The sequence below is a fragment of the Alteromonas sp. ABV4_150 genome (genome assembly GCF_056311745.1).
In genome coordinates this window covers 3,575,116-3,632,786 of sequence record NZ_CM149971.1, presented here as the reverse complement: position 1 = coordinate 3,632,786, position 57,671 = coordinate 3,575,116, and the positions used below count along the sequence as shown (strand labels likewise).

Genomic DNA, 57,671 nt, shown 5'->3' with positions numbered 1-57,671 from the left:
GGCTCTATCGGCGTGTTCGGTATGTTCATGACATACGAAAATTCACTCGACTATTTAGGCATTCACAGTGATGGTGTGGGCTCAACAGAACTTGCTGGTTTCTCTACTGTACGCCCTCTTGCACCAGAGTTTGGTCAAATTCTTCAGCGTAACGTTGAAAATACATACGGCAACTTTTTATCGCTAGTGTCTAACGCTCGAGGTATGTCAGTTGAGGAAGTGGATAGCGTTGCACAAGGTCGCGTATGGATTGGTGAAGATGCAATTGAACTAGGTCTAGTTGACCAGTTAGGAACTCTTGATGACGCTGTCGCTGCCGCCGCAGAGATTGCAGAACTTGAAAACTACGACACTTTCTATGTACAGCGCACGTTAACCGCACAGGAAATTTTCTGGAAAGAATTTTTCGGTCAAGCCATGACGTTTGTAGGAAAGTGGCAGTTTGCTCACGCCGACTCGTCACTAGTTAACGAGTTCAAGCGAGTACTTAAAGAGTTTAGTTTAGTGAATAAGCTTAACGACCCTAAAGGTACCTACGTGCTTTGTTTACCTTGTGATGTCGAGTAGTCAACATTAAATACAGTTAACTATGCAAAGACATAGAGTGAGGCAGGAACATCGCTTCAAATGATTTAAGTAATGAACAGCGTCGTGTTATCACCGACGCTGTTTTTTATTGTTTTGAACAAGCAGAGCGTTACTTCAACCGAACGTTTGAACGTCCTACCATTACGTTTAGACGTTCAGGTAGGAATGCTGGCACGGCGTTTTTACAGCAAAACCGCCTGAACTTTCACCCTATTCTTTTCAAAGAAAATGCCGATGCCTTCATAAACGATGTGATACCTCACGAAGTAAGTCACTTATTGGTGTGGACGTTATTTGGAAAGGTTCAACCTCATGGCAAAGAATGGCAATCGGTTATGCAAAGAGTTTATAACCGTACACCTGCCGCTACACACCAGTTCGATGTGAAACGTGTAACTAAAACCTTTCAATACGTTTGCGACTGCGACAACTATGCACTATCCACGCGAAGACATAATAATATCTTAAAAGGTGCACAGTATAGATGTCGAAAGTGTCAGAGTTTGCTGCGAGCCGCCTAAACGTTTTCCATTTCAAGGTAATGGCAAACCCAACTTTTTTAGGCTACATCCGTTTTGATTTAAGTGCCTAAATCTAATTAAACCAATGCTTAGTGAACGCGTTGTCTAAGTCATTAAAAGCAGTTTTAAGCAGTTGAGCTAGCTCTTTGTACTTAGGCTTAGACTTAGCATTACTGATATTCACTCCTTGGGTGCGCATTTTAGAATGAATTTCCTGGTACCAGCTTTTTAGCTGTGGTGGAAGATATTGATCTGAGCGATGTCCTAACCATAGCAAGCCCTGCATGGGTAAGCTTAGAAAGAAAGCGCCTATTGTTATCGTTTGTGGAAGGTAATCTGTGCCTAAGTTTTGATATAAGAGTGCGCACGACACCATAGCAAGCGGCGGCATAGTTTTAATGCCAAACTTGGTGGCGGCAACTACTCTGCACTCTGGGAAGAAAGCGTAGAGTTCTTTTCTCACAGGCCATGTCTTCATGTACTGCTGACCGTTTTTCAACATTGTCATTACTGATTGAGACATGGTTAACCTCTTCGTTCTCAGGGTGGTATAGTTAAATTGTAAACCGCTTTTTATCTATTACAATTCTCTTGCATTATTTTTTACGGGATTTCTTTCGTGCGTTTTATACAAAGCGTTCAGGACGCTAGCGCACATGACCTCGAATATTCTATCAAACAAGGTAACGTTCTGGTTAATTAAGTTTAGTTCGGTATAAAGCGTTGCGCTTAAACTAACCGTCTACTATTTCTTTACGTTCATGCTTAGCGTTTAGATGCCTTTGGCACCTGGCTCAGTGAATAGTCTTAAAAGATACTACAAAGTTAAAGAGACCTTAATAATTAAAAGGTATAAATTGGCCTCATCTTTAAGTGACATTTTTTGCGCATGAAGGCATCATATAGCGCTTTAGCCTGAGCATTGCGCTGTATATATTTGTTTTGTCTTTAATTAAGCAACTGAATGAAAACCTGCAGAAATTGCGTTGGCAGATTACTATAATAAAACAAACTGGGTATTGTGCTTGATTTACAAATTTTTGCCCCTACCTAGCTTTCTAAGAGAATTTTATAAGTAGCCCGTGATGGGTGAATAATTTGGAGAGGAAAATGGCAGAAAGCAGACACGTCCGTCTACTTATCTTGGGCTCAGGCCCCGCGGGTTATTCTGCAGCGGTTTACGCTGCACGTGCAAACCTTGAACCTGTATTGTTAACTGGTATTCAACAAGGCGGACAGCTTACTACCACCACAGAAGTTGAAAACTGGCCGGGCGATCCAGAAGGGCTTACTGGTCCTGACCTAATGGTTCGTATGCAAAAGCATGCTGAAAAATTCGATACTGAAATTATTTTCGACCATATCAACAAAACTGACTTTTCTAAGCGCCCGTTCACCCTTTATGGTGACAGCGGTACCTATACCTGCGACGCACTAATCATTGCAACAGGTGCTTCGGCAAAATATTTAGGCCTAGAGTCAGAACAAGCGTTTATGGGTAAAGGTGTATCTGCCTGTGCAACCTGTGATGGATTTTTCTACCGCAACCAAAAAGTAGCGGTTATCGGTGGTGGTAACACGGCTGTTGAAGAAGCACTTTACCTTTCAAACATTGCTTCAGAGGTACACGTTATTCACAGAAGAGACAGCTTTAGAAGCGAAAAAATTCTAGAGAAACGTCTTCGCGATAAAGCTGAAAACGGGAACGTGGTACTCCATCTTAACCGTACGCTTGATGAAGTGCTGGGTGATGAAATGGGCGTAACTAAGGTTCGCATAAAAGATACTAATAGTGATGCAACAGAAGAGATTGATGTAATGGGTCTTTTCGTTGCTATCGGTCACAAGCCGAACACTGATATCTTCGAAGGCCAGCTAGAGATGAAAGACGGCTATATCGTGGTGAATAGTGGCACTAACGGCAACGCGACACAAACGAGTGTTGAAGGTGTATTTGCCGCGGGTGACGTGAGCGACCATATTTATCGCCAAGCTATTACGTCAGCCGGAACTGGCTGTATGGCTGCGCTTGACGCCGAAAAGTACCTAGACGGTACTATGCCTGAGCAAGGTTAATAAGCTCCCCTAAGCCCTGCACTTCTGTGGGGCTTTTTTCTGGCTAAATTATGATAGCGTTACACTACATAGAAGAAGGCGCTCCCTTCCCTGCTGTCGACACCGCACTGGAAGATCCTAACGGTTTGTTAGCATTTGGTGGCGACCTCAGTCCAGCCCGTCTATTTTCAGCTTATTCGCAAGGTATATTTCCTTGGTTTAGTGATGACGAACCTTTGCTGTGGTGGTCTCCTGACCCAAGAGCTATAATCGAACTCGACAACTTTGTTGCATCGAAAAGTCTTAAGAAACTCGCTCGTAAAAAAAAATATAAGGTAACCTTAAATCATGCGTTTGACCGTGTGATAGAGGCCTGTTCATCAACACCCCGCAAAAACCCTAACACGGGTGAATTGAACAGCGAAACCTGGATCACCGAAGATATGATTGGCGCGTATCGGCAACTCAATGGTTTAGGCTTGGCGCATTCTGTAGAAGTATGGAACGGCGATATGCTGGTTGGCGGGCTATATGGCGTAGGAATAGGTAAAGTCTATTGCGGCGAGTCTATGTTCCATATAGAAAGCAACACGTCGAAGCTTGCTATGTTGGCTTTGGTCGAACATATGAAATCGCAAAATATGGCGTTTATCGATTGCCAGCTTCCTACTGACCACTTGTCATCGCTAGGCGCTAACGTGTTGCCACGGAAAAATTTTATTGAAAAACTTGAAAATAACAACCACACTTTAACGGAAGACGGTAGGCTGTCTGAAGACTACCTTGATCGTTGGAAGCCAAGAGTGATTACTCCGTGAAGTTTGGTATAACCCAATCATTTTCATGTAGCTACCTGCCTGATGAGCAAGAGCAATTGTTAGTGTACGCCGAAAATAATGATTTTCTGGCGTGGCGATATTCGCAGCTGATACAAGCAGGTTTTCGTCGAAGCGGCGAGCAAATTTACCGCCCTCACTGCCCTGCCTGCCAAGCGTGTAAATCAGTACGAATACCAGTGCATGATTTCACCCCCTCTCGTAGCCAAAAACGGCTGCTTAAAAATAACAAAGGGTATAAGGTTGAACTCGTTGATAAAACCAAAGCAACTTATTACCCACTTTATGAGCGCTATATTACAGAGCGTCATGCAGACGGCAGTATGTATCCGCCATCTAAATTACAGTTTGATAACTTCGTATTGTGTGAATGGATGACTACCCATTATTTAGAAGCCTATGATGGCGACAAGCTCATTGCAGTCGGCGTAACTGATATCGTCGATGCCAACGAGCACATGGGGGCACTCTCTGCGCTTTACACATTCTTTGACCCCGACTATAGCTCAGCGTCCCTAGGCACCTGGATGATATTGATGCAGATTGAGCAAGCAAAGCGTTTAGGGCATCAATACGTCTATCTTGGGTATTATGTAGATGGCTGTAAAAAAATGTCTTACAAACATAAATTTTTGCCATTTGAGCAGTTTAGTGACAATGAATGGCATCTATTTCGCAAAAATAGTAAAATAGACACTTAATTGCTTTACACCGCACCCAAGATTGGGTAAGGTCTGCGCGGCAAAAATTTTGAATTACTGAGGTAACTGCTTTACATGGCAAAAGAAGATTGTATTGAAATGGAAGGTACTGTGTTGGACACACTACCTAACACTATGTTCCGCGTTGAACTAGAAAACGGTCACGTAGTGACTGCACACATCTCTGGTAAAATGCGTAAGAACTATATCCGTATTCTTACTGGCGATAAGGTCACCGTCGAGATGACTCCTTACGATTTGACCAAAGGTCGTATCGTTTATCGCGCGAGATAATGAGCCATTTAAGCGGTAACGCATAAAAAAAGCCCGATAAATATCGGGCTTTTTCGTATCTGTGAACTGATGCTTCAAACCGTTCATGTAGCGCCAAATAGACAACGTAAGTTATATTATCTAACGCTACAATCACGGCTTAGTATCATAGTACTCTCTTAGCTTGGTTCAACTTCTTCAGACTTTGTATCAACACCTGAGTATTCAAAAGTGAGCTTGTCATCAACACAGTCTACTTTCACATTTCCGCCTTTAGATAGCTCGCCGAACAGTAATTCATTCGCCAACTCCTTCTTAAGGTCGTCTTTAATAACCCTAGCCATAGGGCGTGCACCCATTGCCTTGTCATAGCCCTTCTCGGCCATGTAAGCACGAGCAGCGCTGGTTACCTCTAGCGAGACGCCTTTAACATCAAGCTGCGCCTGAAGCTCTATAATAAACTTATCGACCACCTGCAGAATAATCTCTGGCTCAAGGTGGTTAAACCAAATAATTCCATCAAGACGGTTTCTGAATTCAGGGGTAAACACCTTGTTGATTTCAGACATTGCATCGTGGCTGTGGTCTTGCTGTTTGAAGCCTATAGACTTGCGCACCGTCTCCTGCACACCTGCGTTGGTGGTCATTACCAAAACAACGTTTCTGAAATCCACCTTACGGCCGTTGTTATCTGTCAGTGTGCCGTGATCCATAACTTGAAGCAGAATATTGTAGATATCGCTATGCGCTTTCTCAATCTCGTCTAGAAGCACTACAGAATACGGATTTTTAATTACCGCGTCTGTTAACAAGCCACCTTGGTCAAACCCAACGTAGCCTGGAGGAGCACCAATAAGACGGCTAACTGCATGGCGTTCCATGTACTCAGACATATCGAAACGCACCAATTCAACGCCCATAGTTTTCGCTAACTGTTGTGTTACCTCTGTTTTACCCACTCCGGTAGGGCCAGCAAACAGGAAACTACCAATAGGTTTTGCTTCATTTCCTAGACCTGAGCGCGATAACAAAATAGCGTCATTTAGCGTTTCTATGGCTTTGTCCTGACCGAACACAACCATCTTAAGGTTACGACCTAGGTTTTTTAGCACCTCTTTGTCAGACGCCGATACAGACTTCTCAGGGATACGTGCCATTTTCGCAATAATTTGCTCGATGTCGCCTACATTTATTGTCTTCTTGCGCTTTGATGGTGGCAACAGGCGCTGGCTCGCGCCGGCTTCGTCCATAACATCAATCGCTTTATCTGGAAGGTGACGCTCATTAATATATTTGGCAGACAGTTCAGCAGCCGCCTGAATCGCCTTTTGCGTAAAGCGCACATTGTGGTGCTCTTCATAGCGACTCTTAAGCCCAAGCAGTATCTTGGTCGTATCGCTTACGCTTGGTTCAGTCACATCTACTTTTTGGAAGCGACGAGCAAGGGCACGATCCTTTTCAAAAATACCCTGGTACTCTTGATAGGTAGTTGAGCCAATGCAGCGAAGTTCGCCGCTTGATAGTTTAGGCTTAAGCAAGTTAGACGCATCCATTACGCCGCCTGAAGCCGCTCCAGCACCAATGATGGTGTGTATTTCGTCAATAAACAGAATTGCATGCTTATCTTTGCCAAGCTCTTTCAAAATCGCTTTTAAGCGCTTTTCAAAATCTCCACGATATTTGGTGCCAGCTAACAGGCCACCCAAATCCAATGAATACACGGTGCTCTCTGCAATAACATCCGGTACGTCATCGTTTACAATCCTGTACGCTAGGCCTTCGGCTATAGCAGTTTTACCTACACCTGCTTCACCCACAAGTAACGGATTGTTTTTACGGCGACGACACAGAATTTGAATGGTGCGTTCTACTTCTGAATCGCGACCAATAAGTGGGTCAATTTTTCCATCTTTCGCATGACGGTTTAGGTCAGTAGCATACTTACTTAATGCAGAACCGCCCTCTTCACCTGACTCACCTTCCTCAGATGCTTCGGGATTAACTGGCTCATCGTCATCCGATTTACTAACGCCGTGACTAATAAAGTTCACAACATCTAGGCGAGTTACATCAGCTTTCTTTAGGATATAAACCGCTTGTGATTCTTGTTCGCTAAAAATAGCAACTAGCACATTGGCACCGGTCACTTCATCTTTGCCTGACGATTGAACATGAAATACCGCACGCTGAAGAACACGCTGGAAACCTAGCGTTGGCTGTGTTTCTCGTTCGTTTAATTGATCGTCCAAAATAAGTGGCGTGGTATCTTTAACAAACGATAGGAGTTCGCTTTTAATTGCCTCGATATCGGCACCACACGCTTTAAGCGCATCACGAGCAGCTGAGTTATCAAGCAATGCCAACAACAAGTGCTCAACCGTCATAAACTCGTGACGGTGCTCTCTGGCAAATACAAACGCATCATTTAACGTTTGTTCTAATTCTTTATTTAACATATTGCTCGCCCTCTACAAAAAACCTTATGCTTGCTCCATCGTGCACATCAGTGGGTGCTGATGCTTGCGTGCGTACTGATTAACCTGCATCACTTTTGTCTCTGCTATCTCAGCAGTAAAAATGCCACACACGGCTTTTCCTTCATAATGAACGGTCAGCATAAGTTGGTTGGCTTTCTCATCATCCATATTGAAAAATTTTTTGAGTACCTCAATGACAAAATCCATCGGTGTATAGTCGTCATTGTTTAACAACACTTTATACATGGGAGGCGGCTGCGGCTTTTGTCGCTGCGCGTCTTTTTGTTTTTCCTTTTCGATACTAATAGCGTTGTCTTTACTCATAACTTAATAATAGTGGTATACCGGCGCATATGTGTACAAACTTTTGTATAAATTTATTCACATTTGCCCTTGACATAATATGGTTAAAAAATCTACATTTTGTATTGTGGTTTTGAGTATTGCACGTTTGTCACTCTAAAGCAGTCACTTTAAAGTTTCTATAGTCAATACTCCTTCCACCGTGTCTCCGGATCTATAATGGGGGCAGATACTCGTGAGTTCAAGGATTAAGAGGAAGTCGAAGTATGGCGGTTGGCAAAGTTAAATGGTTTAACAACGCAAAGGGTTTTGGATTTATCGTGCCTGAGGATGGTGGTGAAGATATTTTCGCACATTACTCTACGATTCAAATGGAAGGCTATCGTTCGCTAAAAGCAGGTCAGGAAGTGACGTTCGAAGTTCAGCAAGGCCCTAAAGGTCTTCACGCTGAGAACATTGGCTTCAAAGAAGAACCAGAGCGTTAAGAAAGAATTTAAAAAGCCTGACCCATGCGTCGGGCTTTTGATTTTCTTGCTATAAGCTTTTGCTATGTGGAAGTTATTTTGGCGCTATTGGACGTCAGGTATTTCGTTGTCTTTGAATTGTCTAACAGATTACTCTAAACCCCTTCTATCCTTAGAGCTTTTAAGCCCTTCCTTTTCGTTTTATTATTAATTTTAAAGATTACAAACTTACCGATATTCCTATAACTAGTTTGCGCGAACTGTTGTCCGTAGACAGTTAACGCGTTAATTTTTCAATTTACGTACTTTCACATTTCTTTATAGCCAGCATATTTCGCGCTCTTTGTTGTTAGGCCACTTATTAATTTTGCCAACCTAGTAATTTAAAACCTTCCTAATCTACGAACTTTACTCTCCCCTTTTGTCACCCTTTTTTACTCATAAACTGCATAAAAAAAGCCCGCTTACATGTGTAAGCGGGCTTTCAAAATGTATTTAGATAACACTAACAGCTGTCTAAATAAGCTTACTTGATTGCAATAATATAACCGCGTCTAAACGCTATTATTATGCGCCAAGTATCGCTTTTAATGTCTGGCTAGGAGACATTGTTGCGAAAAGCTTATCTTCGTCTGGGTAGTAGTAACCGCCAATTTCTTGAGCGCTACCTTGAGTCGCATCAATCTCAGCCAAGATGTCATCAATTTTTGCAGATAACTCTTCATACACTGGCTTAAACTGCGCTGCTAAGTCTGCATCTTCAGTTTGGTTTGCTACTTCTTCAGCCCAGTATAGACCTAGGTAAACATGGCTACCACGGTTGTCAAGCTGGCCTGCTTTGCGAAGTGGCGACTTACCGTTGTTAAGTAGCTTCTCAGTTGCCTTATCAAGGGCAGTTGCAATTACCTTTGCTTTAGTGTTGCTTTGTTTGATCGCAACGTCTTCTAGCGATACCGCTAGCGCAAGAAATTCACCGAGAGAGTCCCAACGCAAGTGACCTTCTTCAACGAACTGTTGTACGTGCTTAGGTGCACTACCACCCGCACCAGTCTCATAAAGACCGCCGCCTGCCATCAATGGAACGATTGATAACATCTTAGCGCTTGTACCCAGCTCTAGAATTGGGAATAAGTCAGTTAGGTAGTCACGAAGTACGTTACCTGTTACTGAAATAGTATCTAGACCGCGAAGCGCACGTTCCATGCTGTAGCGGATAGCGCGTACAGGAGACATAATTTGAATGTCTAAACCGTTTGTATCGTGGTCTTGAAGGTACTTTTCAACTTTCTTGATAAGCTGCGCGTCGTGAGCACGCTCGTCATCTAGCCAGAATACTGCAGGCATGCCTGATTGACGTGAGCGAGTCACCGCTAACTTAACCCAATCTTGAATAGGTGCATCTTTCACCTGACACATACGCCAGATATCGCCTTCTTCAACATCGTGAGAGATAAGAACGTTACCGTCTTGGTCAACGATTGATACCGTGCCGTCTGCTTCTAGCTCAAACGTTTTATCGTGAGAGCCGTACTCTTCTGCTTTTTGCGCCATTAGACCAACGTTAGGTACAGTACCCATGGTTGTTGGATCGAATGCACCATGTGTCTTACAGAAGTTGATAACTTCCTGATAAATAGTGGCGTAAGTACTTTCAGGAATAACCGCTTTAGTATCGTGCGCCTTTCCATCTGGACCCCACATTTGACCAGAGTTACGGATCATTGCAGGCATAGACGCATCTACAATTACGTCACTTGGTACGTGAAGGTTAGAGATACCTTTGTCAGAGTTAACCATCGCAATTGGCGGACGGTCTGCATAACACGCGTTGATGTCTTTTTGAATTTCAGAACGCTGGCTTTCAGGTAGGCTTGCGATTTTATCGTAAACGCTACCAAGACCATTGTTTGGATTTACACCAAGCTCTTCAAACAGGTCACCCCATTTGTTGAATAGATCTTTGTAGAACACTTTCACACAGTGACCGAATACGATTGGGTGAGACACCTTCATCATGGTCGCTTTTACGTGTAGTGAGAATAGAACGCCCGTGTTCTTCGCATCTTCAATTTGCTCTTCGAAGAACTCGCAAAGCGCCTTCTTACTCATGAACATGCCGTCGATAACTTCGCCAGCAAGGAGATCTACGCGAGGCTTAAGCGTTTTCTTGCTTCCATCTTTGCTAGTGAATTCAATGCTCACGTAGCCGTCTTTTTCTACGGTTACTGACTTCTCGCCAGAGTAGAAGTCGCCACCGCGCATATGTGCAACGTGTGAACGAGAGGCTTGAGACCACTCACCCATTGAATGCGGGTGCTTGCGGGCATAGTTTTTAACCGCTGTCGGTGCACGACGGTCTGAGTTACCTTCACGTAGAACAGGGTTTACCGCACTGCCAAGTACTTTACCGTAACGCTCGCGAATTTCTTCGTCTTCAGCTGTTTTCGGTGAATCAGGAAACGCAGGTACGTTAAAGCCTTTTGCGTTTAATTCTTTGATAGTTGCACGCAGCTGTGGAATTGAGGCACTGATGTTTGGAAGCTTGATGATGTTAGCATTCGGGTCTTGGGTCATCTCACCCAGTTCTGCTAATGCGTCTGGCACTCTTTGCTCTTCAGAAAGATACTCTGGGAAATTTGCCAATACACGCGCAGCAAGTGAGATATCGCTTAGTTCTACATCGATATCTGCGGCTGCAGCAAACTTCTGGATAATTGGAAGAAGTGAATATGTCGCCAACATTGGCGCTTCATCAGTCTTCGTATAGATGATCTTAGACTTGGTCATTATATACCTCAATTTTTTCGACAGGGTACTGTCGTTTTTAGTCCATTAGGTCGCAATGACCCGCAACGTTAAGATGTCGCGCCCACAGTCATTGCGAAACGTATTTGATGTTTTCCACCTTCTGCTCTTAGCTGCAAAAGGTCACTTGTTGTATTCTTCCCCGCATATTATTCAATTCCTTATGTTAGCAATATGCATCTCATGGCTTTGCGCTTGACTGCCTAGTCATACGCAATTTCGAGATACGGTGTATAAGCAAGCCCGCTTATCACTGCTAAAACTGTCTAATAATTATGCAGATGCGCTCTCTTATAAAAATGGGAGCGACCATTAGTATAGGGTCGAAAGTTTGAGTTACAAGTCATACCATTGTCTTAACTTATAAGATCACTGAATTTATCGACAAACTTCGTTGAGCTAACCACTATTTGCGGTTGATTTTCCCATGCGAAGCATCATCATTTGTCGTAAAATCCCCTCGAAATTTTGAAATTAAATAAGCGGAAGTAACATGTCTTCAAACGCTAAAGTGGTGCTTTTTAACAAACCGTTTCAAGTGCTTTCCCAATTCACGGACGCCGACGGCAGAGAAACGCTAAAAGATTACATAGATATTCCCGATGTTTATGCAGCAGGACGACTAGACAGAGACTCGGAAGGTCTACTTGTACTTACTAATGATGGAAAGCTTCAGCACAAACTTGCTAACCCAAAAGCAAAAACCAGCAAGACTTATTGGGTGCAAGTTGAAGGTATTATGGACGAAAAAGCGATGCAGGCGCTTCGCGACGGTGTAGATTTAAAAGACGGCATGACCCGCCCAGCAAAAGTAAAAGCGATGAAAGAGCCTGATGTTTGGCCAAGAAACCCACCTGTGCGCTTTCGACAATCTATTCCAACTAGCTGGGTGGCAATTACCATCACAGAAGGCAGAAACCGACAAGTAAGGCGTATGACAGCGCATGTAGGGTTCCCTACTCTTCGCCTCATAAGATATCGAGTCGGCAACTGGACCATAGATGGTATTGCAAATGGCAAATACGTGAGTTTTTAATGATAAAAGCAAATCCCATGCTTGAATTCAACTTTGACGACCACACTAATGTGGCACCGAGAAGCTGGAAATATATCAACCGATAGGCATTGCTGTGCCTTGTGGTACTCATTAACGTACAGAGACATTTGTGCATTGAGAACCAAGCATGCTCACGCACATATTTAATTACTTAATCAGATAAGGATTAAATGTGAATTACCGATCGGAATCTGATAAAATCCGCGACCTCGAAAACAGGCCTATTTATTCTTGGTAACTTACGTTAAAGCTCACATAGTAGCTTGGTGGAATAGCCCAGCAAATGAGTAACTGTATTGGCAAATTCATAAGTATGTTAATGCATGACACCATGAGCAAATAAGGTTTCTTTTTTATTAATTAAATGAGTGTGCAATCCGTAGTGAGTGATATTGAATCTAACGCCAGCAAAAAAGTGATCGTCGGTATGTCCGGCGGAGTCGATTCGTCTGTTTCAGCCTACCTGCTCCAACAGCAGGGCTATCAGGTTGAAGGTCTTTTCATGAAAAACTGGGAAGAAGATGATAACGATGAATACTGTGCCGCCGCGGAAGATTTAAAAGATGCCCAAGCGGTTGCTGACAAGCTTGGTATTGAGCTGCACACCATCAACTTTGCTGCTGAGTACTGGGATAACGTGTTCGAGTATTTTTTAGAAGAATACAAAGCAGGCCGTACTCCCAACCCAGATATAATGTGCAACAAAGAAATTAAGTTTAAAGCGTTTCTTGAGTTTGCAGCAGAAGATCTTGGCGCAGACTATATTGCCACGGGCCATTACGTTCGTCGCCGTGAAGTAGATGGAAAATGGCAAATGTTGCGCGGTCTCGACAACAATAAAGACCAAAGCTACTTTTTGTATACCCTGGGTGAAGAACACGTTGCTAAAACCCTTTTCCCTGTGGGCGATATTGAAAAGCCATTGGTGCGCAAAATCGCGGAAGAGCAAGGACTTATTACTCATGATAAGAAAGATTCTACAGGGATCTGTTTTATCGGCGAACGAAAGTTCAAAGACTTTCTAGCTCGTTACCTTCCCGCGCAGCCCGGCGTTATCGAAACCGCAGAAGGTGAAGAAATTGGGCAACACGAAGGCTTGATGTATCACACTTTAGGTCAGCGTAAAGGTCTTCACATTGGCGGTTTAGCTAAATACGGTGATGATCCTTGGTATGTTGTTGATAAAGACGTTGCTCGCAATGTACTTATTGTTGGGCAAGGTGCTGATCACCCTCGTCTTTATTCAAAAGGGTTAGTAGCCAAGCAGCTGCACTGGGTAGATAGAAAAGCGATTATCGAGCCTATGCGCGCGGTGGTAAAGACGCGTTATCGTCAGGCGGATATCCCTTGTACTATCACGCCAACTGAAAACGACACCATCGAAGTTGTGTTTGACGAACCACAAAAAGCGGTAACACCGGGCCAGTCGGCGGTATTTTACAGTGAAGAAGTCTGCCTTGGCGGCGGTATCATCGAGAGTTACATTCGCTGATGCTAGATACCGATATAGAAAACAATTTGGCCCTAGCTGGGGTATGTCAAGCTGCTGCGCTAGTGCAGCAGCTAGCTAGACGAGGCTCTGCTGAAAACGAAGCTATCGAAGCAAGTTTATCAAGCATACTGGTTACCGACCCAGAAACTCCCCAACAGGTGTTTGGGCAACTGTCTAATCTAAAAACCGGCTACACCACCCTTGCTGCACAATTATCTGACAAGCAAGCAACAAAAGACACAGAGCTAACGCGCTATATCGCAAGCATCTTAGGTCTTGAAAGAAAGTTAGCAAAAAAACCAAAAGCTATGCAGGAATTGGGCGAGCGTATCTCACATGTTCAACGACAGCTTGCGCACGTAGATTTCCAAAACCCGCAGATTGTTTCCTCATTGGCAAGTATTTACAGCGATATCATCAGCCCGTTAGCACCACGTATTCAGGTAGCGGGCAATCCAGATTATCTGAGCCAACCTGCTAATCAGCACAAAGTACGTGCCCTTTTGCTTGCAGGCGTAAGAGCAGCCGTAATGTGGCGCCAGATGGGCGGTAAGCGAAGAAACATATTATTTAAACGCAAACACATTCTTAACAGTGCTGTAAAAGCACTACGATTAATAAACTAGTGAGGAGCTTAAGGTGGAACTGAGTCAGTTAACTGCAATTTCCCCTGTCGATGGTCGATATGCTGGCAAAAGCGTAGAATTACGCAGTATTTTCAGTGAGTACGGCTTGTTAAAATACCGTGTAGAAGTAGAAGTACGTTGGTTACAAATGCTTTCTACTAACCCTCAAATTGAAGAAGTTCCTGCCTTTTCAGACACGTCAAATGTGCTATTAGACCAAATTGTTGCTGAATTTAGCGTTGAAGATGCTATGCGCATCAAAGAAATTGAGCGCACTACAAATCACGATGTAAAAGCCGTTGAATACTTTCTTAAAGAGAAAGTAGAAGACAACAGTGAGCTTTCTGCGGTAAACGAGTTCATTCACTTTGCGTGTACGTCTGAAGACATCAACAACCTTTCACACGGTTTGATGCTTCAAGAAGCCCGTGAAACGGTTATTCTTCCTTACTGTGACAAATTAATCGAAGCGCTAGTAGAACTTGCCAAGCGTTATCAGAATGTACCTATGATGGCCCGTACCCACGGTCAGCCTGCCTCGCCTACTACTATGGGTAAAGAGATGGCAAACGTGGCTATTCGATTGAAGCGTCAGCGCAGTCAAATTGCGGGCGTTGAACTGCTCGGTAAAATTAACGGTGCTGTGGGCAACTACAACGCACATTTGTCTGCATATAAAGATGTAAACTGGCACGGCGTTTCAGAGAAGTTCGTTACCTCACTTGGCCTTACCTGGAACCCGTTCACTACGCAAATTGAGCCTCACGATTATATCGCTGAAATGTTCGATGCTATTGCCCGCTTTAACACCATTCTTATCGATTTCGATCGCGACGTTTGGGGTTACATTGCACTTGGTCACTTTAAGCAAAAAACAGTGGCTGGCGAAATTGGTTCATCGACTATGCCGCATAAAGTTAACCCTATCGATTTTGAAAACTCAGAGGGTAACCTAGGTTTAGCCAATGCTATCTTTGACCACCTTGCAGCCAAGCTGCCAATTTCTCGCTGGCAGCGTGATCTTACCGATTCAACGGTTCTTCGTAACCTTGGCGTAGGTGTGGGATATGCGGTTATCGCTTATCAAGCCACGCTAAAAGGTATTAGTAAGCTAGAAGTTAACGAGCAAAGCTTGCTTAACGAACTAGACAACAACTGGGAACTATTAGCAGAGCCTATTCAAACAGTAATGCGCCGTTACGGTATTGAAAAGCCATATGAGAAACTTAAAGAGTTAACGCGTGGTAAGAAAGTAAATGCTGAGGTTATTGCCGAGTTTATCGATAATTTAGACATGCCTGATACTGCGAAAGCTGAGCTAAAAGCCTTATCGCCAGCAACTTACATTGGTGATGCAATCAGGCTGGTAGATCAGTTATAAGCGCTACGCCTTTCCAATACACTAAAAACGCGGTCAAAATACCGCGTTTTTTTATATCTACTTTTTACTTTACCGTTAAGTGGAAATTAATTGGGAGCATGTAGATGGACTTACACAATACTGGCGATAATGAGGGTGTCGTGCCAAGTGAGCACAACAGTCCAGCGTTTGGCAGCTATTACGCCTTTACCTTCCAAGAAAATAAAAATGGGGAAAGCGGTGAAAGTAATGCTCCTAGACTAAAACATAAGGTGCACAACGCCGTTGTGATCTTTTGTGATCTGTCGAATTACCAATGTCTGGCGGAGCAATACGGTGACATGATGTGTACTGGTATTGTAGAAGCACTATTTAGTCAATTCGATAACATCGCCAGCGAGTTTCAGCTCATTCCTTTGAAAACCAATGGGGACCAGTACATTGCCGTAGGTTTTTGTTGCAACAATAGTCTTGTAGAACCTTCTTTATACTACACATATCAAGATGAACCTGGAATTACTTTCAAAGAGGTTGCAAATCATGCTATCGAGTTTGCAATGAAGTCCCGTGACCAGGTCAGTAGCAACACCTTGCTAGTATCTACAACTTGTCAGCTTCGCGTAGGTATTGCTTCAGGTGCTCTACTAATGGGCTACTCTTCACGCATATCTGTCGGCTTTGATGTCTGGGGCTCAACCGTAAACAAGGCAGCAATGCTAGAGCAATTTACCGCTCCTAACACTATTGCGATATGTGATACAACTTACCACATGCTCGGCACCTCTTCCGTTAAAGCGTTTAATCCAGTAACCGAAGGTTCCGCTTATCCCACCGAAAATACCCCCGCCCTACATGAGAAGGATAGAAAAGCAGCTAACTGCTGCGCCCCACTGTCAAAGAATATGAGCCTGCACAGGTGTTATCACACTCAGATTAAGGTCAAAAATGATTTGTTAAATGCCTATATCTTTTAAAGAAGCCCACTAAGGTGGCATTCCCTTTTTCAATAATCGATAATGCCGCTTATACACTATTCCCCTCGTTAAAACGCTACGTTTACGCTATCGCACATGTAGTGCGCTAATTCGTAAGCTATTCGGCATTAAAATCACGCTTTTTGTATCACTAAGCGTAGTGAGGAGAACCCACTAAATTGGCTTACAAACAAGAGATGCTATGAGCACCAACGACAATACGTACTTTATTGATGTAAAAACAGGTACAGGCTTTAACGCAGAAACTTTTTTAAAGCATTACTGGCAGCAAAAGCCAGCTGTAATAAAAAATTTCTTTCCAAACTTTGCAGATCCGATCGATGAAAACGACTTAGCTGGGCTCGCACAAGAGTCTGATGTCGACGCACGAATCATAAGCAATCACCAAGGAAATTGGCACGTTGAGCAAGGTCCAATTAGCGACTTTGAAAAGGCATGCAAGGGGAAGTGGACCCTTCTCGTTCAGGGCGTAGATAAATATGTACCAGACGTTGCGCCAATCCTCGCACCTTTTTCTTTTGTTCCAAACTGGCGACTAGACGACCTTATGGTTAGCTTCGCTACAAACGAAGCAGGCGTGGGCGCTCATATCGACCAATACGATGTGTTCCTTGTGCAGGGCAAAGGAAAAAGGCGCTGGAGAGTAGGCAAACCTTCAGAATACAAGGAAATACACCCACACCCGAAACTTAGACAAATTGAAGGTTTTGAGCCTGTTATAGACGTTATTTGTGAACCTGGCGATGTAGTGTATGTGCCGCCGGGTTGGCCTCATGATGGCGCTACGATTGAAGACAGCCTGACCTACTCAGTGGGCTATCGGGCACCAGACAACCTGCAATTGGCAGAAAGCTTGGCGATGATGCTAGATAAAGGTGCTGGAAATTACCGCTTTACCGATGCAGGCCGAGCCATACAGTCAAACAGCACACTAGTTAATGCTAGCGATGTCGCAGCACTAAAACAGCAACTGATAGACGCTATTAATAGTGAAGATTTCACTCTTTCTCTTCTAGAAGCCATGAGCGAACAAGGGGTTCCGGAATTCCCACTCGAAGATGAAGTCACCTTAGAGCAGATTTCGAATGAATTCGCAGCAGGCATTAGCTTTGCTCCTGCGCCCGGCATTCGCGCGTTAATTTGCGATGGCAAACGCGGCCTACCACGTGCTCTTTATGTCAACGGAAGTCAATTTGCCTTTGGGAAAAGTGACCAAGAATGGTTTGAAGTGCTAGCATCGGGTACCGTTTTGAACGCAACTTGCTGTCAAGATGCGCCTTCTTTTACATTTTTAGAAACGTTAACTACACTTATTAATAATGGATATTGGGAATGGCACGAGGATTAACAGGCATATATGGCGTTTACCATACAAAACGTCGATTGGGAAAAGGACAAACATCGACTTAAAGCACTAAGGGAACATGTATTTGTTTTAGAGTGGCAAGTGCCAGTAGCTATCGAATTCGATGAATACGATAGCTCTGCATGCCATGTGCTATTAGTTAATGATGAAAACGAACCCATTGCCACCGGGCGCTTAACAAAAAAAGGCGAACTAGGCCGAATTGCCGTTAAGCGCTGCCACAGAACACTCCCAGTTTACCGCGCTTTGTTCGGGGCATTGATAGCGGCCGCAAAGCAAAATAACCTTCCCATCATTAAAGTTATCTGCAATTTGGAAAGCGTGTCATATCATCAATCTATTGGTTTTAAACCAGACGGTCACGTGTTTATGGACGCGGGAGTTCCAAGACAAAGGCTGAAATGTCCAGCAGAGCGATTTCCCCTGCCAGACGTAACCCAACTTCACTAGTTGATCTGCTTTTCAGCATAATTAGTTTAGGTTGCACTGACAATTACTGCCCTAGAAGGTTTGTGGTATTTTGTATCGCAAATAAACTTTCTGCACGGTTCATAAAAAGCTCACAAAACGCCTTACCACAATGGATGGCTTTAAGCGTTTAACCAATTATTTATTCAACAATATTCGTTAAATTGTATTATGCCTGTCCTATTACACAATCGTTGCACATCGATTACATGAATCAGGCCATATCAAATATGCACAAACATTTACACTTTTGCTCTTGGCAAATTAATAAGGTTGAGCAACACTATGAGAACATTAAGTGTAACAAATCGAATTTAGGCAAATGCGTATACTAAGACTTACTCTAGGGTCAATTTTATTTGTTGGCGGAATTGTTTTGACATTACTCCCTGGCTCTATCCTCTTTGTCGTAGCAGGTTTAGTGCTGTTGAGTTACGACTGGCCTAGAGCACGCGGATGGCTTAAATTTAGCCAGCGAACAATGACAATGAGCGCACGCAAAATTGACCGTTTTCTGCTTATGCGGAAGCTTCGATAGCTCTCACCTACGTATTTTTACCCCATTCGCATAGGTGTTTCGCCCATACAACACTACACTTCTCTTACTTCGTAAGTACTTCTTTCGTGATTCTTGCGTTATTTTATCGCAGTGACCTAACACTTAATCTTATGTATATGCGCAAAGATGCAATGCGTGTTAACGTAATTTAAGATAACAATTGCGAAGCCTTTAATAATAATACTAGTGGCATATATCTCTGCATGTTTAGCATCTTAGATAGTTCGTATCATCAGGCAATGTAACCGTATAGGTATGAATTTTGTAGTGCGTTCATATAGCGCCGTACTGCTTGGGTAGTTCATATTTATCGCTTACCTATGGAGACAAGACCATGATCACGTTTACCGTTAATGGTAACAAACACGAATTTTCTGGTGACCCATCAACACCAGTATTGTGGTACCTTCGTGACGAATTAAACCTTACAGGACCCAAGTTTGGCTGTGGTATGGCGCAGTGTGGCGCGTGTACTGTTCACATTGACGGTATGGCACAACGCTCTTGCGTATTACCTGTGTCAGCAGTTCAAGGCAAAAAGATTACAACTATTGAAGGGCTGAGCGAAAACGGCGACCACCCGGTTCAAAAAGCTTGGGTAGAACATAAAGTCCCCCAATGCGGATTCTGCCAGTGCGGACAAATTATGCAGGCAGCAAGCCTGTTATCAACCAACCCAACACCAAACGATGAAGAAATTGTTCAAAATATGTCTGGCAATATTTGTCGCTGCGGCACCTACCCTCGCATTCATAAGGCGATTAAATCGGCTTCAAAGTCAATGAGCGGAAATGCCGGTGTGAGCTACTTTGACCCAAGTAAAGCGGGAGAAGAAGCATGAATGAGAATACCTATTTTGACATGAATCGCCGCAGCTTTTTGAAATCGACAGCGGCGGCCGGTGCATTAGTTGTTGGTACCTATTTTATGGGCGGTGCGCCCCGTGCTATGGCGGGCGTTCTGGCAAAACCCGCAGAAAATGCAAAGCGCGCAAACTTGTTTATTGCACTTCGTCCAGACGGCATGGTTGAAGTAACCTGCCACCGAAGTGAAATGGGTCAGCAAATCCGTACCGCCATCGCACAAATTGTTGCAGACGAAATGGAAGCGGCCTGGGATAAGATTATTGTTATTCAGGGCAAAGGCGACCCCAAATACGGTGACCAAAACACCGATGGCTCCCGCAGCATTCGCTTCAATATGCAGCGCCTTCGCGAAATGGGCGCAAGCGTACGCTATATGATGCAACATGCAGCGGCCAAGCGTTGGGGCGTCGAGCCGAACACCTGTGTAGCCGAGCAGCATGTTGTTACTCATAGTTCAGGTAAGACCCTTGCCTATAAAGACTTAATAAATGATGCACTGACTATTACACCGCCAGAAGCAAACAAGCTTACGCTCAAAGATAGAAAAGAGTGGCGTTACATCAATACGGGTATGGCGCATATCGACCTTCAAGATATCGTGACCGGTAAAGCGACCTTTGCAGCAGATGTTCGTGAACCTAAGGCGCTTGTTGCCATTATTGAGCGCCCGCCTGTAGTGGGTGGAAAAGTGAAAAGCTTTAACGCAGATAAAGCAAAAGCAGTTAAAGGTGTGGTTGACGTTATTGATATACCCGCGCCTAAAGGTGCACCTCAGTTCCAGCCTAAAGGTGGAATTGCAATTATTGCCAACAACACATGGGCAGCGTGGCAGGGCCGCAAGGCGCTAGAAGTGACTTGGGACGATGGTGCCAACGGCGACTATAACTCAGCGAACTTTAAAGAGCAGCTGCTTAACACCGTAAATACACCTCAAGCGCTTGTTAGAGAAAAAGGCGATGCGTTGAGCGTTTTAGAAAAAGCCAGCGACAAGCTCATTGCTGACTATTACGTGCCGCATTTAGCACAAGCTCCCATGGAGCCACCATGCGCTACTGCTATGTACCATAAAGATCGCGTTGACGTGTGGGCCGCAACACAAAATCCGCAGGCTGATATGGAAACCGTGGGCGCTATGGTTGGTATGGAAAAGGAAAAGATAAATGTTCACGTTACCATGCTTGGTGGCGCATTTGGACGTAAATCGAAGCCTGACTTTTCTGCTGAAGCAGCATACCTTTCAATGAAAACGGGCAAGCCAATTCGCGTCCAATGGACCCGCGAAGATGATATTCAGCACGGCTTCTACCATGCGGTGTCGGCACAGCACGTTGAAGCAGCGCTTGATGAAAATGGTAAAATTGACGCTTATCTTCACAGAACCGCGTTTTCTCCCATTGCCTCAACGTTCCAAGAAGGCGCAAATGCACCTTTCAGCTTTGAATTAGATTTGGGCTTTACTGACAACCCTATTTTGACGCCGAACATGAAGTTAGAACGCGGTGAAGCACCAGCAAAAGCTCGAATCGGGTGGATGCGTTCGGTATCAAATATTTTTCACGCCTTCGCCGTGCAGTCGTTTATCAATGAAGCGGCGCACAAGGCAGGTAAAGACGCGAAAGATTACCTATTAGACGTTATCGGCCCTGACAGAATTATCGATGTCACAGAGCAAAAAGCCGAGTACAACAACTATTGGGGTGACAAATCGGTCTACCCACTAGATACAGGTCGCTTGCGCAATGTCATCGAAAAAGTATCTGACATGGCTGGTTGGGGCCGTAGCATGCCAAAAGGCCGTGGTCTGGGTATTGCTGCGCACCGTAGCTTTTTAACTTACGTTGCTACTGTGGTTGAAGTTGAAGTGTCTGACGCTGGCGATCTTAGCGTGATTAAATCATGGGTAGCCATTGACGCAGGCACTGTGGTTAACACTGACACCGTGAAAAACCAGACTCAGGGCGGCTCAGTTTACGGTATTACTACTGCCATTAGTGACGGTATTACTTTTGATAAGGGCCGCGTACAGCAGAGCAACTTCCACAACTACCGTGTACCGCGTATGAGCGATTCACCACTAGAGGTTGAAGTTGAAGTTATTGAAAGCGATGCCCCTCCAGCAGGTGTGGGTGAGCCAGCTACACCGGTTTATGCGCCGGCGCTTTGTAATGCCATTTTCGCTGCTTGCGGTAAGCGCATTCGACAGTTGCCCGTAGGTGACCAGCTAAAAGCCTAGAAACTGAACTTTACCGCAAATAACATTTCATTGCGAAATTGTTGCGGATAGTAAAAAGGGTAATCACTTCAGTGATTACCCTTTTTTGTATGTATACGGTTGAACGCCAATTTGCCCTTGCTAGTATATTCACTCCGTTAGCGGACCAAGGCACACTGCGAAAATCCGCTATGGGTGCGAAAAAAGGCTGTAAAGGTTGTAAATACTAAGGCAAAAACAAGCAACAGATATGATGACGCACGCTACAAAGAGGTGAATGAAAATACCATAGCTTGCATACGCAAATACTGCGCAAATCAAACCAATCGTGAATTCAACAAGCGCTGCTTCGCATAAGGTTCTTATATTGCTAATTACCGGCTGTGCAAAAAACTTGAATTGATAGGCCATTTTTTATCTCACCGCTTTCTCATACTAACCACAATAGCATGTATATCTACATGCACAAAATTTAACCACCCCATCCAACACTACTAATTTTAATAGGGCAAACGCTTTGACCGCAAAAGCTCACCGGTATTAGCTGCCTAGATATATGAGTTGATAACCTTGAATTGGGAGGGCAGATTTTAGAGTCAGAGGCTTATCTAACGTGATGAATAAGTGGTTAAATTTGGTGAGTATATGTGGAACCTTGTTACTGAAAACGAAGGCGAGACAGTCTCGCTTCTTAAACCTTTTGTTTTGCTTATGCTCTTGGCACTGTTAAAGGTTTTAAGTAAGTTGAATTGATAAGTTATCTTTTGCAATTGAAAATAATAAAAAGCTTGCTAAAAAAACAAATAATACGGTAGTTCTCAGCATCGGTAGCAATAAGCTTTTAGCTAAACGCGCAACAGAATTTGTAAACCACGCTTTAAAGCTCTTATAAATGCCCGGTGAAAGTCAATGTGTAAACTTTCATATTTTTGAACCGTTTTGAAAGTAAACTACCGTTTTATTTCTAGCTCTACGCGACACAAAACTTATTCGTAGTTGCGTTCCATCCACATCAACTGCATTTTTAGTTCATTGATTTCTTTTTGAGCTTGCGCCAACTGCTCTGCCACAGAGCCTGATTGCATAACATTTTCTTCGGAGTTGTTTACTGAAACCGCGCTGTCATTATGTGCCATAAGAGTTCAACCAAGTTAGTTATTAATCTAAAACAAATTATGTAATACACATTGTAATAATACATTTTTAATTACATAAAGTCATGTAAACAATGACCCAAAGTCCATAGTTTTACGAAATAACGAGAGTTTTTTTAGGGAATGTTACGCTGGCATAAAGCTTAGTAAACCTCACACAAAGTTTTGAAGGCTCACTCAAACAAAAAAGAGACCAAAAGGTCTCTTCTTTACGCGTATTCATTAAGCGCTACATTAGCTAGTCACCTGACATATGTAGTACTCAGAACTTGGGAGTTAACCGTGCTTTTCAGCAAGATATAGCCAGGTCTCAACTACCGTATCAGGGTTAAGTGACACTGAGTCTATACCCTCTTCTACCAGCCATGCCGCGAAATCTTCGTGGTCAGACGGGCCCTGGCCACAAATGCCCACATATTTACCGCGTTTCTTCGCAGCTTGGATTGCCATTGAAAGCAGTGCTTTCACCGCTTCGTCACGCTCGTCAAATAAGTGTGCAATAAGGCCGCTGTCGCGATCTAGTCCCAGCGTTAGCTGCGTTAAATCGTTAGAGCCAATTGAGAAACCATCGAAGATATCCAAGAACTTATCAGCAAGCAAAGCGTTTGATGGCAGTTCACACATCATGATAATGCGAAGGCCGTTTTCACCTTTCTTAAGTCCCTGCTCTTCAAGAAGCTCGATAACTTGACGACCTTCTTCTAATGTACGGACAAATGGGATCATGATCTCAACATTGGTTAAGCCCATTTTGTTGCGAACGCGCTTAATGGCTTCACATTCAAGGGCAAAACAATCGCGGAAATCTTCAGAAATGTAACGGCTTGCACCACGGAAGCCCAACATTGGGTTCTCTTCGTCAGGCTCGTATTGATAGCCGCCAACCAAGTTGAAGTATTCATTCGATTTGAAATCTGACATACGAACGATTACTTTTTCTGGCGAGAAGGCTGCACCTATGGTTGAAATGCCTTCTACCAATTTCTCGATATAGTATTCCGTTGGTGATTCGTAACCCGCGATCATGTCGCTTATTTCTTCTTTCAACTCTTCTGGCTGGCTGTCGAAATTGAGCAGTGCTTTAGGGTGGACACCAATCATGCGGTTGATAATAAACTCTAGACGAGCAAGACCAACACCTGCGTTTGGCAAGCGAGCAAAATCAAATGCGCGATCAGGGTTACCCACGTTCATCATCACTTTTAGCGGTAGGTCAGGCATTGCGTCAATGCGCGACGTCACAACGTCGAACTCTAGTTCGTCACCGTAGATAAAACCGGTGTCACCTTCAGCACAAGACACAGTAATTTTGTCGCCGTTCTTGATACTGTCAGTCGCGTTACCACAACCAACCACTGCTGGAATGCCCAACTCACGCGCGATGATTGCCGCGTGACAAGTACGGCCACCGCGGTTGGTAACAATAGCAGAAGCCTTCTTCATGATAGGTTCCCAGTCAGGGTCTGTCATGTCAGTTACCAGAACATCACCCGCTTGGATTTTGTCCATCTCTTCAATTGAATCAAGCACTTTCGCTACACCAGCACCGATTTTGTGACCAATTGCACGGCCTTCACAAACAATGTTGCTTTGACCTTTTAACTGGAAGCGCTCAATACTTTGTGAGTCTTCACGACTGCGAACTGTTTCTGGACGAGCCTGAACAATATAAAGTTTGCCGTCTGCGCCATCTTTTGCCCACTCGATGTCCATAGGGCGCTTGTAGTGGTTTTCAATGATCTGCGCCTGTTTAGCAAGCTCCATTACTTCGTCATCAGTCAACGAGAAGGTTTTGCTGTCAGCTGCATCAATATCGACAATAGACACTTGCTTACCGTGTGCTTCATCATCTGAGTACACCATTTTAGTAAGCTTACTACCAAGGTTACGACGAACGATAGCAGGCAGGCCTTTATCAAGTGTTGGTTTGTGAACATAGAACTCATCAGGGTTAACCGCACCCTGTACCACCATTTCACCTAGACCAAATGAGCTGGTAATAAATACAACGTCTTCAAAGCCAGACTCTGTATCGATAGTAAACATAACGCCTGATGATGCGATGTCACTGCGCACCATACGCTGAATACCAGCAGATAACGCTACGCCTTTATGGTCGTAGCCTTGGTGAACGCGATAAGAAATGGCACGGTCGTTAAACAGTGATGCAAATACGTGCTTAATTGCCACAAGCACGGCTTCATAACCTTTAACGTTCAGGAAAGTCTCTTGTTGACCAGCGAATGAGGCGTCAGGCATATCTTCTGCCGTTGCAGAAGAGCGCACTGCAAATGACGCTTCTTCACCTGCATCACCCTGCAGCGTAACAAACGCAGTTTTAATTTCTTCTTCTAATTTGCCTTGAAACGGCGTGTCTATGATCCACTGACGGATATTCTTACCCGCTTCGGTAAGTGCATTTACATCGTCTACGTCTAACGAGTCTAAGACTTCGTGGATCCGCGCTTCTAGGCCACTTTGCTCTAGAAACTCATTAAATGCTTCGGCGGTGGTAGCAAAACCACCCGGCACCTGCACACCGGCGTTAGCCAGGTTTGAAATCATCTCGCCTAATGATGCATTTTTGCCGCCTACGCGACCCACATCATGCATGCCCAGTTCTTGATACCAAAGTACGTATTCTTGCACAGCCCAAGCCTCCAGCTTTTTTATGTGTAGGGTATGAGGTTAATTTCAGGTTTGTGCTTTTTGTCACCTGAAACTCATCAAATTGTAGTCGATATGTGGCGAAAACCACTGTTAACGCTGTCCATTAGTTTTGACAGCAAACCTTTGAAATTTACCGTCATTCACAAGAACCGTGTAGCTTTTCGACGAAATCATCTTAGAATGGGGAAATTCAGAAAGTAAACCCTTTATTACTTTTGTAATAAAATTACACCAATGTTAAGGATATGTTGTGCGCACAGCTTTTTATATTTCAGATGGTACTGCCATCACTGCAGAGGTCTTTGGCCACGCCCTGCTTTCCCTGTTTCCCGTTTCGTTCAATCACAACACCATTCCTTTCGTTGAAACTGAGGAACAAGCTCACAAAGTTTTACAGCAAATTTCTGAAAGTTTTCAAGACACCGGAGAAAGGCCGCTCGTTTTTTATACAATTGTGAATGTAGATATTCGCAAAATAATCTCGAAATCTGTGGGCATTAACTATAATTTTCTCGATCAATTCGTAGCGCCACTGGAAAAAGTATTGGGTGTTCCTTCAAAACCAGAAAAACATCGTACACACAGTATCCACGAAACCACCTACGATATTAGAATTGAGGCCGTAAACTACGCATTGGCTAATGACGATGGCTCTAATCTAAAAGATTATGATGAAGCAGACATCATTCTTACTGGTGTTTCACGCTCGGGTAAAACGCCGACAAGTCTTTACTTAGCCCTTCAATACGGAATAAAAGCAGCGAACTACCCTTTTACTGAAGAAGACATGGGAGACATGCTGAAACTGCCTCCTGCCCTAAGACGGTTTAAACATAAGCTATTTGGCTTAACGATTGCGGCCGATAGACTTCACCAAATACGGTCTGAACGCCGCGCAAACAGTAAATACGCATCGCTTCCACAATGTAGGATGGAGCTTCGTGAAGTTGAGAACCTGTATAGGAAAGAAAAAATTCCGTTTTTGAACAGTACTAAATATTCAATAGAAGAGATTTCGGCAAAGATTTTAGCCGAGACTGGACTCAAACGCCGTAAGTATTAGTAGCTCTAACAGTTGGTAAACAAAAAAGCGTGCCGCAATGTGCATTTTGCCTGCAGCTAATCGAAATCAACCTAACGATTAATGCGGTGCGTTATCTTTTACCAATTTTCGGTAGCGCGATAGCTGTAAAGATGGAAGCCCCTCAACAGATATTTGCTTGAGCCAACGCCTCGCTTTTTCAGTGTCGTTGCCCAGCGTAGCGTTTTCCGCTATGCGCAACTTAATACTGTTAATTTGAGCGATATCCTGCGCTTGCTCCGCACATGCTAAACCATTCAGGAAAGCATCCTCTGCCTCCTGATAATTCTTATTGTTGCGAAGTGCTACAGCATAATTATTGTAGGCGATAGCTTGCTGTTGATAATCGGGTAGTTTCAACGCCCAATTCAACGATTTAATTCGATATTCAATATGTTTTGCGTTATCGCCTTCTTTTAGCGCGGCGTGCCCAAGCTCAGCAAAGATCTCATGGTAAAAGACAGGCGCATTATAGTTTTCACCTTCCAGTTGCTCAGCAAAGTCCTGCGCTTCTTTCGTTTTACCAAGCACAGTCAAAAGATTTAAAACCCTTATACCTAATTGAGGGGACGGCATCTTTTCATATTGTGCTCTCAAGTCCGTTAAAGATTTAGTTAACGCTACTCTTGCTTCCTGCTCTCGGCCAACGGCCCGTAGCCACTTACCAAAAAACAGAGAAACTAATGGCTTGTACTCTGGTATGCCGTTCAAATTTGTAGCTTCAAGCCAAGGTCTTAGAAGGGCATAAAGCTCATCATAACGTTGAAAGTTAAATAAGATATCAAACCTTCTTACTTGAAGGTCCCACCATGGCGGTGTGTTCTTATCAATTAGAGATTGCTGTGCTCTGATTTTCGATAAACATTCGTCGACACTTTCCTGGCAAAGAGGCTGAATATCTTTTATCGCGGAGTTTGCGGGAAATATAAAAAACGCCAGGAATAATAGAATGGTGGCTAATGGAAATTTCATTATTATTACGGTAATACATTTATTTTTCGCGAATTATAGGTTAAAAGCAGTTCTTATAATAGTTAGTGAATGCGCCTAATTTCTAAGTTAGGCAGCTCAAACTGAAGACGTCTACTATAATTATTTAATCAATACTTCTTCCCTATCGAATGCTTCGTGACCTTTCGCTGATAGCAATTATCTATCACGGGTAAACAGTTACATCTCATTGATTTAACGTTATTGTTAGGACACTAGCGATACAATATAACATAACCAATCATTTAAGGAGTTAACGTCATGTTTACAGAAAAGATGGTTCATACAGCATTACAGACGTGGTGCGACAATGTGGTAGCGGTAGGTAAAGTACACGCCGAAGGTGGCGATGTAAAAGCATTCGCTTCACAAGTGCTGTCAGAAAACTATGACTATGACAATGGAAAAGTACTGTTTAAACCTACACTTACGTTTGGTTCGCAGACATTTCGCCCGACTAAAGAAGGCGCTTTGTCTTATTTCGTAGGCGGTAATAGTGACTATCCGAACGATAATGGCTTTAAACTAAAGCCATGGGTGAAAGTTTGGTATAGCAAAGAAGACTTTATCTTGAACGGTGAGCTTGCCATTGTTCAGTGTAACGTACACTTTATCGGCGAAGACGACAGCCATATTTTTGTAAACAAGAGCTTTGTTTTCAAACAATGTGAAGACGGAAAAATACGCATTATTCTTCACCAATCTTCGCTACCCTATCAGCCCTAAAAGGCTGTTGATACGCTTTAACTAATTCATAAAAAGTCATGGCTTAGAAACAGCCATGACTTTTTGTTTTTGACTATCACTTAATTATTTGTCTTCGACGTATCTCTACCTAGCGCTTGTTTAAGCTCACCTAAATAGTTTTCGAAGGGTCTCCACTGCCCCATACCTGTTTTATAAATAGGTTGACGAACTTGTTCAGAACTTGGCGTTTTAATAACCCTTTTAGTTTGGTGAAACGCCAAGCATGACTCTTCAAAGCCTAACCCACAAAAATCTAGAATGCGTTTAACCTGCCCTTCTAAATCGTCCAGCACATCTTCGTGTTGCACCGTGAGAATGCCGCCTGGCAGCACGCGATGCCAATGGTCCATAAGCTGTTCATAGGCATTATAGTAACGACCAATATCGCTAAGCGAATAGCTAAATTCTTGCCCTTCACCAAATAACTGTTTGAAGCCGCTGAAACAACAGTCCATTGGGTTTCTGCGTGCATCAATAATTTTAGCGTTAGGCAGTATCTTTTTAATTAAGCCAATGTGAATGAAGTTATTGGGCATTTTGTCAATGAAGAGCGGCGCACCTTGTCGATAGGCTTGGGTTTGCTGAATATATTGCTTACCTAGTTTTGACAGTGTCTCTTCGCTCAATGCTGATACATTTAATGGGTAAGGCGTAGTCTGATGACTAAGTGACGACGCTATCCCTAATATGTCATGCAGTTCCATCGTACCGTCCACTTGAGAATGCGACGCGAGGATTTGCTCTAGTAGGGTTGAACCAGCCCGAGGAAGACCAACAATAAAAATAGGAGCGGACGCCTGGCACCCTTGCGCTTTGTCAAAGCTTTCCTTTGTATAAGCCTGCTGTTGAGCCTGTAATGCCTTCTCAGTTTTAGCAATATCAAACTGTAGCGTACGCTTTTTAAGACTATTGCCTCGCGCGTAGTACTCAAACGCGCGCGAGGCATTCGCTTTGTCTTCAAATCCCTTTCCTAATGCAAAGCAAATATGAATTTCATCATCCAATTTTGTCGCATCAGCATCTACCAGCGCGACCATTTGCCTAAGCAGGTCATCACTAAACCGATAGGTTTTTGTGTTCGCTAAGCTCCAGTACGCATCGCCAAAGTCCTTTTCAAATACAATGGCTTTTTCATAGGCCTGTATCGCTTCGTCAATATCACCTTTAGCTTTTAGGGCATGCCCAAGTGCTACCCAAACTGCAGGCCTATCCTCGCTATCTTTTAATAACTCTTTATAAAGGTCAATGGCTTGCTCTAACTCACCAATACCAACCAGCGCGTGCGCCAAGCCTACTTTTACAGTGAAGTTGTCTGGTGATTGCCTTAGTCGCCTGTTCGCAACAGCCGCGGCATCAGGAAATTTACCCAGTTTAGATAACAGGTTTTGGTAGGCAGCGGCAGCTCTGTCATTTTCTGGATATAGCGTTACACAGCTTTCTAATAGAAATTCAGCGTCGCTATATACTTTCAATTGAATCCCAATTTCGGCGAGTAACATCATTGCTTCAGGGTGGTGCTCATGACTAGCTAGAAATTGTCGACATACTTGTTCAGCTTTGTGCAATTGCCCTTCGTGCATTAGATCTGTCGCACCTAATAACGGCTTGGGCAAAGATGTCAGAAATGCAATTTGCTGCTGACAAAGCGCTAGTGCTTGTGTTTGGTCATCTGCTTTATACACTTTTTCAAGCTGAAGCCACGCCGTTAATAACGCCGGATTAAATCGTGTAGCCTGATAAAAACTATGCGCAGCCTTTTTGCGATCAGAAGCCAAGTAACAGTAGCCCTGTTCTTGGTAAGCCCGGGCGTAATTTGGGAAGTATGCAATGAGTTCATCTGATGTTTCGATGGCGCTGCTTACATCAGCCAATAGACGGTATGCTACCGCTTTTAAATATAGCACCTCTTTGAGGGTGTTTTGGCTTACCCCCAATGGGTCTTTAGCCCGTCGAAGTATGTCGTTGCATCCAGAAATGACGGCCTGATGCTGTGATTGCATAAGCCCTTGCTTTAACTGCTGTATTTCTTTTTGTTCTTCTTGTGTCATTAAAAACGCCTGTTTTTAAATTAGCGTAAAAACAAAAAACGGCGAACTCATAGAGCTAGCCGTTTCAAAATTGGGGGCGAACACACCTTCATTTACTTAAAACTTATGAAGGCGTGTTGCCCCGGCACCGTTGTGTGCTAATCGTAAATCGCCAATTTAGCCTTACTAACTTAACCTTAATAGTAATCGTATGAGAAACGAAGGCCAATAGTACGCGGCCTATTTGTTACTACCTTAGGCGTGAATTGCTGCGTATCAATGTTTAAAATTGCACGCTCATCAAACACGTTATCAATGTAAAGTTCGGCTTTCCATACGTCGTTTGTTACACCAACAGCAAGGTTCGTCAGAATATATGACTCCTGTACGTAGCGGCCACCACGGAATGTTTCACCATTTGAATCGGTATATGTGACCCCTTCAAACACGTCAGCTTCTTGTTCAATCTTAAGACCTGAACCTGTGCCGTAAATAAGCGACGTTGCATCTTCCATTACATAGGCATCCATCACCATACCTGCCAAGCGATCGCCGGTATAACTTACAGAGCCGTTTACATACCCACGCTTATCACCCTCAAGCTCGAAGAAATAACGTGCATTAATGTTTCCAGAGAATTTCGCTGAGTATGGAAGCTCTGAGCCAACACCAGCCGCTATACCTTCAAGTTCTGAGTTTACGCGAGTTAATTCGGTATCTAATACGCTGAAAGCAGCATTAATGATAAGGTCATCAGTAGCAAGCCACGTCATGTCAGCATCAATACCTTTGATCTCTGCATCGCCTACATTGTCGGTGAATACCAAGAACGAGATGTTAGTGGGGTCGAAGCGCGACGTTTGCAGCTCTTCAATTTCAGAATAATAGGCTGTAGCGTTTACTCGGAATTGACCATCAAAGAAGTCACCTTTAAGACCCAATTCGTAGTTATCTAGCGTATCCGTTGTTGAGTATACTGGAATACGGAAGTTTTCAAATTTACCAGACTGATTCGTTGCCAGGCCACCACCAACACGGTTAGTAACCGGAGGTCGGAAGCCTTCTGAGTAGTTAGCGAATAGTAACACGTCTTCGTTAACCTTCCAGTCTAGCGAGAACTTAAAAATAGTGTCGTCAACGGTTAGCACGCCGTTGTCGTCTAACAGGTCTACCTCTAACTGCCCGCTTTGAATAGCCGCTGCTACTGCATCAGGGTCTAGTCCAACGGCCGCAAGCTCGTCTGGGTCTTGTGTACCGAATGCACGAATACGTCGCGTTACGTCAACGGTTGACGTTGAGCCCACGTAGATATCATCAATTTCATACCAACGTGCGCCAATACTTGCTGTAATCGTGTCGGTAATATCATACTCCAGCTGACCAAATACAGCGATTTGTTCAATGGTATGCGTGATATCGTTGATAAAGCTCACTTCAGAAGGGAAAGGACCACCATCACTATTAATGCCTTCATTACCTACTAGGGTGCGTTGAAGGTTATCAAACCCGAATGTCGTCATTTCTGTGTTGGCAATCTTGAACTGCCCAACAGTTGCAACTTCTTGTTCGTCATAGAACAATCCAGCAGTCACGCGCCATGGCGTATCCATTGTGGTATTGAAACGAATTTCGTGAGTATTACGGGTAGAAGACGTGTCTTCTTTGTAATATTTGGTTGGGTCTAAACAGCGCTCATCTGCGGTGTTATCAGGCGTATCGTAGTGGTTACACACGTAATACGCAGAGAATAAGCCACCGTTTGTATAGCCTGTATAGTCCGCTAGCGTATCAATCTCGCGGTCTAAATAACCACCGGTATATACCACGTTTAGCTTTTCTAAACGTCCTTCAAGCGTCCACGTAGTTAAACCGAATTCGTCTTTGTTCTCTTCTTGCTGGAAACGCAGCGCAGAGCTTTCACCTTCAAGCGTAGGGTCGTAGGCAAATACACCTTCTGTGTCTAATGTCTGTTGGGTGTGCTGTACAAGTAAGTCCCAGTCGTCATTAAAATGATAAGACAATCCAAAACGTGCACCTGTGTACATCGCATCATTGAAGTCTTCTTCGACAAGAGCATCGTTTTGTGGAGAAACAACGGCCGCTTCGGTATTAGAATTGATATTCGGATTAGTAATTCTGTTTGCGTCCATGCCTACCGGATCTGCTAATGGACCACCTGAGATGCGGTCAATAACCACAGCACTGCCGATGTAGCCACCCTCGCCCGGCACATTCATGACATTGTCTATCCAACCGCCTTGTTTGTCGTTATACGCGGCTACACGAACAGCAAGGTCGTCGGTAAGCGGCATATTGAAATACGCTTGTACCGAGTTGCTCATTTCACCGCCTTTAGTGAAACCGATGTTGGTATCGAAACCTGCAGCGAAACTCGTGTGCTCGGGTTTATTGGTGATTAAACGAATAGTGCCCGCCTGTGAACTAGCGCCAAACAATGTGCCCTGTGGCCCAGGAAGTACTTCTACACGTTGAACGTCTGTAGCGTAAACATCTAAATTACGCCCAGCCATTGATACAGGCATTTCATCAAGATAGAAGGCAACGGATGGCTGAAGCGCCTGTACTGAAGACAACATGATATTAGATTGGGTTGTTGCAGCACCGCGAATGTAGATTTCATTCTGTCCCGGACCTGTGCCCTGAAATACCACGTTAGGTAAGAATTCAACATAATCTTGGAAATTGTCTATGCCAAGATTTTCCAGTGCTTTTCCGTTAAGTGCAGTCACCGCAACCGGAACGTCTTGAATAGACTCACTTCTTTTGGTGGCGGTAACTTCAATGGTTTCAAGTTTAGCAGGCGCTTCTGATTCTTGCGCAGCCAGAGAGGTAGATGCCAATGCAGCGATGATGGCACAGCTAAGCTGAGTTTTACGCATGTGTGTGTGTTTCCTTCAATTGGTTTTTATTCTTCGGATTGTGTTTACTTAAGACACATATCAAAAAGATCATGTAATACAATACATCAAGCACCATTAATTTCTACACTAACGATTACTTTTTAACCTAAACAATTAAAAATATAGCACAAAGTCTAATTATGAGAGGTTGTTTTAAAGCCGCGGGCGGCAGGATGTTCAGAAAAATCTAAAATATACATATAGATCGAATTATTTCATCTGATATTTATTAAAAGTGCTCTATGCTGTATATTTCGCCGTAATAACCTAAGTTGAAATAAAAGGTGAAAGGAAATTACTGCGTGATTGAGAACGAAAAGAAATCTCCACTCAATAAACCGGTGTTTTTAACGTCTTCTGCGTTAATCATCTGTTTACTAATCTTCGCTGCCGGCACGCCCGAACTTGCAGACTCGATTTTCCAAAAACTGCAAGATGTGATTGTCTCCAACGGCAGCTGGTTCTACGTACTAACTGTCACGATTATTGTGTTAGCCGTTGTGTATTTGGGCATGTCTCGATATGGCGAAATTAAATTAGGTCCAGACCATGCCACGCCGGAATTTAGTTTTGGTACTTGGCTCAGTATGCTATTTGCTGCTGGCATGGGCATTGGACTAATGTTCTTTGGTGTAGCTGAACCGTTAATGCACTTTATGGCACCACCCACCGCGCAGGCAGAAAGTATAGACGCTGTACGCGAAGCCATGAAAACCACATTTTTCCATTGGGGTATCCACGCTTGGGGTATTTATGCGGTGGTAGCCCTGATACTTGGTTACTTTGCTTACCGACAAAACTTACCCTTAACCCTTCGTTCAGCGCTTTATCCATTAATCGGCGATCGAATATACGGGTGGCCAGGTCACGCGGTAGATATATTTGCTGTAACCTCCACGGTATTTGGTATCTCAACCTCTCTCGGTTTTGGCGCATCGCAAGTTAATGCCGGGTTCAATTATTTGTTTGGTTTGCCGTCTAGCACAGGCGTTCAAATTGGCATAATGGCCTGTGTAGTGGGTCTAGCGGTTATTTCAGTAACCACTGGTTTGGACAAAGGTATTCGTCGTCTCTCAGAGACCAACATGATTTTGGCAATCATTTTATTGTTAATCGTATTATCATTAGGTCCGACGGTATTCTTACTCCAAGCATTTATGCAAAATACTGGGGCATACCTGTCAGACCTTGTGAGAAACACCTTCAATTTATACACCTATGAGAAAACCGACTGGATTGGTGGCTGGACCATCTTCTATTGGGGCTGGTGGTTAGCATGGGCGCCGTTTGTGGGCCTCTTCATAGCCCGTATTTCATTCGGCCGCACTATTCGCGAATTCGTTATGGGGGTTCTGCTCATCCCTTCAGCGTTTACATTGTTCTGGATGACCGTATTTGGAAACGGTGCGATTGACCAAGTTCTGGTACAAGGAAAAGACGTACTTGCCCAAATGGTTAATGAGGACACGTCTGTAGCATTATTTGTGTTCTTGGAACAGTTTCCATTTTCGTCAGTGCTTAGTTTTATTGCCGTACTTATGGTGATTGTGTTCTTTGTAACATCCTGCGATTCCGGCGCTATGGTTGTAGACATGCTGTGCTCTCATGGCTCAAACGATACACCGCTTTGGCAGCGCATTTACTGGGCTGTCGGTGTAGGCATTGTAAGTTCGATACTTCTCTATGCCGGCGGACTTGGTGCACTCCAAACCATGACGATTGCAGCTGCTCTGCCTTTTGCCATTGTGTTACTTATAGCAATTTCAGGGCTGTTGAAAGCGTTAAGGATAGAGTCTTATAAACGCGAAAGCCTGCAAGTAATGGCTGGAACGCCCCTGCATAACGACGCAGACAAAAACTGGAAAGACCGCTTAGAAAATATTGTGACTTTTCCGGATGAAAATGCGGTTCGTCGTTATGTAAATAAAGTTGTAATGCCGGCGCTTACAGAGGTAGGTGATGAATTTAAGTCTCAGCAGTTCAATATCAACATTGAAGATACGGATGAAGCGCTAATTTTAACCGTTGATATGGGTAACGACCCCGAATTCATCTATGCGGTATACCTAGTGCCGACAGAACAGCCGGAATTTGGTCCAAGTGACACACAAGCGCTGGACGAAAACAAAAAGGCAACGTACTATCGCGCCGAGGTTCACCTGAGTGAGGGTGGTCAAAACTATGACATTATGGGTTGGTCGAAAATTTCAGTTATTAATGACGTAATCGATCATTATCATAAACACCAACATTTTATTCATTTGCTTAAGTAACCAGGTGGTTACGCATTTGTTGGAAGTAACATGCGAAAAGAAGAAGAACTATTAGTTGCACTACGGCGCGTTATTCGCGCTGTAGACCTACGCAGCAAGCAGTTAAGTAAACACGTGGGTTTGACAGGCCCACAACTGTTAGTCATGCAAAATATTGAAGAGCGCCCTGGTATTATGGTGCGCGAAATTGCAGAGAATATTAACTTAAGCCCTGCAACCATCACTAATATTTTAGACAGACTAGAGTCTCGCGACTTAGCTACGCGCATCAGAAGTACGCAAGACAAACGAAAAGTAGGCGTGTTCTTAACCGAGCGCGGCAAAGAAGCAGTGGTTGATGCCCCTCGCCCGCTTCAAGAACACTTTGTTGAGCGTTTTTCTCAACTAAAGGAATGGGAGCAAAGCCAAATGGTAGCTACCGTTCAGCGTATTGCTAGCATGATGGATGCTGAAGATATTGATGCCTCACCTTTCTTGGAACTAGGTAGTATTTCAGAAAAAAGCTAATAGCTTCTGTTTTTTCTAAAAAAAATGGCCTTCACTATGAAGGCCATTTTTGTATCTGCAATGAAGGTAACTTGTTCTGTATGAGCTACGACTTCGCTTTCAGCGGGTTTACTTTTCCGCCGGTAATTTTGTCTGCCCTACCTTCTTCTTTAGCTTTTTCAGCACGACGTTTTCGAATTTCTTTAGGGTCGGCAATAAGCGGGCGATAAATTTCAATGCGATCGCCATCGTTAAGCGTATCTCTCAGCTTAACAACCCGACTCCAAATACCTACTTTTGTGGCTTTTAAGTCGATTTCGGGAAACTGTTCGAGCACGTTAGACGCATTAATCGCCTCTTCAACCGTTGCATTTTCATGAATAGCAATATCAATGATGGTTTGCTTAGTAGGCAATGCGAAGGCAACCTCAATATTGATGAGCTTATTACTCATGCGTACACGCTCCGCGCTCTGTCAGTGAAAGCTGTAACCATACTGGTAGCTAGACTGTTAAACACTTTCCCGAATGCCATTTCTGCTAGCTTATTACTGAATTCAAATTCAAGGTTAAGCTCTATCTTACACGCTTCTTCAGAGAGTGCTGAAAATGTCCAACCGCCGGTTAGCGAACGAAACGGCCCGTCTACTAGCTGCATTTGAATACTTTTACCTGGCTCTAGTACGTTATGTGTTGTAAACCATTGTTTGATACCCGCTTTTGCAACTAGCAAAGACGCTTTCATGCTTTGCGCTGAGTTGTCGAGGATTTTACTATCGGTACAGCCTGGTAAAAACTCAGGGTAGGAAGCTACATCGTTGACTAAGTTAAACATGGCTTCTGCGCTATGAGCTACAAGCGCGCTTCTATGAATACTTGGCATTGATCCCACTACAATTAAAACTCTTAGCGGCATTGTATCACAGAAATTTTGTATCGCTTGTATTCGGTTTTGAACCAAATGCCCCAATATAAGATAACAATGACAACTAAAGACATTCCTTTGAACAATCAGTATAATAGCCAGCATGAAAAAGAATAAAGCCAACAAAAACACCTCAGGAAATATCGCGCAGAACAAAAAGGCGCGTCATGACTATTTCCTAGAAGACAAGTTCGAAGCCGGGCTTGAGCTTCAAGGGTGGGAAATTAAAAGTATTCGTGCCGGTAAAGTAAACATTACCGACGCGTACATCATTATCCAAAATGCCGAAGCATATTTGGTAGGTTGTAGAATTAGTCCGCTAAATCAGGCATCTACCCACGTGATTGCTGCACCTGAACGTGCGCGCAAACTGTTGCTTAAAAAGCGTGAGATAGATCGCTTAATGGGTGCACGTGACCGCCAAGGTTATTCAATCGTGGCAACGTCTATGTATTGGAAAAAGTGTTGGGTGAAACTAGAAATTCACCTAGCGAAAGGTAAGCACGCTCACGACAAGCGCGACACTTTGAAAGATAAAGACTGGCAACGCCAAAAAGAAAGAATGATGAAACACAGCGTTTAACGCTGTGTTTTTATTTGTGGTGCTATAAAAAAGTGTGATTTTGGCTGCGTATTAATAAAGCAGCCTTCTGAAAAAATCTTGCCCGAACGGTATTGGCGTTAGCCTACATCTCGTTTGGTCATCTTCTTTCGATGCAGCATATCAAGAACTAGACTCCAAAGCGGCGACGGGTTTCTTAGTGTGGTTAGGTTATTTCCCAGTCGCCTAAGCTGTCGTCGCACCATCGCCATATTCGCAAGACTTGCTAACGATTTATCTTTCCAAGCACAGTGTGGAATAATGCCTGAGTAAGACCATTCTTGCTGCCATTTTTTAGCTAAATCAGGCGTAATGGCAAGCGCGCTGGCTAAACCAACCATGGCACAGCCTTGCTCTATCACTTCTTCTGCCACCTCGGCCCTTTTGATACCGCCTGTGGTCATTAGTGGAATATCGGTTTTACTCACCAACGCCTGTGCAAACTCTAAAAAGTATGCCTCTCTGGCAAGGGTGGTATCATCTCTTGTTTGTCCCTGCATTGCGGGCGCTTCGTAACTACCGCCAGACAGTTCGACCACATCTACACCTAAGGCTTCTAAGCGGTTCACTACTTCACAAGCATCGTCAAAAGAAAAACCGTTCTTTTGAAAATCTGCAGAGTTAAGCTTTACCATAACAATAAAGCTTTTAGCACAAACTGCTCTAACTTGGCTGACTATGTTAATCAATAACCGCGCCCGGTTAATAATAGAACCGCCCCACTCGTCTTGACGCTGATTGGTTAGCGGAGATAAAAATTGTGTAAGCAAATAGCCGTGGGCGGCGTGAATCTCAACTCCATCAAAGCCTGCGTTTTCAGCTTGCTTGGCCGTTTCGACAAAGCGCTTGCATACATCATGAATATCTTTGCAGGTCATTTCTCGGGGCTGAGCAAATAGCTTAGAATGTTTCCCCATATCCAATGGCACAGCAGAAGGCGCAATAGCTTTGCCCTGCATAGCTTTAAATACTTGGCGACCCGGGTGATTAATTTGCATTATGGCTAATGCGCCATTCGACTTAATAATCTTCGCCCACTTTTGAAACGGCGCAATATCGGTATCTTTTTCTAGTGCAACACCACCTGGCCCTGTCATAGCTGCTTTATCAACCATAACGTTACCCGTAATTACCATGCCTAAATTACCATGGGCCCAGTATCGATAAAGTGAATATAAAGACTCACCGGGAATGTTTCCTGTACTGGACATATTTTCTTCCATTGCAGCTTTAACAAGACGGTTTCGCGCTGTTACGCCACACGGCAGGGTATAAGGAGAATACAATATGGAATCTGAAGACATTTACACTACAAGCCTTTTAGTTATGCTGACGTACTTTAATGGTTCTTGCCGTTAAATGCATCATTACATAGGTACTTATTCCTTAAAAATTCTCTAAAAAATTATTAAGCAGATGGCTCGTTTAATCAAAACAGAAAACTATCTTTAAGCTTTCTTACCCTTTATTGGTACAGGCCCTTGAAAACTAATGTTGCTAGCCACATCTCAAAGTTAAGTCGATGATAGACTTGATGTTACAAAGGTAGCTTTGTTTTCTTAGCCCGCATAGTAAGCTTTTGAAAACATAAGTGTTATTTTTGGTTGTTTTATAGCCAAACCCTTAAAATTTAAAGCGTTTTCTAAAAGAAAGCATTTAATGATGTAACATTTGTGCTATTATTGAAAATCACACTCGGGGCTGATTAGGATTCGACAGGATCTAGGAAGCCGGAGGTGCATGCAGAGGAGCGGTTGGCCTCTTAAAAAAGCCGCATTTAAATAGTCGCAAACGACGAAACTTACGCACTAGCCGCTTAATAACCGGTATAGGCCCTTCCACCCTAGTCTCTTCCTGCTAGCGGGGATTCGGAAGGTCATCCAAGTAGGATAGCGAGGGAACCTTGTCTAAGGGTGAACCGCGAAACAGTATTAGGCCAGCTGCAAGGAAATCCTGTTTGTCGGAGTTCCAAGCAGTTAAATAAATGACAAACTAAGCATGTAGTACCAAAGGTAGACATTTTCTGGACGCGGGTTCAAATCCCGCCAGCTCCACCAATTCAATAAATTAAGACGTCCTATGACGTCTTTTTTTATGTCTAAAACTCAGTAACTTCACCTCGACAATAGCCATGATGTGAAAACATGCTATAAAATTCACACGCCCTCTGTAACCCTACTATCGACACAACATTAATCAATTAGAAAAGTCGTTAGCGGCAGGTTAGATACGCTAAACAGCATATCGCTGCTCACGATCCTACCGTCCACTAACATACTCAGACGTTTTACTTGATAGAGTACCTTATTTGAAAGTTGCTAAGCTCTAGTCTGCTTTGCGGTTTAGGCTTATCAAACAGATAGCCAACAACAAGGTTGCAACCATACCTGAGGCGCCAGCTACACCTGATGGTAGAAAGCCATCACGACCAAATATGATTAGTATGGTATTGGCAAACATAGCGACCATGCCAACTATAGCGGTAAGACCACCAATCGTTTTACCACCTTTTACCACGAAGAATAGGCCGAAAACGACGGCTGCTAATCCTAATAACAATTTTGCTGCGTAGTAAATCATGAACGACAAAGACACTACGCCGCCAATTAAAGGTTTAGCGCCTTCTATTGCGCCAGCAACTTGACCGAAGGTTGAAAATAACGTTAGGCCAATACTTACCTGCACTATATTCAGAACGGCGCTAAAAGTAATAGCCGACCAGCCTAGCTGCGCGTTTTTTGCCTGCACCATAGCGGTACTAGCAAAAGCCGCTAGCACGGTAAAAATCGTGGCTTCAAATCCCCAGGCATACTGCCTTGAAAAGCTAATTCCGCTGCTGTAAAGCGCTGTGAAAACAGCCTGTGTTATTGCTAATAGCAGTAATAGTGATGCGGTTGCTTGAATAGTGCGCTTATGAGTAAATTCCATTATAGCTCTCTTTTCTTTTAAATATGTAAGTAGTATTTATTGATGTTGGAGTAAGACAGGTAAAGCACATTAATAATTTCACCCAATTGGGTAAAAATCGCAAATCACCTATAAAGAAGGGAAATTTAACCTACTGAGATAGCCTACTACCAATCGGCAAGTCTTTTTCGTTCAGATCTTCAACACTTTTCTATTTAAGTACTACTTTTCCCTTCGGTTGGTCATTCCACTCTCATTTAAGAGTAAAACGTATTCCCATCTAATTAGTTATATTATAACATTGCCAGCTAATTTCCGTTACAGCACGTTATACAATGCAAACAAATTCAGTAATATGCGCAGATGCGCTGACCGTGCGCGTTGAAAACCGCACGCTTTTAGACAATCTAAACTTCAATGTTGGTAAGGGCGAAGTTTTTGCGCTTTTAGGCGGAAACGGTGCCGGTAAATCAACTACGCTTAAAACCTTTTTAGGTTTGATGAAAGCAAGCAGTGGTAGCGCTACTGTGTTGGGCCACAACGCCACTACTCATCCTAACGATGTTCAAAAGTCTGTCGCTTATTTACCTGAATCTGTAACGCTTTATGGTCACCTTTCTGGTCTGGAAAATATCCGTTACTTTCTTTCGGTTGCTGGTGTAGAAAAATCAGACGACGACATTTTTGCAGCACTTCGCAAAGTGGCGCTTCAAGAAGATTCATGGAACAAGGCGTTATCAAACTACTCGAAAGGTATGCGTCAGAAAACCGCAATTGCGCTTGCTTTGTTGCGTAATGCCCCTGTGCTGTTTTTAGATGAGCCCACATCAGGCCTAGACCCTGCCGCTATTGACGAGTTTAATGCGTTGGTTTCTGAGCTAGCAGCCAACGGCGCTACCATTTTTATGGTAACCCACGACGTGTATGGTGCTTGCCAAGTTGCTCACCGTATTGTGCTTTTAAGCAACGGTAAGCTAACCGGCTCCTTCGAGCGTGTTGGCGATACGCCTATTGATACTGAAGCGGTACACGCAGCATTTGCAGGGCGCAAAGCATGATTTTTAGTGTAGCAAAAACCATTTGTGCAGATCAGTGGCGCTATTGGCTGCGCACTAAAGTGGCCGCAACGGTACTGTTGCTAGGGGCCATACTGACCCTGGCAGCCGTAGTTGTAAATGCATTTCACATTGAAGAGGCTGCGCACGCTAGAGACCACCTTCAAACTGAAGCAGAAGAACGCTTTAAAGCGCAACCTGATAAGCACCCTCACCGCATGGTGCATTACGGTCACTATGTCTTTCGTTCCCCTACTCCATTAAGCGTTATAGAACCTGGGGTAGACACCTACACGGGTAACGCTATTTTTTTAGAAGGGCATCGACAAAATAGCGCCATGTTCGCAGAGCAGCGACAATCGGCCGGGCTTACCCGTTTTAGTAGCTTAACCCCTAGCTTCCTTGCGTTAGTACTCGCGCCTTTGTTTATTATTCTTATTGGTTACGGCAGCGTATCGCGAGAGCGCGAGGCCGGAACACTTACTTTGTTATTGTCGCAAGGTACTACGCGCTGGCAGTTAATGTTAGGAAAACTCTTAGCGCTCATTACAGCTAGCGGGTTGTTCTTACTCCCTTTGCTTCTGGCCTGCTTATATGTCGCTTTTTCAAGCGAAAGTCCGTTAGTAGTGCTGCTATTTTGCTTAAGTTACGCCGTTTACTTCTTGCTATGGGCTACGGTTGTAACGGCGTGTTCAGCGTTATTTGAAAAAAGTAGCGTTAGCTTCACCATGCTTATTGTTATTTGGATGGCTGCGTGTGTGTTACTTCCTCGCTTGGGAAGCAGCGTAGCAACGAATGCAGCCCCTTCTATTGGCAAGCTTGAAGCAGACTTTAAAGTAGAAGAAAAGCTTCGTAGTTTGGGCGATGGTCACGACGTTAACGACCCTGCATTTAAAAAGCTAAAAGAAGATTTATTAGCAAAATATAATGTAGATTCCGTAGACGACCTTCCTGTTAATTTCCGCGGTGTTGTTGCTCAGTACTCAGAAGGCAGACAGGCAAAAGTGCTGAATGAATTTGCCGAAAATAGAATGGGTGAAGAACTAGAACAAGCACATATTGCACGTCAGTTTGGCTGGCTATCGCCTACTGTTGCCGTTCGCGCAATCTCTACAATATTAGCGGGTACCAGCCTTGAAACCCATCATCGTTTTTTACGAGAGGCAGAGGCTCTACGCCTTGAATTCGTGCAAGGGCTAAATAAAGTGCATGTTGAAAAGCTGGATTACAAACTCGACATGAACCGCAACGCAAGCGAAGAAGCGGCTGATAAAGCTGTCGTGGGTGCTGACAATTGGGCATTGCTTTCAGAATTTAATTTTAAGCCAGAGGCAGCAAACACTCGCATTTCAAACGCGCTTATCTATTTTCTACAACTGTTGGTTTGGGTGTGCATTACCGCCTTGCTTTTAAAAGCGGCTGTTAGGAGGTTAAACCCATGATGCGTTTTACCGATCTTAAACGTGAAGCTAATTTTGTTTTTGGTCACCGCCAAATAAAACTCACGTTATTAGTCGTATTTCTTTTAAGCGCGGTGTCTTTGTGGTCAGGTCATGCAGAAATGCAGGAACAACAAGCCACTATTGAACGCTTATTAGAAAAAGACCAAATAGAGCGTGAAGCCGTTATCACCCACCAGTCTAACTTCGGCATGGTTGCTTATTACGCGTTTCACCTTACTTATGCGCCCCCTTCCCCACTGGCTTTTGCTGCCGTAGGCGAAAGAGATGTATTTCCTTGGAAGCACCGTATACGCATGCTTGCATTAGAAGGGCAAATTTATGAAAGCGATACAGATAATCCAGAGCTTGCGTTTTTAGGGCGTTTCGATTTTGCCTTTGTGACCAGCGTATTGCTGCCATTATTTATCATATTGCTACTTTACGATTTAAAAGCAAAAGAAAGGGAAGCCCGCCGCTTCGATTTACTCAATGTAACCTCGCGCAATGCCCATGCGATATGGACATCACGAGTATTAGTTACCTTAGTGCCTTTGGCACTTGTTACGCTTGCTCCGTTTGTTGTATTCGGGTTTATTAACGGGGCATCTTTGTTCTCTATATTAACCGTTTGCGCGATAGTAATAGGTAACATTGCGTTATGGAGTGCCATTGTTCTTGCGATTGGCGCAGCAAAACGTTTTGCAAATTTCAGTGCAACTCATCTTGCCTCTATTATGCTAGGCGTTTGGCTTGTGACTACTGTTATTGTGCCCGTAACCGCACACACAGTAATTAATGCAGTGGTTGAAACACCTGAAGGCGGCGACATTGTGCTTACCCAACGTGAAGCGGTAAATAGTGCGTGGGATAAGCCCGTTGAAGACACATGGCATGCATTTTTAGCCACTCACCCTCAGTGGGCCGATTACACAGAATTTGACCCTGAACGAGATAGCTCATTTAATTGGAAATGGTACTACGCATTTCAACAAGTGGGCGGCCAAACGGCTAGCGAGTTGTCGAAGGGCTACCAGGCTGCCACGCTTCAAAAGGATTCCATTGCTAGTTACGTAGCCTTGCTTTCTCCTTCATTGCTTACACAACGTTTATTATCAAGTGCCGCTGATACTAGTGTAAGCGCGATGGTGGGCTATGAAAATGATGTACGCGCTTTTCATAAGGCGCTACGAAAATTCTATTATTACCACCTTTTTAAAGACCCTGAATTTTCTCAGGAAAGCTTTGAAGCTCTACCGCAATTTACACCAAACACTAAAACCTCACACGAGAAACGCACAGGAAAAGAAGAATGAAAACTTATTGGGTTAAATCTTCACTTGCAGCCACTATATCAGCTTTATTAAGCACGTCGGCTTTAGCACAAAGCGATAACAGCCAAAGTGAAGCTGATGTTGAAAAAATAACCGTGCACGGTATGCACCGCGCGTATCAAGGGGCTTTCGAATACAAAGAAGTACCTGCAGCTGCCCAAGATATAGATTTAGGGCTACTGAACGATGCTGGTGCTATTAATTTGAATGACGCACTAGATCTGTCGGCATCTGTAGCACGTCAAAACAATTTTGGCGGTCTTTGGAATAGCTTTGCAATTCGTGGCTTTTCTGGTGACGAAAACTTACCAAGTGGCTTTCTGGTAAACGGCTTTAACGCAGGTCGTGGTTTTGGCGGGCCTCGTGACCTTTCTGGTATCGATCATGTTGAAGTATTGAAAGGCCCGAAAGCAGCACTTTTTGGCCGTGGTGAACCAGGTGGCGCGATTAATCTGGTCACTAAACGCCCTCAGTTTCGTGAAGGTGGAGAAGTTAAAGCCACTTATGGAAGCTGGGAGCAAATGCGTGTTGAGGCTGACGTACAAACCGTTGCAGGCGCGTCTGAGAACGTTGGCGTACGCTTAGTTGGCTTTTACGAAGACGCGGAAAGCTTCCGCGATACAGTAGAAACTGAACGTTTCGGATTTTATCCATCGGTAACCTGGGAAGCATCGGCAGATACGACCGTGACTTACGAACTAGAGTACACCGAACAAAAAATTCCGTTTGATCGCGGCGTAGTTGCTATTGACGGCGAATTAGGCCATCAGCCTATTGAGACCTTTACTGGCGATCCGAATGGCGACACTATCGATACCGAGGTGGTTGGTCATCAAATAGAGATTTCCCATAAACTTGCTGACGACTGGAACCTACTTTTGGGCGCTGGCTTGCGCGATACCAATTTCGAGGGTAATGCATTAGAAAACAACTTTGGTGGTCGTCAAACGCTATTTATCGACCCTAATCAAGCCTTGCTATCGCGCTTCAAACGTTACCGTAATTTTGAGACAGATTACTTTGTTTTACGAGGCGAAATAGCGGGTGAATTCGATACTGGGTCACTAACACATCGCGTGATTATCGGTGCTGACTACGACAAATTTGAAAATGATCAGATTATTCTGCGCTATCGCCCGCCATTCTTTTCAAGCGACACTGATATTAATGACTTAGACTTAGATCAATACTTGGTTGTTGATATCTTTAATCCAGATTACTCATCACTTCCAGATGTGGAGTTGTCTGACAACTTGGACCGTTTTGAAGTTCAGGAAGCCTGGGGGATCTACTTCCAAGACCAAATCAATATAACAGATAATTTCCAAATTAGGCTGGGCGGCCGCTTCGATAAGTTCGAGCAGGAAATTGATAACCGCTTAGCGTCTCCTGTAAGTACTACATCACAGGACGACACGCGCTTCTCTCCACAAGTGGGAGCTGTTTACTTGTTTGATGACACCACGAGTGTGTACGCAACCTACGGTGAAGGATTCCGTCAGCTAACAGGTTCAGACTTTGCAGGTAACCCTTTCGAGCCGAACGAATCAGAATCTGCTGAAATTGGCCTTAAAACCGACTTAACGTCTATGTTTGATAATGTGCGAGGAGACATTACCTTTGCCGTGTTCAACATAGAACAGAGTAATATCCTAGTATTTGACGATCGCCCAGAAGCGTCTGATGGCTTCTTCCTCACCCCTGCTGGCGAAGCGCGCAGCCGTGGTGTTGAATTAGACATTAATGCTGAATTTGAAAATGATATTTCGCTTTGGGTTTCTTACACCTTTGTTAATGCTGAAAGTACAAACGATGCGGCGGATGCTAACTTTGTTGCAGCCATTGAATCTGGCGACCCTTTAATTAACGTTCCAGAGAATCAATTGAGCATACAGTTAAGCAAAGGACTTACATTTGCTGATATGCCAGTGCGTATCGGTTCAGGCCTGTTGTATGTAGATGAGCGTTTAGGTCAAACTGCTACCGACTTCTATTTACCAAGCTACACCACGGTTCGTGCGTTTGCTGAAATAGAGCCTGTAGAGAACTTGTCGATTAAAGTTGCAGTAGATAACCTGTTTGATGAAGAGTTTTATACTAACTCTTTCGCAGATGTGTGGGTTGAACCTGGTACACCTCAGCGATTTAGGCTTACCGCCTCCTATCGCTTTTAAAATTAAAGGAGAGGCTTTTTAAAGCCTCTCCTTTAATGATTTTCAGATGTTGTTTTCACTGAATTAGCCGTTGTCACACGGCGGCCATTCATTCTCTTTTATTATTTGATTTCGAATAAGACGTTGACGCTTATTTTCAATAACCTGTTTTAATTCATCTCTAATTAATCTTACCGCTGGCGTAATAAGATGTCGGCTAGGCAGCATGAGCCACATTTCAGTTAGCGGTACGTGGTAACCAGTCAAAATACGCTGCAGTTTTCCGCTCAGTAGGTCCCCCGCTACGTCTATACAAGATTTTTTGGCAATCCCTTCTCCATCTACGCACCAGCGCCGAACAATATCTCCGTCATTCACAGCCCGATTACTATTCACTTTCACTTTGACGCTCTTGCCCTCCTTGATAAGTACCCACGTATTGTGAGTTTGGTCGTAAAGCTTATAAAGCAGTGCGTTGTGCTGCGCCAAATCAGTCAGAGTTGTTGGCTCACCATTTCTTTCTAAATAATTAGGAGACGCGCAAATCACATGCGCAATATTGCACACTTTAAAACCATACATCTGCGATTCTTTAACCGCTTCTTTTGTCATGGCTCTAAGTGCTATATCTACACCATCGCGGTAGAAGTCCACCCGACTGTCGCTCACATGTAATCGCAATGAAAGTTCTGGGTTTTCGCGCTGCACTTTATTTAGCAGTTCACGCATTAAGTTGCGACCCATTTCCGAAGACATCGCCATGCGAAGCTCACCGTTAACGCTTTGCTTCTGCTCTGTTACTAAAGCAAGGCCCTGCTGTAAGGTGTCGAGTGCCTGCTTTGCCAAAGGCAAATACTGCTCTCCTTCAGGTGACAATCGAATTTTGCGTGTACTTCGCACAAATAGCGCTACGCCAAGCTGCTCTTCTAAACGTTTAACCGCCATACTTGCAGCAGATGAGCTAATATCAAGCTTTATCGCAGCAGTGGTTATTGAGCCCACTTCAGCCACCTTTACGAACACAGATAGGTCTTCGGTTTTCATACTTCCCTCAACGTTTATTTCACTCTTTTGATTTCAAGGCAATAGAGAAAAAGCAAAATGGATCACCTCTATTATCCACATTTTCAGGAAAGTCTTTATTGATTTTGGTCGTTTATGAGACTTATTCGAAATAATAGACTGTGCCTGTCTGTTAAATAAAGCCTACAACCAACAATTAGGAGGTTTGAATGAAATCAACGAACCGAAACAAACTGACAATAGCATCGCTATTATTGAGCACCTGTTTTCTTCTTGTACCTGGCGCACACGCACAAGACAAAGTTATTGCAGCTAAAGATGTCGAATGGGGTTACTTGAACCCAGCCCGTGGTGACAAAAGCCCAGGCGCAGCCGACCTGTGGGGTGATAGAACAAAAGACACAGCCACCGGTATGCTGGTTCGTTTTAACAAAGGCTTTGAGTCGCCACCACACATTCACAACATTACCTATCGCGGCATTGTTATTGAAGGTGAAATGCACAATGACGACCCAAGTGCCGCTAAAATGTGGATGCCAACAGGTTCGTTTTGGACTCAACCTGCGGGCGAAGATCACACTACAGCAGCAAACGACAAAACCAACCTGATTTACTTGGAAATTGATGAGGGTCCGTATTTAGTTAAACCGTCAAAAGAACATTTCGACAATGGAGAACGCCCGGTTAATTTGCACATCGATAACATGGTATGGCTGCAAAAGAGTGACTTGGTCAACATTGCGGCTGACGGCGTATCCGCCACCTATCTATGGGGCGATACCAATAGTGTTTACGGTACTTTAGTTAAACTGCCAAGTGGCTTTGAAGGTTCTATAACATCTAACGGTGATGAATTTAAAGCCGTAGTAATAAAGGGCAGCCTAAACTATAAGCAAGATAGCAACGCTGAAGCGCTCGCTCTTGATGCGGGAAGCTATATTGAATCATCTACGCCAGCAACACACGAAGTCCGTAACGCGAGTGATGCTGACGCCATCGTTTATGTCAGAAGCTCATCTAAGTATAAAGTAAAGAACTGAAGTACACGGCAATAATCAGGAGGGCTGCACTTAATGTGCAGCACCACCAAACTATCGCAATACTGGTGATTTCGATACTCGTCAAGGCCAGGTATAAGGATGCAATATGTAGCGTCCAGCCTAAAAACTTGGTAAAGGATGAAGAGGGTAATATTCGTAACACCCGCGCTAATATCCTACTCTTGCCTGCCTGCTTAGCGTGTTTATTCATTGCTAACATCAAACACAAGAAGCCTAACAGTTGTAGTGTAAAAACCAGCGTTATCATTACTGCTCCTTATTTATGTAAGGGCTAGGCGCAGAGCTTTTTGTGGTCATTTCCCTATTCGTAAAACGTTGGCCTATCCTTTTTGCTGCCCAAAGCAAGATGATACCTGAAACGAAAAATACAGGAAGGAAGCTTAAATAAACGCTATCCAAATATTCGATACTGTTTGCTATTCGGTCTCTAAATAACACGAGTTCTATAGCAACGGTGACAAAACAAAGCCCGCTTGCTAGCGCGAACTGCTCCTTCCAAGCAACAGCAGCTTTTGCACGCCAAAATGCGTGAACAGCACTTAATGCCCACACAGTAAAAAATGTGTTTACTTCTAATTGGGCGCGACCTGCAACATCGTGCCCTATCAACTTGTTAGCAATAAAAAACGAAACGCTGGCCAATATTAAGCCAGCAACAGCTGTCACATTGCCTTTTTCCGCAAGCGCCAACGTAAACGGGTTTTGCTTAACGCTTTTTTTCCGCTGAGTGACCCAAATGATATTGCCAGTGGCAATAAGCGCGCAGCCTAAAATACCTAATCCAAATAGCAACCATCGCATGCCAATAGGGGCAAAGTTTGCCTGATGAAGCCCGTATAGAATACGTCGTATTTGAGCTGGAACCGTTTCATCATCGTAACCTTTGAGAGATTTACCTGTATAGGTCTCAAAAACTAAACGGTCTGCACGGTTTGATACTGTTGTGGCCTTGCTACGCTCTACAATCATTCGGCTATTTTTATACCCTACGCCTTCAACGGTAATTCTTGCTATTGGGTTGGGCTCGCGCCACTGGTTAGCAATTTTTTCTAGTATAGGCGTATAGTTTGGCACAGGGGGCGGCGCAGGAAGCGACACGTTTAACAAATGATCGTTACCAATAACTTTTTCATCTGGCGGCAGGCTCGGCAGTGAAGGAATAATCTGGCTGTTTACGCCTCGCTCTCCCCGCTCGAAGTTAGCATTAGCGGTATAGGGCAAATACATAATCGCGTAAATGAAAATACCGCTTAGGCAAATCATAATACAAAAGGGAATAGTGAGAATACCGGCTAAGGCATGAAAGTCGGTGGTCCACTTTTTTAGTTTTTGAGGGCGAAGCGTGAAAAAGTCTTTAAAAAACCTGCGATGTGTATAAATACCGGTAAAAATAGCAAGCAACATTGCCATTGCAGCAATGCCGGCAATGTATCGCCCGCCATAGCCTCGAAGTTGCAATGTGTAGTGAAAATTTCTAAAAAACAAGCCGCCTTTTGTTTCTGTTTCATTTTCTCTTGCAGCGAGTTGATTATTGAACGTCACGGTTTGCCTTTGCTTACCCTCACGCCATTGCACACTCCATAGTGCAGAACGCTCTGAAGGCAAGGCTATTCGCCACTGGTCAGCTTCACCTGCATGTTTATTTAAATAAATAAAAGAATGGGCGATCATCGACTGCTGACTTTGAGAAATGGTTCCTCGTTCAGGCATCAGGTAGCGCGTTATTTCCGGTGTAAAATAGCTTAACGTGCCAGTGAAAAATATGGCGAAAAGCAACCAGCCGAGTATCACACCTAAATAGGTGTGCAACCAAATCATACTCTTTCTGAATGTAGCTTTCATAATGGTGTGCTTAAAGGTGAAACTAACGGAAGCGCCACGGCGAGTATGCTAATAAAAGCAATTAAAGACGCGCACCACTTCGCCGTATGCTTAATAGCAAAGCTTGCGATAAATACAGCAAAAAATACAAAGTAGCTAGCCATACTGCCACTTAGTATTGCCACGCCCTCTTGCTGGTTTAATGTATTGAAAAATATAAAAGCGAAGTAAAAGCTTATTAGCGCAGAAACGGCATAGCCGCCCAGAATGGCGGCTATGCTACGCAGCGCAACGTCTACGTTGTTATTCAATGTGCTTACTCTTTTTTAGAAGCGATATGCAACTGAAAGTTTCGCATTACGCTCTTCGCCAGGCAAACCACCTAGGTACATAGCACTGCTGTAGTAGTCTTTGTTGTCCAGGTTACGTAGGTTAAGCTGTACGTCCCAGTCGTCCGATACATAGCTAACTGCCGCATCCCATACTGTGTATGAGTCTACGAATGCGTAGTCTACGCCAAATGCCGATGCTGAGATGGTACGCTCGTCTTCATAGGTTACACCAACGCTGAACTTAACCGGCGCAGGTAGCGCTTCAAAGCTATGGCTATAGGTTAGCCAAGTACTTGCGAACTTTTCAGCAATTCCCTTCGTCTGTTCTTCATCAGTGTTCGATGCATATGCGCCAGGTTCAGTACGCGGCTCTTGATAAGTACCGTTTGCATTAAGTGACCACTGCTCATTAATATCGAAGTTAATATCGACTTCAACACCCGTAGTGCGGTCTTGCTCGTCGTAATAGAACTCTGGTACATCAATATTGTAAGACGGATCTTCAATATTATCTTCATACAGTGGATTGGTGTACTGAAGGTTTGTACGCGCTGTATCAAACACAACCACAGAGCCAATGACCTGTTCATTTAGCGCAGTAAAGCGCACGCCTAAATCCCACGATTCTGATTCAGAGTCAGGTCGGTTGTTTTCTTCTGATAGAGAACCAAGTGTGCTGTACGCAGTGCGACCTTTTGAGTGGTTAATGAAAGTACTTAGGCTGTCGCTATACATGTAGGTTAAGCCTAGGTTGTAGGTGAAACCATCATCGTTTGCATCGTACTCTGGGTTACCATCGCTAAATTGGTTCTGATAGGTTTGCTTTACGCCACCGTATGCACCACCAATACGTGCAGTAAAGTTATCATTCAAATACAGAACTTCTTGGAAGCTAACGCCCCAGCTAGATACCTCTTTGTCGTACTTGCTACGAAGCGCTGGGTTATAGTCCTCAAATGTGCCGGTGGGCCAATTTGGGTTACGAATATCTAAGATGTAAGGCACAGCATCGCTTCGTGTGTCGTCTGCATCCCAAATAGACCATTGGGTATATTCCACATCCATATTTTCGTAGTTAGCACTGAATAGATGTTCACCACGAATATCCCCTAGCGACCAAGTATTTGTAAGGTCGATAAAGTATTGCCACACACTTTCTTGTGCTTCAACTTTACGGTATTCCTGTCGACGTGCTGCATATGGGTACAATACATCGTCAACAACAAGCGGCGCTCGCGGCTCTAGGTTAGTCGTTCCGTTTCTGTCTACGTAAACATAGTTAAACGCGCTGGTTTGACGAATATACTCTGTTTCGTAGGTACGGTATTGTAGTTGCTGAGTTAAAGACCAATCGTCGTTAATTACTAAGTCTTGACGAAGCTTCACGCGGAACTCTTCACCTTCATTAGGACGTGAAATTGGTGAGATAAGGCTAGTATCACCCAAGTCAAAAGGCTGAACCCCATCGGTAGAAACTAGCGAAGCAGCTAATTCATCACGCTGAGCATCGGTAAGCTGTAAACCACCTGACTCTGCAGTATCGTTAACTAAGTCTGCGCCAGTTAAGCTACCTGCATCGGTATCAAACATGGTTAAGTCGATTAGACGAACCGGATGACCTACCGAATCAATTTGAACTGCGTCGTCAATATATGCGGCAGACAATAGAAACTGGTTATCACTTGATGCGACGTATTTAAGAGATGTGTAAAGCTCGCTTCGCTCATCGCTAAGCCCGCGATAGCCGTCAGATTGTTCACGGTTTGCTACAACGCGATAAGCAAGGTCCTTATTTATTGCACCTGTTGCGTCAGCCATTATTGAATAGCTATCCCAACTACCTATAGATGCTTTAACCTCATAGGCCTCTTGGAACTGCGGCTTCTTCTCAATAAGGTTGATAATACCACCCGCTTCGCCCATGCCGTATAGGCCAGTAGCTGGGCCTTTAAGCACTTCAATACTTTCAATATTAGTCATTGAGCGGGTTGGGTTATAGCTGTTGCCCAAGTCAGCACCAGCGTAAATGCCGTCAAAAGTGTAGTTAACACCAAGGCCGCGAATCGCTAAATTATCACCTACACCGTAATTGTTTCCATCTTGGCTCAAGCCACTGATGTTGCGAATACTTTCTTGCAGCGTATCAACACCCTGCTCTCTTAGTAAAGTACCGTCAACAACAACGATAGCCGCTGGCGTTTCCATTAAGCTCATATTCGATTTAGTGGCCGTACCCGACTCTAAAATAAGTCGATTGTGGCGACCGTAAACAGTAATGACGTCTAAATTCTCTTCTGAACTCTTTGCTTGCTGATCTACAGTCGTTTCAGCATTGGTGTCTTGCGCCAGTGCCGACATGGCAGTAACTGTAGACGTTACAGATAAAAGAGAAAGAAGAATTGCATTAGCAACTTTACTTTTTTTGTGTGAAGTGTGGTTCATTTTCCGCCCAAACCTAAATGATAATAGTTATCGCTTTTAATTAGGGCGCGAATGTTAAGGGGGGAGGTTTAGTAAATCAATATAAAAATAGACTTTAGTTCAATTTTTCTTAAAAAATACTTAAATTCTGCACATTTTAACGTTTTGCACACAATTACTTTTTAATAATTAAACAAAGTTGATTTAAGTTGAACGGCCTTTTGCACCGCAGTCGGAGACCGTTATAGCTAAGCGCTTTTAATTTATTTTGCGAGGATAAACAGGGATTACTAAGATTTAATCGGTAAGTGCCCTAACACCACCGAGCACGTCAGACCAATCGCTAATGTCATCGCCACGCTAGTAAAAGTGCCGAGCAGCACATACTCGGTAAGTTTTCTATCTTGGTGTTTAGTGAGATCACCGAAACGAAAAATAGATTTAGCTGCAATAAGAAACCCTATAGCGGAAAATTGATTTAACAAAACAAAGGTCAACATGAGTACGCGCTCTAAATAGCCAATTCGTTGCCCTGCAAGTGACAAGGTTTGTTGTGCTTCTGTGGTTATCGTAGGCGTATCGTTCGGATGGGCTGATGGTGTTTTGTTAGTTAAAACCTCACTACTCCAGGGGGAAAGCAGTTGCTTTATAATAATTGAGCTGGGTTTAAGCACGGCTAAATAGGCAAGAAGCACCGCTAAATGTTGTGCACCTAGTAGCTTTAGTAGCGCTAATGCGCTGTGCCATTGGTTTGTTGCATATAAAAACACGCTCAAGATCACAGCCACGTGTGCAAGCTGGTCGATGACAAACGCGGTAGTATTTTGGGAGCAGTAAGACTTAATCACGTCAATTTTAAAATGGGAAACTGCTATTATAAGCGTACCAAAACCTACAGTAGCCATGCTGTCGATGCCAGATAAAAGCACAAGTGCTATAAGGGCTAGTGCACCATGTAACAGTGCATGTAAATACAAAGGCAACGCCAGTGCGTGTCGCTCGTTTCTTTGCTTTACCCATGAGGAGGGCTGGAAGTAGAAGTCGGCAAGCAAATGCGCAAGTAGTAAACCCACCAATAATTCGGGCTGCGAGAACTCAGAAGTAGCGTTAACGATAGCGCCTTTTGATGTTTCAGCTATCATGTGACGCTCCAGTATAGCGGTAATCTTTTAAGGTTTTCCACTGCACGTTATGCTTCCTCATTGTTTTATTCTACTTTTAATAGCGCTATACCTTGTTGCTCAACTTAATGTTACTGACTTGCGATCGCCTGCTCCATGTAGTCAAGGTATTCAACCACTAGTTTATAATTACTTGCATTAAGAATTCGACTTACATTACTTCTATTTTTATTGAGTAATGCCGCTATATTTTCATGGCTTTTATCCGCTGCTTGAAGGTAGGCAAGTAAAGTTTCTGATTGAGTTTGGGTTAAACCGCTCAACTGAGTATCGGCAAAACGAGTGAGTAACTGGGTTTTGTTTTCAAGCTTGGTGTTGCTGCTGTAAAAAGCAAGGTAATTGGATTTGATCTTATCAAGACCTCGTCCCGATAAAACAAAGGCTTCCCCTGTTCCAGTTTTCACCTCTTTGGGCCGAAAATGCGCTTCACCCACCGCCACGCTGATTCTTACATCAACGCTTGGCGTGTGAGCTTTTAACGCTAAACGCAAACCTAAAGCAATATGCATACAGTACCGGGGCTGATTCACTGCCAGCTGAAATGCGTCGCCGCGATAAATATCAAAATAGCCATCATACTGCCTAGCATAATTCGACAAATGCTGCTTTAGTGCAGCGAGAATAGTTCTGAAATCTTCGTCAGAAAATGCCTGAGATCCAGAGACATCACCAGTCAGCACGGCAGTATAAGGCTTCGCCGTATTGTTTATCGCAGTATTTTTATCCGATTGCACTTTGCGCCGCCGTTATCTTTTGTTGTTTACAATAAAGGATTTAACTTTTTATCACTATGACATGCTTGCCCACTAAATTCAAAAACAATCACAATATAAAAAGTGATTAAATATAATCACCAATATAAATGTGATTAAAAGCTATCACTCATACCTAGAAGTTCATACTGATTTCATAACAATGTTGACGATGTAGAACAATCATTCTACCCTTAAGGTAGAATACATATTCTACTATTTTTTATTCAGCGTAGCATCGACGTTACTCTTAATGGATTACGCTGAAAAGTTGTCTACAGACTAATAAGCTAAGTTATCGAGGATAGGTAATAGGAATGACGCCCAAACAAATTGAGCTAGCCTCAAAATTAGAGCAGGCCTTTGCACTTTATGGTTTCGCAGAACCTAATGTGGCAAAACTCAAAGGCCACACAGGCACAACGCTTAAAACCCTCTATAAATACTTTCCGTCAAAAGAAGATATGATCATTGGTGCACTTAACTATCGTCAAAGCCGCTATATTTCATTTTTAGAAGAAGACTGTCCTCCAACTCAAAACGATGCACTTCATCACATATTTGAACGCTTGTCGCTATGGCTTACGACCTTTGCGCCGCGAGGTTGTATGTCTCTACAAGCACTAGCGAGTTACCCTGGCAATCAACAAATCGAAACCGCGGTTAATGAACATAAGCACGAAGTGTTGTTATGGCTAAATCAAAAGCTAAAAGACAAAGCATTGTCTAACAGAGTGTTTTTGTTGCACGAAGGGATGTCATCAGCGTGGCCAACCCTCGGAAAAGAAGCGCTCACCGCAGCGAAAACCTCATTGAACACATTGCTCAATTAGCGCTTCAAATTGGTCTTATTTTTTCAATTTATTCATATCAGTTTACATCCTAGGAGAAAAGCATGCCTACCCTACCCACCGAAATGTATGGCGTACAGTTAATAAAACACGGTGATCTTGACGCACTTAAATACAATGAAAATATTCCCGTGCCACCACTGACAGCTAATGATGTACTTATTGAAGTGCGCGCTGCGGGCGTTAACAATACCGACCTGAACACGCGAAAAGGCTGGTATTCAAAAGGTAACAATGATGCCGAAGACGCCAGTTGGGGAGGTAACGCGTTAAATTTGCCATTAATTCAAGGTGCTGATGTTTGCGGTTTTATTGTTGCAGTAGGAAAAAATGTCGATCCAAACCGTATTGGTGAAAGAGTAATCATTGAACCCTGTCTCACTGAAGCCAACAGCAAAGAACTTAATTCTCCTTGGTACTTCGGTTCTGAGTGCGATGGAGGTTTTGCTCAATATACAAAAGTCGCCGCCCGTCATGCACACGCTGTCGATACGGAAATGTCCGATGTTGAACTCGCGTCTTTTCCTTGTTCATACTCAACGGCCGAAAACCTATTGCATCGCGCCAATGTTAAAGCTAATGAGCGTGTTTTCATTACAGGTGCCTCAGGTGGCGTTGGCTCAGCGGCAGTTCAACTAGCCAAAGCAAGGGGCGCTTACGTAGTCGCGGTAACAAGTGAGGAAAAAAGGGCCACCCTAGAGGAGTTAGGCGCTGACGAAACCGTACTTCGCGACGGAGATTGGGTCAATTTAGTAAACCAAAAACATGTCGATGTGGTAATTGACCTTGTTGCTGGTGCTCGCTGGCCAGAACTTCTAGAGATCCTTAAACCATTTGGACGCTACGCCACCTCTGGTGCAATTGCGGGTCCCGAGGTATTGCTAGATGTCCGTACCCTTTATTTAAAAGACTTGACCCTTTTAGGGTGTACAGTTCTAGACAACGAGGTTTTTGCTAATTTAGTGAAACACATAGAAAACGGAAGCATCAAACCACTTGTATCCGCCACTTATCCCTTAGCTGAAATTTGTAAGGCGCAGCAACAATTCGAGAAGAAAAGCCATATTGGTAAGATGGTTCTGACAGTTGGAAAAAACAAATCCTAATACGATAGGTTCAAACTCGCCACCGTCATTTACGCGGTCAGTGTTTTGAAGCCGGACTGTGCTAAACAAAAGCGTGAATTAAAACGTCGGAGTTTGACGTTTATAAGGATTCAAGTTTCGCGCAGTTTCTTCCAGACGCTTTGGCTCGATACAGAGCCTCGTCGGCTTGGCGAACTAGCCACAAAGCCTTCTCACTACTTTGAGATACACTATTTCGTCTCGGCGAACTTGGGTCCCAGCACGCCATACCGATACTTACCGTAAGTTTACCGTCATAGTCCGACGCCTTATGTTGAATATCCAAAAACTTCACGTTACGAATAATCCGTGAAGCAAT

At 43.8% G+C, this 57,671-nt stretch carries 50 protein-coding genes and 1 other RNA gene (2 of these 51 only partly in view); 30 read left to right on the top strand and 21 right to left on the bottom strand.

The annotated features are described in order from the left end of the window. Both sppA and ACYX4M_RS15715 read left to right on the top strand, forming a co-directional pair. On the top strand, nt 1-567 hold the 3' portion of the coding sequence (gene sppA / locus ACYX4M_RS15720; RefSeq protein WP_476080819.1) for a signal peptide peptidase SppA. Its footprint begins 1,299 nt before the window's first position; 567 of the gene's 1,866 nt are visible here — the last part of the coding sequence; its start codon lies off the left edge, out of view; the stop codon is at nt 565-567. A 50-nt stretch (nt 568-617) separates the two neighbouring features. Next, complete coding sequence (locus tag ACYX4M_RS15715) at nt 618-1,109, top strand: SprT family zinc-dependent metalloprotease (protein WP_476082895.1); 492 nt, start codon at nt 618-620, stop codon at nt 1,107-1,109. Nucleotides 1,110-1,182: 73 nt separating this feature from the next. Here ACYX4M_RS15715 and yfbV read toward each other — a convergent pair whose 3' ends face one another. Then, on the bottom strand, nt 1,183-1,632 hold the full coding sequence (yfbV, locus tag ACYX4M_RS15710; RefSeq protein WP_476080818.1) for a terminus macrodomain insulation protein YfbV: 450 nt from the start codon (nt 1,630-1,632) through the stop codon (nt 1,183-1,185). Between the two features lie 587 nt (nt 1,633-2,219). Here yfbV and trxB point away from each other — a divergent pair. The 4 genes from trxB (at nt 2,220) to infA (ending at nt 4,995) form a co-directional block, all read left to right on the top strand. Continuing rightward, complete coding sequence (gene trxB, locus ACYX4M_RS15705) at nt 2,220-3,185, top strand: thioredoxin-disulfide reductase (protein ID WP_476080817.1); 966 nt, start codon at nt 2,220-2,222, stop codon at nt 3,183-3,185. Between the two features lie 50 nt (nt 3,186-3,235). Beyond that, a complete protein-coding gene (gene aat, locus ACYX4M_RS15700; protein ID WP_476080816.1) occupies nt 3,236-3,982 on the top strand; it encodes a leucyl/phenylalanyl-tRNA--protein transferase in 747 nt (248 codons plus the stop codon). Further along, nucleotides 3,979-4,701, top strand: a complete 723-nt coding sequence (locus tag ACYX4M_RS15695) for an arginyltransferase (protein ID WP_476080815.1) — start codon at nt 3,979-3,981, stop codon at nt 4,699-4,701. The genes aat and ACYX4M_RS15695 overlap by 4 nt, the downstream gene beginning before the upstream one ends. 75 nt (nt 4,702-4,776) lie before the next feature. Next, a complete protein-coding gene (gene infA / locus ACYX4M_RS15690; RefSeq protein WP_014949333.1) occupies nt 4,777-4,995 on the top strand; it encodes a translation initiation factor IF-1 in 219 nt (72 codons plus the stop codon). 158 nt (nt 4,996-5,153) lie between these two features. Here the strand turns inward: infA and clpA are convergent, their stop codons facing one another. Both clpA and clpS read right to left on the bottom strand, forming a co-directional pair. Further along, entirely contained in the window at nt 5,154-7,430 is a 2,277-nt protein-coding gene (clpA, locus tag ACYX4M_RS15685; protein ID WP_476080814.1) for an ATP-dependent Clp protease ATP-binding subunit ClpA, read from the bottom strand. A 24-nt stretch (nt 7,431-7,454) separates the two neighbouring features. Beyond that, nucleotides 7,455-7,775 (bottom strand): ATP-dependent Clp protease adapter ClpS, encoded by a 321-nt coding sequence (gene clpS, locus ACYX4M_RS15680; RefSeq protein WP_334058354.1) that lies wholly within the window; start codon nt 7,773-7,775, stop codon nt 7,455-7,457. Between the two features lie 245 nt (nt 7,776-8,020). On the opposite strand from clpS, the gene cspD reads away from it, so the two are divergent. Next, on the top strand, nt 8,021-8,239 hold the full coding sequence (cspD, locus tag ACYX4M_RS15675) for a cold shock domain-containing protein CspD (protein ID WP_014949330.1): 219 nt from the start codon (nt 8,021-8,023) through the stop codon (nt 8,237-8,239). 546 nt (nt 8,240-8,785) lie between these two features. Here cspD and ACYX4M_RS15670 read toward each other — a convergent pair. After that, the gene (locus tag ACYX4M_RS15670) at nt 8,786-11,005 is read right to left on the bottom strand and encodes an NADP-dependent isocitrate dehydrogenase (protein WP_476080813.1); all 2,220 of its coding nucleotides are present in this window, start codon (nt 11,003-11,005) and stop codon (nt 8,786-8,788) included. Nucleotides 11,006-11,516: 511 nt separating this feature from the next. Between ACYX4M_RS15670 and ACYX4M_RS15665 the strand changes: the two genes are divergently transcribed. From ACYX4M_RS15665 to ACYX4M_RS15620, 10 genes are all read left to right on the top strand, one after another. Then, complete coding sequence (locus ACYX4M_RS15665) at nt 11,517-12,059, top strand: rRNA large subunit pseudouridine synthase E (RefSeq protein WP_476080812.1); 543 nt, start codon at nt 11,517-11,519, stop codon at nt 12,057-12,059. Between the two features lie 403 nt (nt 12,060-12,462). After that, nucleotides 12,463-13,572: a tRNA 2-thiouridine(34) synthase MnmA gene (gene mnmA / locus ACYX4M_RS15660; RefSeq protein WP_438823580.1), complete on the top strand. Its 1,110-nt coding sequence runs from the start codon at nt 12,463-12,465 to the stop codon at nt 13,570-13,572. Beyond that, entirely contained in the window at nt 13,572-14,198 is a 627-nt protein-coding gene (gene hflD, locus ACYX4M_RS15655; RefSeq protein ID WP_476080811.1) for a high frequency lysogenization protein HflD, read from the top strand. The genes mnmA and hflD overlap by 1 nt, the downstream gene beginning before the upstream one ends. A gap of 13 nt (nt 14,199-14,211) precedes the next feature. Next, a complete protein-coding gene (gene purB, locus ACYX4M_RS15650; protein ID WP_476080810.1) occupies nt 14,212-15,579 on the top strand; it encodes an adenylosuccinate lyase in 1,368 nt (455 codons plus the stop codon). A gap of 104 nt (nt 15,580-15,683) precedes the next feature. Continuing rightward, complete coding sequence (locus ACYX4M_RS15645) at nt 15,684-16,532, top strand: adenylate/guanylate cyclase domain-containing protein (protein WP_476080809.1); 849 nt, start codon at nt 15,684-15,686, stop codon at nt 16,530-16,532. Nucleotides 16,533-16,734: 202 nt separating this feature from the next. Further along, on the top strand, nt 16,735-17,901 hold the full coding sequence (locus ACYX4M_RS15640; RefSeq protein ID WP_476080808.1) for a cupin domain-containing protein: 1,167 nt from the start codon (nt 16,735-16,737) through the stop codon (nt 17,899-17,901). Nucleotides 17,902-17,910: 9 nt separating this feature from the next. Then, nucleotides 17,911-18,369, top strand: coding sequence for a GNAT family N-acetyltransferase (locus ACYX4M_RS15635; RefSeq protein ID WP_476080807.1), 459 nt, complete (start codon nt 17,911-17,913; stop codon nt 18,367-18,369). A 340-nt stretch (nt 18,370-18,709) separates the two neighbouring features. Continuing rightward, a complete protein-coding gene (locus tag ACYX4M_RS15630; RefSeq protein ID WP_476080806.1) occupies nt 18,710-18,925 on the top strand; it encodes a PGPGW domain-containing protein in 216 nt (71 codons plus the stop codon). A 355-nt stretch (nt 18,926-19,280) separates the two neighbouring features. Beyond that, a complete protein-coding gene (locus ACYX4M_RS15625) occupies nt 19,281-19,787 on the top strand; it encodes a (2Fe-2S)-binding protein (protein WP_476080805.1) in 507 nt (168 codons plus the stop codon). Then, on the top strand, nt 19,784-22,045 hold the full coding sequence (locus ACYX4M_RS15620; RefSeq protein ID WP_476080804.1) for a molybdopterin cofactor-binding domain-containing protein: 2,262 nt from the start codon (nt 19,784-19,786) through the stop codon (nt 22,043-22,045). The genes ACYX4M_RS15625 and ACYX4M_RS15620 overlap by 4 nt, the downstream gene beginning before the upstream one ends. A gap of 965 nt (nt 22,046-23,010) precedes the next feature. Here ACYX4M_RS15620 and ACYX4M_RS15615 read toward each other — a convergent pair. Both ACYX4M_RS15615 and ppsA read right to left on the bottom strand, forming a co-directional pair. Further along, nucleotides 23,011-23,160, bottom strand: a complete 150-nt coding sequence (locus tag ACYX4M_RS15615) for a hypothetical protein (RefSeq protein ID WP_476080803.1) — start codon at nt 23,158-23,160, stop codon at nt 23,011-23,013. A gap of 294 nt (nt 23,161-23,454) precedes the next feature. Then, entirely contained in the window at nt 23,455-25,827 is a 2,373-nt protein-coding gene (gene ppsA / locus ACYX4M_RS15610) for a phosphoenolpyruvate synthase (protein ID WP_476080802.1), read from the bottom strand. A 271-nt stretch (nt 25,828-26,098) separates the two neighbouring features. Here ppsA and ppsR point away from each other — a divergent pair, with 271 nt between their 5' ends. Beyond that, nucleotides 26,099-26,911 (top strand): posphoenolpyruvate synthetase regulatory kinase/phosphorylase PpsR, encoded by an 813-nt coding sequence (gene ppsR, locus ACYX4M_RS15605; protein ID WP_049586695.1) that lies wholly within the window; start codon nt 26,099-26,101, stop codon nt 26,909-26,911. A 78-nt stretch (nt 26,912-26,989) separates the two neighbouring features. Here the strand turns inward: ppsR and ACYX4M_RS15600 are convergent, their stop codons facing one another. Next, nucleotides 26,990-27,901, bottom strand: coding sequence for a hypothetical protein (locus ACYX4M_RS15600; RefSeq protein WP_476080801.1), 912 nt, complete (start codon nt 27,899-27,901; stop codon nt 26,990-26,992). Between the two features lie 279 nt (nt 27,902-28,180). Here ACYX4M_RS15600 and ACYX4M_RS15595 point away from each other — a divergent pair, with 279 nt between their 5' ends. Beyond that, complete coding sequence (locus ACYX4M_RS15595; protein ID WP_476080800.1) at nt 28,181-28,645, top strand: hypothetical protein; 465 nt, start codon at nt 28,181-28,183, stop codon at nt 28,643-28,645. An 80-nt stretch (nt 28,646-28,725) separates the two neighbouring features. Here ACYX4M_RS15595 and ACYX4M_RS15590 read toward each other — a convergent pair whose 3' ends face one another. Further along, nucleotides 28,726-30,714, bottom strand: coding sequence for a tetratricopeptide repeat-containing sulfotransferase family protein (locus ACYX4M_RS15590; RefSeq protein WP_476080799.1), 1,989 nt, complete (start codon nt 30,712-30,714; stop codon nt 28,726-28,728). Nucleotides 30,715-30,890: 176 nt separating this feature from the next. Then, entirely contained in the window at nt 30,891-33,593 is a 2,703-nt protein-coding gene (locus tag ACYX4M_RS15585) for a TonB-dependent receptor (RefSeq protein ID WP_476080798.1), read from the bottom strand. A 323-nt stretch (nt 33,594-33,916) separates the two neighbouring features. Between ACYX4M_RS15585 and ACYX4M_RS15580 the strand changes: the two genes are divergently transcribed. Together ACYX4M_RS15580 and ACYX4M_RS15575 are read left to right on the top strand one after the other, a co-directional pair. Beyond that, a complete protein-coding gene (locus ACYX4M_RS15580; protein WP_476080797.1) occupies nt 33,917-35,887 on the top strand; it encodes a BCCT family transporter in 1,971 nt (656 codons plus the stop codon). A 30-nt stretch (nt 35,888-35,917) separates the two neighbouring features. Next, nucleotides 35,918-36,394, top strand: a complete 477-nt coding sequence (locus tag ACYX4M_RS15575) for a MarR family winged helix-turn-helix transcriptional regulator (RefSeq protein ID WP_012518305.1) — start codon at nt 35,918-35,920, stop codon at nt 36,392-36,394. 85 nt (nt 36,395-36,479) lie between these two features. Here ACYX4M_RS15575 and ACYX4M_RS15570 read toward each other — a convergent pair whose 3' ends face one another. Then, complete coding sequence (locus ACYX4M_RS15570; protein WP_476080796.1) at nt 36,480-36,827, bottom strand: RnfH family protein; 348 nt, start codon at nt 36,825-36,827, stop codon at nt 36,480-36,482. Further along, nucleotides 36,824-37,255, bottom strand: a complete 432-nt coding sequence (locus ACYX4M_RS15565; protein WP_334058323.1) for a type II toxin-antitoxin system RatA family toxin — start codon at nt 37,253-37,255, stop codon at nt 36,824-36,826. The genes ACYX4M_RS15570 and ACYX4M_RS15565 overlap by 4 nt, the downstream gene beginning before the upstream one ends. 145 nt (nt 37,256-37,400) lie before the next feature. On the opposite strand from ACYX4M_RS15565, the gene smpB reads away from it, so the two are divergent. Further along, the gene (smpB, locus tag ACYX4M_RS15560; protein ID WP_179983283.1) at nt 37,401-37,880 is read left to right on the top strand and encodes an SsrA-binding protein SmpB; all 480 of its coding nucleotides are present in this window, start codon (nt 37,401-37,403) and stop codon (nt 37,878-37,880) included. A 98-nt stretch (nt 37,881-37,978) separates the two neighbouring features. On the opposite strand, the gene ACYX4M_RS15555 is transcribed toward smpB, so the two are convergent. Then, a complete protein-coding gene (locus tag ACYX4M_RS15555; protein ID WP_476080795.1) occupies nt 37,979-39,202 on the bottom strand; it encodes an NADH:flavin oxidoreductase/NADH oxidase family protein in 1,224 nt (407 codons plus the stop codon). A 393-nt stretch (nt 39,203-39,595) separates the two neighbouring features. Here ACYX4M_RS15555 and ssrA point away from each other — a divergent pair. Beyond that, nucleotides 39,596-39,955: a transfer-messenger RNA gene (ssrA, locus tag ACYX4M_RS15550) on the top strand. Between the two features lie 268 nt (nt 39,956-40,223). Here the strand turns inward: ssrA and ACYX4M_RS15545 are convergent. Further along, nucleotides 40,224-40,826: a thiamine biosynthesis protein ThiC gene (locus ACYX4M_RS15545; protein ID WP_476080794.1), complete on the bottom strand. Its 603-nt coding sequence runs from the start codon at nt 40,824-40,826 to the stop codon at nt 40,224-40,226. Nucleotides 40,827-41,140: 314 nt separating this feature from the next. Here ACYX4M_RS15545 and ACYX4M_RS15540 point away from each other — a divergent pair, with 314 nt between their 5' ends. The 4 genes from ACYX4M_RS15540 to ACYX4M_RS15525 are packed head-to-tail and all read left to right on the top strand — an operon-like array spanning nt 41,141 to nt 46,807. Continuing rightward, a complete protein-coding gene (locus ACYX4M_RS15540) occupies nt 41,141-41,863 on the top strand; it encodes an ABC transporter ATP-binding protein (RefSeq protein WP_474807110.1) in 723 nt (240 codons plus the stop codon). Beyond that, entirely contained in the window at nt 41,860-43,302 is a 1,443-nt protein-coding gene (locus tag ACYX4M_RS15535; RefSeq protein WP_476080793.1) for an ABC transporter permease, read from the top strand. Before ACYX4M_RS15540 ends, ACYX4M_RS15535 begins: the two co-directional genes overlap by 4 nt. After that, entirely contained in the window at nt 43,299-44,615 is a 1,317-nt protein-coding gene (locus ACYX4M_RS15530) for a DUF3526 domain-containing protein (RefSeq protein ID WP_476080792.1), read from the top strand. Before ACYX4M_RS15535 ends, ACYX4M_RS15530 begins: the two co-directional genes overlap by 4 nt. Continuing rightward, the gene (locus ACYX4M_RS15525; RefSeq protein ID WP_476080791.1) at nt 44,612-46,807 is read left to right on the top strand and encodes a TonB-dependent siderophore receptor; all 2,196 of its coding nucleotides are present in this window, start codon (nt 44,612-44,614) and stop codon (nt 46,805-46,807) included. Before ACYX4M_RS15530 ends, ACYX4M_RS15525 begins: the two co-directional genes overlap by 4 nt. Before the next feature lie 63 nt (nt 46,808-46,870). Here ACYX4M_RS15525 and ACYX4M_RS15520 read toward each other — a convergent pair whose 3' ends face one another. Beyond that, nucleotides 46,871-47,830 carry a LysR family transcriptional regulator gene (locus ACYX4M_RS15520; protein WP_476080790.1) on the bottom strand — a complete coding sequence of 320 codons (960 nt, stop codon included), beginning with the start codon at nt 47,828-47,830 and terminating at the stop codon, nt 46,871-46,873. A 188-nt stretch (nt 47,831-48,018) separates the two neighbouring features. Here ACYX4M_RS15520 and ACYX4M_RS15515 point away from each other — a divergent pair, with 188 nt between their 5' ends. Then, nucleotides 48,019-48,849 carry a DUF4437 domain-containing protein gene (locus ACYX4M_RS15515; protein WP_476080789.1) on the top strand — a complete coding sequence of 277 codons (831 nt, stop codon included), beginning with the start codon at nt 48,019-48,021 and terminating at the stop codon, nt 48,847-48,849. Here the strand turns inward: ACYX4M_RS15515 and ACYX4M_RS15510 are convergent. From ACYX4M_RS15510 to ACYX4M_RS15485, 6 genes are all read right to left on the bottom strand, one after another. Next, on the bottom strand, nt 48,827-49,117 hold the full coding sequence (locus ACYX4M_RS15510; protein WP_476080788.1) for a DUF3325 family protein: 291 nt from the start codon (nt 49,115-49,117) through the stop codon (nt 48,827-48,829). The two genes, ACYX4M_RS15515 and ACYX4M_RS15510, sit on opposite strands and share 23 nt — an antisense overlap. Further along, on the bottom strand, nt 49,117-50,688 hold the full coding sequence (locus ACYX4M_RS15505) for a PepSY-associated TM helix domain-containing protein (RefSeq protein WP_476080787.1): 1,572 nt from the start codon (nt 50,686-50,688) through the stop codon (nt 49,117-49,119). Before ACYX4M_RS15505 ends, ACYX4M_RS15510 begins: the two co-directional genes overlap by 1 nt. Before the next feature lie 20 nt (nt 50,689-50,708). Beyond that, on the bottom strand, nt 50,709-51,002 hold the full coding sequence (locus ACYX4M_RS15500) for a hypothetical protein (RefSeq protein ID WP_476080786.1): 294 nt from the start codon (nt 51,000-51,002) through the stop codon (nt 50,709-50,711). Between the two features lie 15 nt (nt 51,003-51,017). Further along, the gene (locus tag ACYX4M_RS15495) at nt 51,018-53,381 is read right to left on the bottom strand and encodes a TonB-dependent receptor (RefSeq protein WP_476082894.1); all 2,364 of its coding nucleotides are present in this window, start codon (nt 53,379-53,381) and stop codon (nt 51,018-51,020) included. Between the two features lie 353 nt (nt 53,382-53,734). Further along, nucleotides 53,735-54,586: a DUF3307 domain-containing protein gene (locus ACYX4M_RS15490; RefSeq protein WP_476080785.1), complete on the bottom strand. Its 852-nt coding sequence runs from the start codon at nt 54,584-54,586 to the stop codon at nt 53,735-53,737. 110 nt (nt 54,587-54,696) lie between these two features. After that, the gene (locus tag ACYX4M_RS15485; protein WP_476080784.1) at nt 54,697-55,359 is read right to left on the bottom strand and encodes a hypothetical protein; all 663 of its coding nucleotides are present in this window, start codon (nt 55,357-55,359) and stop codon (nt 54,697-54,699) included. 335 nt (nt 55,360-55,694) lie between these two features. Between ACYX4M_RS15485 and ACYX4M_RS15480 the strand changes: the two genes are divergently transcribed. Beyond that, the gene (locus ACYX4M_RS15480; protein ID WP_476080783.1) at nt 55,695-56,210 is read left to right on the top strand and encodes a TetR/AcrR family transcriptional regulator; all 516 of its coding nucleotides are present in this window, start codon (nt 55,695-55,697) and stop codon (nt 56,208-56,210) included. 62 nt (nt 56,211-56,272) lie between these two features. Next, nucleotides 56,273-57,334, top strand: coding sequence for an alcohol dehydrogenase family protein (locus ACYX4M_RS15475; RefSeq protein WP_476080782.1), 1,062 nt, complete (start codon nt 56,273-56,275; stop codon nt 57,332-57,334). 100 nt (nt 57,335-57,434) lie between these two features. Here ACYX4M_RS15475 and ACYX4M_RS15470 read toward each other — a convergent pair whose 3' ends face one another. Beyond that, nucleotides 57,435-57,671, bottom strand: partial view of a sensor domain-containing diguanylate cyclase gene (locus tag ACYX4M_RS15470; protein WP_476080781.1) — the 3' end only. 1,224 nt of this gene lie beyond the right edge of the window; 237 of the gene's 1,461 nt are visible here — the last part of the coding sequence; the start codon falls outside the window, past its right edge — the gene reads right to left on this strand; its stop codon occupies nt 57,435-57,437.

Coding starts and splice junctions, on each gene's coding strand:
- ACYX4M_RS15630 (WP_476080806.1), top strand. CDS start 18,710: ATGCGTATACTAAGACTTACTCTAGGGTCAATTTTATTTGTTGGCGGA.
- ACYX4M_RS15555 (WP_476080795.1), bottom strand. CDS start 39,202: ATGTCTTCAGATTCCATATTGTATTCTCCTTATACCCTGCCGTGTGGC.
- yfbV (WP_476080818.1), bottom strand. CDS start 1,632: ATGTCTCAATCAGTAATGACAATGTTGAAAAACGGTCAGCAGTACATG.
- ACYX4M_RS15575 (WP_012518305.1), top strand. CDS start 35,918: ATGCGAAAAGAAGAAGAACTATTAGTTGCACTACGGCGCGTTATTCGC.
- aat (WP_476080816.1), top strand. CDS start 3,236: ATGATAGCGTTACACTACATAGAAGAAGGCGCTCCCTTCCCTGCTGTC.
- ACYX4M_RS15530 (WP_476080792.1), top strand. CDS start 43,299: ATGATGCGTTTTACCGATCTTAAACGTGAAGCTAATTTTGTTTTTGGT.
- ACYX4M_RS15525 (WP_476080791.1), top strand. CDS start 44,612: ATGAAAACTTATTGGGTTAAATCTTCACTTGCAGCCACTATATCAGCT.
- ACYX4M_RS15670 (WP_476080813.1), bottom strand. CDS start 11,005: ATGACCAAGTCTAAGATCATCTATACGAAGACTGATGAAGCGCCAATG.
- ACYX4M_RS15570 (WP_476080796.1), bottom strand. CDS start 36,827: ATGAGTAATAAGCTCATCAATATTGAGGTTGCCTTCGCATTGCCTACT.
- ACYX4M_RS15590 (WP_476080799.1), bottom strand. CDS start 30,714: ATGACACAAGAAGAACAAAAAGAAATACAGCAGTTAAAGCAAGGGCTT.
- ACYX4M_RS15665 (WP_476080812.1), top strand. CDS start 11,517: ATGTCTTCAAACGCTAAAGTGGTGCTTTTTAACAAACCGTTTCAAGTG.
- ACYX4M_RS15595 (WP_476080800.1), top strand. CDS start 28,181: ATGTTTACAGAAAAGATGGTTCATACAGCATTACAGACGTGGTGCGAC.
- ACYX4M_RS15585 (WP_476080798.1), bottom strand. CDS start 33,593: ATGCGTAAAACTCAGCTTAGCTGTGCCATCATCGCTGCATTGGCATCT.
- hflD (WP_476080811.1), top strand. CDS start 13,572: ATGCTAGATACCGATATAGAAAACAATTTGGCCCTAGCTGGGGTATGT.
- ACYX4M_RS15515 (WP_476080789.1), top strand. CDS start 48,019: ATGAAATCAACGAACCGAAACAAACTGACAATAGCATCGCTATTATTG.
- ACYX4M_RS15640 (WP_476080808.1), top strand. CDS start 16,735: ATGAGCACCAACGACAATACGTACTTTATTGATGTAAAAACAGGTACA.
- ACYX4M_RS15620 (WP_476080804.1), top strand. CDS start 19,784: ATGAATGAGAATACCTATTTTGACATGAATCGCCGCAGCTTTTTGAAA.
- ACYX4M_RS15495 (WP_476082894.1), bottom strand. CDS start 53,381: ATGTCGGCACTGGCGCAAGACACCAATGCTGAAACGACTGTAGATCAG.
- ACYX4M_RS15510 (WP_476080788.1), bottom strand. CDS start 49,117: ATGATAACGCTGGTTTTTACACTACAACTGTTAGGCTTCTTGTGTTTG.
- ACYX4M_RS15490 (WP_476080785.1), bottom strand. CDS start 54,586: ATGATAGCTGAAACATCAAAAGGCGCTATCGTTAACGCTACTTCTGAG.
- ACYX4M_RS15545 (WP_476080794.1), bottom strand. CDS start 40,826: ATGGAATTTACTCATAAGCGCACTATTCAAGCAACCGCATCACTATTA.
- ACYX4M_RS15475 (WP_476080782.1), top strand. CDS start 56,273: ATGCCTACCCTACCCACCGAAATGTATGGCGTACAGTTAATAAAACAC.
- smpB (WP_179983283.1), top strand. CDS start 37,401: ATGAAAAAGAATAAAGCCAACAAAAACACCTCAGGAAATATCGCGCAG.
- ACYX4M_RS15635 (WP_476080807.1), top strand. CDS start 17,911: ATGGCGTTTACCATACAAAACGTCGATTGGGAAAAGGACAAACATCGA.
- ACYX4M_RS15520 (WP_476080790.1), bottom strand. CDS start 47,830: ATGAAAACCGAAGACCTATCTGTGTTCGTAAAGGTGGCTGAAGTGGGC.
- ACYX4M_RS15625 (WP_476080805.1), top strand. CDS start 19,281: ATGATCACGTTTACCGTTAATGGTAACAAACACGAATTTTCTGGTGAC.
- ACYX4M_RS15535 (WP_476080793.1), top strand. CDS start 41,860: ATGATTTTTAGTGTAGCAAAAACCATTTGTGCAGATCAGTGGCGCTAT.
- ACYX4M_RS15480 (WP_476080783.1), top strand. CDS start 55,695: ATGACGCCCAAACAAATTGAGCTAGCCTCAAAATTAGAGCAGGCCTTT.
- infA (WP_014949333.1), top strand. CDS start 4,777: ATGGCAAAAGAAGATTGTATTGAAATGGAAGGTACTGTGTTGGACACA.
- ACYX4M_RS15615 (WP_476080803.1), bottom strand. CDS start 23,160: ATGGCACATAATGACAGCGCGGTTTCAGTAAACAACTCCGAAGAAAAT.
- ACYX4M_RS15505 (WP_476080787.1), bottom strand. CDS start 50,688: ATGATTTGGTTGCACACCTATTTAGGTGTGATACTCGGCTGGTTGCTT.
- trxB (WP_476080817.1), top strand. CDS start 2,220: ATGGCAGAAAGCAGACACGTCCGTCTACTTATCTTGGGCTCAGGCCCC.
- ACYX4M_RS15645 (WP_476080809.1), top strand. CDS start 15,684: ATGGACTTACACAATACTGGCGATAATGAGGGTGTCGTGCCAAGTGAG.
- ACYX4M_RS15565 (WP_334058323.1), bottom strand. CDS start 37,255: ATGCCAAGTATTCATAGAAGCGCGCTTGTAGCTCATAGCGCAGAAGCC.
- ACYX4M_RS15600 (WP_476080801.1), bottom strand. CDS start 27,901: ATGAAATTTCCATTAGCCACCATTCTATTATTCCTGGCGTTTTTTATA.
- ACYX4M_RS15540 (WP_474807110.1), top strand. CDS start 41,141: ATGCAAACAAATTCAGTAATATGCGCAGATGCGCTGACCGTGCGCGTT.
- clpA (WP_476080814.1), bottom strand. CDS start 7,430: ATGTTAAATAAAGAATTAGAACAAACGTTAAATGATGCGTTTGTATTT.
- clpS (WP_334058354.1), bottom strand. CDS start 7,775: ATGAGTAAAGACAACGCTATTAGTATCGAAAAGGAAAAACAAAAAGAC.
- cspD (WP_014949330.1), top strand. CDS start 8,021: ATGGCGGTTGGCAAAGTTAAATGGTTTAACAACGCAAAGGGTTTTGGA.